Origin of the sequence: Biostraticola tofi, from assembly GCF_004343195.1 — a bacterium.
Classification (GTDB): Bacteria; Pseudomonadota; Gammaproteobacteria; order Enterobacterales; family Enterobacteriaceae; genus Biostraticola; species Biostraticola tofi.
In genome coordinates this window covers 114,638-171,420 of the sequence record NZ_SMCR01000005.1, presented here as the reverse complement: position 1 = coordinate 171,420, position 56,783 = coordinate 114,638, and the positions used below count along the sequence as shown (strand labels likewise).

At 54.0% G+C, this 56,783-nt stretch carries 59 protein-coding genes and 1 tRNA gene (2 of these 60 running past the window's edge); 27 read left to right on the top strand and 33 right to left on the bottom strand.

Going from position 1 to position 56,783, the window contains the following annotated elements; translation table 11 throughout:
- A protein-coding gene (gene dppA / locus EDC52_RS12540) for a dipeptide ABC transporter periplasmic-binding protein DppA (RefSeq protein ID WP_131865672.1) crosses the window boundary here: on the bottom strand, positions 1-1,543 show its 5' portion. It extends 65 nt beyond the left edge of the window; 1,543 of the gene's 1,608 nt are visible here — the first part of the coding sequence; its start codon is at positions 1,541-1,543; the stop codon falls past the left edge of the window.
- A 671-nt stretch (positions 1,544-2,214) separates the two neighbouring features.
- On the opposite strand from dppA, the gene EDC52_RS20355 reads away from it, so the two are divergent.
- Complete coding sequence (locus EDC52_RS20355; protein WP_196237765.1) at positions 2,215-3,885, top strand: methyl-accepting chemotaxis protein; 1,671 nt, start codon at positions 2,215-2,217, stop codon at positions 3,883-3,885.
- A gap of 100 nt (positions 3,886-3,985) precedes the next feature.
- On the opposite strand, the gene EDC52_RS20350 is transcribed toward EDC52_RS20355, so the two are convergent.
- The 3 genes from EDC52_RS20350 to EDC52_RS12520 form a co-directional block, all read right to left on the bottom strand.
- Positions 3,986-5,641, bottom strand: a complete 1,656-nt coding sequence (locus tag EDC52_RS20350) for a methyl-accepting chemotaxis protein (protein ID WP_131865671.1) — start codon at positions 5,639-5,641, stop codon at positions 3,986-3,988.
- A 170-nt stretch (positions 5,642-5,811) separates the two neighbouring features.
- A complete protein-coding gene (locus EDC52_RS12525; protein ID WP_131865670.1) occupies positions 5,812-6,540 on the bottom strand; it encodes an RNA polymerase sigma factor FliA in 729 nt (242 codons plus the stop codon).
- Between the two features lie 199 nt (positions 6,541-6,739).
- Positions 6,740-8,008, bottom strand: a complete 1,269-nt coding sequence (locus EDC52_RS12520; protein WP_131865669.1) for a FliC/FljB family flagellin — start codon at positions 8,006-8,008, stop codon at positions 6,740-6,742.
- 308 nt (positions 8,009-8,316) lie between these two features.
- Here EDC52_RS12520 and fliD point away from each other — a divergent pair, with 308 nt between their 5' ends.
- The 3 genes from fliD (at position 8,317) to EDC52_RS12505 (ending at position 10,602) form a co-directional block, all read left to right on the top strand.
- Positions 8,317-9,750, top strand: coding sequence for a flagellar filament capping protein FliD (gene fliD / locus EDC52_RS12515; protein WP_230468032.1), 1,434 nt, complete (start codon positions 8,317-8,319; stop codon positions 9,748-9,750).
- A 106-nt stretch (positions 9,751-9,856) separates the two neighbouring features.
- Positions 9,857-10,252, top strand: a complete 396-nt coding sequence (gene fliS / locus EDC52_RS12510) for a flagellar export chaperone FliS (RefSeq protein ID WP_131865668.1) — start codon at positions 9,857-9,859, stop codon at positions 10,250-10,252.
- A 14-nt stretch (positions 10,253-10,266) separates the two neighbouring features.
- The gene (locus EDC52_RS12505; RefSeq protein WP_131865667.1) at positions 10,267-10,602 is read left to right on the top strand and encodes a flagellar protein FliT; all 336 of its coding nucleotides are present in this window, start codon (positions 10,267-10,269) and stop codon (positions 10,600-10,602) included.
- 227 nt (positions 10,603-10,829) lie between these two features.
- Here EDC52_RS12505 and fliE read toward each other — a convergent pair whose 3' ends face one another.
- Positions 10,830-11,153: a flagellar hook-basal body complex protein FliE gene (gene fliE / locus EDC52_RS12500; protein ID WP_131865666.1), complete on the bottom strand. Its 324-nt coding sequence runs from the start codon at positions 11,151-11,153 to the stop codon at positions 10,830-10,832.
- Between the two features lie 299 nt (positions 11,154-11,452).
- On the opposite strand from fliE, the gene fliF reads away from it, so the two are divergent.
- The 13 genes from fliF to fliR all read left to right on the top strand — a co-directional run bounded on the left by fliF (position 11,453) and on the right by fliR (position 22,178).
- A complete protein-coding gene (gene fliF, locus EDC52_RS12495) occupies positions 11,453-13,117 on the top strand; it encodes a flagellar basal-body MS-ring/collar protein FliF (RefSeq protein ID WP_131865665.1) in 1,665 nt (554 codons plus the stop codon).
- Entirely contained in the window at positions 13,114-14,100 is a 987-nt protein-coding gene (gene fliG / locus EDC52_RS12490; RefSeq protein WP_131865664.1) for a flagellar motor switch protein FliG, read from the top strand. Before fliF ends, fliG begins: the two co-directional genes overlap by 4 nt.
- Positions 14,093-14,800 (top strand): flagellar assembly protein FliH, encoded by a 708-nt coding sequence (locus tag EDC52_RS12485; protein WP_131865663.1) that lies wholly within the window; start codon positions 14,093-14,095, stop codon positions 14,798-14,800. Before fliG ends, EDC52_RS12485 begins: the two co-directional genes overlap by 8 nt.
- Positions 14,797-16,164, top strand: coding sequence for a flagellar protein export ATPase FliI (gene fliI, locus EDC52_RS12480; RefSeq protein WP_131865662.1), 1,368 nt, complete (start codon positions 14,797-14,799; stop codon positions 16,162-16,164). Before EDC52_RS12485 ends, fliI begins: the two co-directional genes overlap by 4 nt.
- A 23-nt stretch (positions 16,165-16,187) precedes the next feature.
- Positions 16,188-16,634, top strand: coding sequence for a flagellar export protein FliJ (gene fliJ / locus EDC52_RS12475; protein ID WP_131865661.1), 447 nt, complete (start codon positions 16,188-16,190; stop codon positions 16,632-16,634).
- Positions 16,634-17,875, top strand: coding sequence for a flagellar hook-length control protein FliK (locus tag EDC52_RS12470; RefSeq protein WP_131865660.1), 1,242 nt, complete (start codon positions 16,634-16,636; stop codon positions 17,873-17,875). Before fliJ ends, EDC52_RS12470 begins: the two co-directional genes overlap by 1 nt.
- 156 nt (positions 17,876-18,031) lie before the next feature.
- On the top strand, positions 18,032-18,502 hold the full coding sequence (fliL, locus tag EDC52_RS12465; RefSeq protein ID WP_131865659.1) for a flagellar basal body-associated protein FliL: 471 nt from the start codon (positions 18,032-18,034) through the stop codon (positions 18,500-18,502).
- 6 nt (positions 18,503-18,508) lie between these two features.
- Positions 18,509-19,537, top strand: coding sequence for a flagellar motor switch protein FliM (gene fliM / locus EDC52_RS12460; protein ID WP_131865658.1), 1,029 nt, complete (start codon positions 18,509-18,511; stop codon positions 19,535-19,537).
- Positions 19,530-19,934 (top strand): flagellar motor switch protein FliN, encoded by a 405-nt coding sequence (fliN, locus tag EDC52_RS12455; RefSeq protein WP_131865657.1) that lies wholly within the window; start codon positions 19,530-19,532, stop codon positions 19,932-19,934. The genes fliM and fliN overlap by 8 nt, the downstream gene beginning before the upstream one ends.
- Positions 19,935-20,324, top strand: a complete 390-nt coding sequence (fliO, locus tag EDC52_RS12450) for a flagellar biosynthetic protein FliO (RefSeq protein WP_131865656.1) — start codon at positions 19,935-19,937, stop codon at positions 20,322-20,324.
- A 23-nt stretch (positions 20,325-20,347) separates the two neighbouring features.
- The gene (fliP, locus tag EDC52_RS12445; protein ID WP_131865763.1) at positions 20,348-21,109 is read left to right on the top strand and encodes a flagellar type III secretion system pore protein FliP; all 762 of its coding nucleotides are present in this window, start codon (positions 20,348-20,350) and stop codon (positions 21,107-21,109) included.
- A 17-nt stretch (positions 21,110-21,126) separates the two neighbouring features.
- Positions 21,127-21,396: a flagellar biosynthesis protein FliQ gene (gene fliQ, locus EDC52_RS12440; RefSeq protein ID WP_131865655.1), complete on the top strand. Its 270-nt coding sequence runs from the start codon at positions 21,127-21,129 to the stop codon at positions 21,394-21,396.
- Positions 21,397-21,398: 2 nt separating this feature from the next.
- Positions 21,399-22,178: a flagellar biosynthetic protein FliR gene (fliR, locus tag EDC52_RS12435; RefSeq protein ID WP_131865654.1), complete on the top strand. Its 780-nt coding sequence runs from the start codon at positions 21,399-21,401 to the stop codon at positions 22,176-22,178.
- Positions 22,179-22,232: 54 nt separating this feature from the next.
- Here the strand turns inward: fliR and flgL are convergent, their stop codons facing one another.
- The 11 genes from flgL to flgB form a co-directional block, all read right to left on the bottom strand.
- Entirely contained in the window at positions 22,233-23,159 is a 927-nt protein-coding gene (flgL, locus tag EDC52_RS12430) for a flagellar hook-associated protein FlgL (protein WP_131865653.1), read from the bottom strand.
- A gap of 52 nt (positions 23,160-23,211) precedes the next feature.
- Positions 23,212-24,846: a flagellar hook-associated protein FlgK gene (flgK, locus tag EDC52_RS12425; protein WP_131865652.1), complete on the bottom strand. Its 1,635-nt coding sequence runs from the start codon at positions 24,844-24,846 to the stop codon at positions 23,212-23,214.
- Positions 24,847-24,961: 115 nt separating this feature from the next.
- The gene (flgJ, locus tag EDC52_RS12420; RefSeq protein WP_131865651.1) at positions 24,962-25,891 is read right to left on the bottom strand and encodes a flagellar assembly peptidoglycan hydrolase FlgJ; all 930 of its coding nucleotides are present in this window, start codon (positions 25,889-25,891) and stop codon (positions 24,962-24,964) included.
- On the bottom strand, positions 25,891-27,012 hold the full coding sequence (locus tag EDC52_RS12415; RefSeq protein WP_131865650.1) for a flagellar basal body P-ring protein FlgI: 1,122 nt from the start codon (positions 27,010-27,012) through the stop codon (positions 25,891-25,893). Before EDC52_RS12415 ends, flgJ begins: the two co-directional genes overlap by 1 nt.
- A 9-nt stretch (positions 27,013-27,021) precedes the next feature.
- The gene (locus EDC52_RS12410; RefSeq protein ID WP_230468038.1) at positions 27,022-27,681 is read right to left on the bottom strand and encodes a flagellar basal body L-ring protein FlgH; all 660 of its coding nucleotides are present in this window, start codon (positions 27,679-27,681) and stop codon (positions 27,022-27,024) included.
- A 169-nt stretch (positions 27,682-27,850) separates the two neighbouring features.
- A complete protein-coding gene (flgG, locus tag EDC52_RS12405) occupies positions 27,851-28,633 on the bottom strand; it encodes a flagellar basal-body rod protein FlgG (RefSeq protein ID WP_131865648.1) in 783 nt (260 codons plus the stop codon).
- 21 nt (positions 28,634-28,654) lie between these two features.
- Positions 28,655-29,410 carry a flagellar basal body rod protein FlgF gene (locus EDC52_RS12400; RefSeq protein WP_131865647.1) on the bottom strand — a complete coding sequence of 252 codons (756 nt, stop codon included), beginning with the start codon at positions 29,408-29,410 and terminating at the stop codon, positions 28,655-28,657.
- Positions 29,411-29,422: 12 nt separating this feature from the next.
- Positions 29,423-30,643 carry a flagellar hook protein FlgE gene (flgE, locus tag EDC52_RS12395; protein WP_131865646.1) on the bottom strand — a complete coding sequence of 407 codons (1,221 nt, stop codon included), beginning with the start codon at positions 30,641-30,643 and terminating at the stop codon, positions 29,423-29,425.
- Between the two features lie 53 nt (positions 30,644-30,696).
- Positions 30,697-31,419: a flagellar hook assembly protein FlgD gene (locus EDC52_RS12390; protein WP_131865645.1), complete on the bottom strand. Its 723-nt coding sequence runs from the start codon at positions 31,417-31,419 to the stop codon at positions 30,697-30,699.
- A 12-nt stretch (positions 31,420-31,431) separates the two neighbouring features.
- Positions 31,432-31,836, bottom strand: coding sequence for a flagellar basal body rod protein FlgC (gene flgC / locus EDC52_RS12385; protein ID WP_131865644.1), 405 nt, complete (start codon positions 31,834-31,836; stop codon positions 31,432-31,434).
- A gap of 5 nt (positions 31,837-31,841) precedes the next feature.
- On the bottom strand, positions 31,842-32,255 hold the full coding sequence (gene flgB / locus EDC52_RS12380; protein WP_131865643.1) for a flagellar basal body rod protein FlgB: 414 nt from the start codon (positions 32,253-32,255) through the stop codon (positions 31,842-31,844).
- 189 nt (positions 32,256-32,444) lie between these two features.
- Here flgB and flgA point away from each other — a divergent pair, with 189 nt between their 5' ends.
- The 3 genes from flgA to EDC52_RS12365 all read left to right on the top strand — a co-directional run bounded on the left by flgA (position 32,445) and on the right by EDC52_RS12365 (position 33,991).
- Complete coding sequence (gene flgA / locus EDC52_RS12375; RefSeq protein WP_165911709.1) at positions 32,445-33,128, top strand: flagellar basal body P-ring formation chaperone FlgA; 684 nt, start codon at positions 32,445-32,447, stop codon at positions 33,126-33,128.
- A gap of 72 nt (positions 33,129-33,200) precedes the next feature.
- Positions 33,201-33,503: a flagellar biosynthesis anti-sigma factor FlgM gene (flgM, locus tag EDC52_RS12370; protein ID WP_131865641.1), complete on the top strand. Its 303-nt coding sequence runs from the start codon at positions 33,201-33,203 to the stop codon at positions 33,501-33,503.
- 47 nt (positions 33,504-33,550) lie between these two features.
- Positions 33,551-33,991: a flagella synthesis protein FlgN gene (locus EDC52_RS12365; protein WP_131865640.1), complete on the top strand. Its 441-nt coding sequence runs from the start codon at positions 33,551-33,553 to the stop codon at positions 33,989-33,991.
- 194 nt (positions 33,992-34,185) lie between these two features.
- Here the strand turns inward: EDC52_RS12365 and EDC52_RS12360 are convergent, their stop codons facing one another.
- From EDC52_RS12360 to EDC52_RS12285, 16 genes are all read right to left on the bottom strand, one after another.
- Complete coding sequence (locus EDC52_RS12360; protein ID WP_165911708.1) at positions 34,186-34,587, bottom strand: flagellar protein FlhE; 402 nt, start codon at positions 34,585-34,587, stop codon at positions 34,186-34,188.
- A 14-nt stretch (positions 34,588-34,601) separates the two neighbouring features.
- On the bottom strand, positions 34,602-36,698 hold the full coding sequence (flhA, locus tag EDC52_RS12355; protein WP_131865638.1) for a flagellar biosynthesis protein FlhA: 2,097 nt from the start codon (positions 36,696-36,698) through the stop codon (positions 34,602-34,604).
- Positions 36,679-37,842: a flagellar biosynthesis protein FlhB gene (gene flhB / locus EDC52_RS12350; RefSeq protein WP_131865637.1), complete on the bottom strand. Its 1,164-nt coding sequence runs from the start codon at positions 37,840-37,842 to the stop codon at positions 36,679-36,681. The genes flhA and flhB overlap by 20 nt, the downstream gene beginning before the upstream one ends.
- Positions 37,843-38,070: 228 nt before the next feature.
- Complete coding sequence (gene cheY / locus EDC52_RS12345) at positions 38,071-38,466, bottom strand: chemotaxis response regulator CheY (RefSeq protein ID WP_131865636.1); 396 nt, start codon at positions 38,464-38,466, stop codon at positions 38,071-38,073.
- Between the two features lie 34 nt (positions 38,467-38,500).
- A complete protein-coding gene (locus EDC52_RS12340; protein ID WP_131865635.1) occupies positions 38,501-39,544 on the bottom strand; it encodes a protein-glutamate methylesterase/protein-glutamine glutaminase in 1,044 nt (347 codons plus the stop codon).
- Positions 39,541-40,362, bottom strand: coding sequence for a CheR family methyltransferase (locus EDC52_RS12335; protein ID WP_230468037.1), 822 nt, complete (start codon positions 40,360-40,362; stop codon positions 39,541-39,543). The genes EDC52_RS12340 and EDC52_RS12335 overlap by 4 nt, the downstream gene beginning before the upstream one ends.
- A gap of 139 nt (positions 40,363-40,501) precedes the next feature.
- Positions 40,502-41,008, bottom strand: a complete 507-nt coding sequence (gene cheW / locus EDC52_RS12330) for a chemotaxis protein CheW (protein WP_131865633.1) — start codon at positions 41,006-41,008, stop codon at positions 40,502-40,504.
- 52 nt (positions 41,009-41,060) lie between these two features.
- On the bottom strand, positions 41,061-43,103 hold the full coding sequence (cheA, locus tag EDC52_RS12325) for a chemotaxis protein CheA (RefSeq protein ID WP_131865632.1): 2,043 nt from the start codon (positions 43,101-43,103) through the stop codon (positions 41,061-41,063).
- Positions 43,104-43,118: 15 nt separating this feature from the next.
- Positions 43,119-44,546, bottom strand: coding sequence for a flagellar motor protein MotB (motB, locus tag EDC52_RS12320; protein ID WP_230468031.1), 1,428 nt, complete (start codon positions 44,544-44,546; stop codon positions 43,119-43,121).
- Entirely contained in the window at positions 44,546-45,421 is an 876-nt protein-coding gene (motA, locus tag EDC52_RS12315; protein ID WP_131865630.1) for a flagellar motor stator protein MotA, read from the bottom strand. The genes motB and motA overlap by 1 nt, the downstream gene beginning before the upstream one ends.
- A gap of 121 nt (positions 45,422-45,542) precedes the next feature.
- Positions 45,543-46,124: a flagellar transcriptional regulator FlhC gene (gene flhC, locus EDC52_RS12310; RefSeq protein ID WP_131865629.1), complete on the bottom strand. Its 582-nt coding sequence runs from the start codon at positions 46,122-46,124 to the stop codon at positions 45,543-45,545.
- A 4-nt stretch (positions 46,125-46,128) separates the two neighbouring features.
- Entirely contained in the window at positions 46,129-46,473 is a 345-nt protein-coding gene (gene flhD / locus EDC52_RS12305) for a flagellar transcriptional regulator FlhD (RefSeq protein ID WP_131865628.1), read from the bottom strand.
- Between the two features lie 725 nt (positions 46,474-47,198).
- A tRNA-Pro gene (locus EDC52_RS12300) sits at positions 47,199-47,275 on the bottom strand.
- A 147-nt stretch (positions 47,276-47,422) separates the two neighbouring features.
- Positions 47,423-49,111, bottom strand: coding sequence for a kdo(2)-lipid A phosphoethanolamine 7''-transferase (gene eptB / locus EDC52_RS12295; RefSeq protein WP_131865627.1), 1,689 nt, complete (start codon positions 49,109-49,111; stop codon positions 47,423-47,425).
- Between the two features lie 326 nt (positions 49,112-49,437).
- Positions 49,438-49,866 carry an organic hydroperoxide resistance protein gene (locus EDC52_RS12290; protein WP_131865626.1) on the bottom strand — a complete coding sequence of 143 codons (429 nt, stop codon included), beginning with the start codon at positions 49,864-49,866 and terminating at the stop codon, positions 49,438-49,440.
- A gap of 150 nt (positions 49,867-50,016) precedes the next feature.
- A complete protein-coding gene (locus EDC52_RS12285; RefSeq protein ID WP_131865625.1) occupies positions 50,017-50,484 on the bottom strand; it encodes a MarR family winged helix-turn-helix transcriptional regulator in 468 nt (155 codons plus the stop codon).
- A 95-nt stretch (positions 50,485-50,579) separates the two neighbouring features.
- On the opposite strand from EDC52_RS12285, the gene EDC52_RS12280 reads away from it, so the two are divergent.
- A complete protein-coding gene (locus EDC52_RS12280) occupies positions 50,580-51,191 on the top strand; it encodes an HD domain-containing protein (protein WP_131865624.1) in 612 nt (203 codons plus the stop codon).
- A 90-nt stretch (positions 51,192-51,281) separates the two neighbouring features.
- Positions 51,282-52,481 carry a multidrug efflux MFS transporter gene (locus EDC52_RS12275; RefSeq protein WP_131865623.1) on the top strand — a complete coding sequence of 400 codons (1,200 nt, stop codon included), beginning with the start codon at positions 51,282-51,284 and terminating at the stop codon, positions 52,479-52,481.
- A 358-nt stretch (positions 52,482-52,839) separates the two neighbouring features.
- On the opposite strand, the gene EDC52_RS12270 is transcribed toward EDC52_RS12275, so the two are convergent.
- Positions 52,840-53,439: a nitroreductase family protein gene (locus EDC52_RS12270; RefSeq protein ID WP_131865622.1), complete on the bottom strand. Its 600-nt coding sequence runs from the start codon at positions 53,437-53,439 to the stop codon at positions 52,840-52,842.
- Between the two features lie 190 nt (positions 53,440-53,629).
- Here EDC52_RS12270 and EDC52_RS12265 point away from each other — a divergent pair, with 190 nt between their 5' ends.
- From EDC52_RS12265 to EDC52_RS12245, 5 genes are all read left to right on the top strand, one after another.
- The gene (locus tag EDC52_RS12265) at positions 53,630-54,148 is read left to right on the top strand and encodes a cupin (RefSeq protein WP_131865621.1); all 519 of its coding nucleotides are present in this window, start codon (positions 53,630-53,632) and stop codon (positions 54,146-54,148) included.
- Positions 54,149-54,339: 191 nt separating this feature from the next.
- On the top strand, positions 54,340-54,699 hold the full coding sequence (locus EDC52_RS12260) for a VOC family protein (protein ID WP_131865620.1): 360 nt from the start codon (positions 54,340-54,342) through the stop codon (positions 54,697-54,699).
- 210 nt (positions 54,700-54,909) lie between these two features.
- Positions 54,910-55,491, top strand: coding sequence for a DJ-1 family glyoxalase III (locus EDC52_RS12255; protein ID WP_131865619.1), 582 nt, complete (start codon positions 54,910-54,912; stop codon positions 55,489-55,491).
- Between the two features lie 242 nt (positions 55,492-55,733).
- Positions 55,734-56,288, top strand: coding sequence for an isochorismatase family protein (locus EDC52_RS12250; protein WP_131865618.1), 555 nt, complete (start codon positions 55,734-55,736; stop codon positions 56,286-56,288).
- Between the two features lie 61 nt (positions 56,289-56,349).
- On the top strand, positions 56,350-56,783 hold the start of the coding sequence (locus tag EDC52_RS12245) for a GlxA family transcriptional regulator (RefSeq protein WP_230468036.1). Its footprint extends 460 nt past the window's final position; the window shows 434 of its 894 coding nt (coding positions 1-434); the start codon lies at positions 56,350-56,352; its stop codon lies off the right edge, out of view.

Below are 56,783 nucleotides of genomic sequence, written 5' to 3'. Positions count from 1 at the left end.
CCTTGCGCACCGGCTCAAACACCGTCGAGTGGGCAATAATCAACGCTGGCGCCTGATCATGCATCACCACCTGCGCCTGTTTGTAAAGCTCAATGCGCTTGTTGTGATCCGAGGTGCTGCGCGCCGGCTGGATCAAGTCTTCGAACGGCTTGGAGCACCATTTAGAGTAGTTGGAACCCTGCTTGGCGGCATCGCAGCTGAACAGGGTAGCCAAGAAGTTATCCGGATCCCCATTGTCGCCGGTCCAGCCCATCATCACCGTCTGATGTTCGCCGGCTTTGGCGCGCTTGAGGTATTCGCCCCACTCGTAGCTGACGATCTTGGCCTTGACGCCCACTTTAGCCCAGTCGGACTGGATAAGTTCGGCCATGCGGCGGGCGTTAGGGTTGTAAGGACGCTGAACCGGCATCGCCCACAGATCAATGCTGAAACCATCAGGCAGGCCGGCTTCTTTCAGCAGCGCCTTGGCCTTGGCCGGATCATAGGCATAATCCTGCACGGCATCGTTATAGCCCCACATGGTCGGCGGGATCAGGTTCTTGGCCGGCTGGCCAGCGCCCTGATAGACCGCATCGATGATGGCGGCTTTATTGACCGCCAGCGACAGCGCCTGACGGACCTTGACGTTATCCAGCGGTTTTTTCTCAACGTTATATGCCAGGTAGCCAACGTTCAGCCCCGGCTGTTCCATCAGATTGATGGTGTTGTCTTCTTTCATCCGCGCCAGATCGGCCGGGTTGGGGAACGGCATCACCTGGCATTCGTTTTTCTGCATCTTGGCATAACGTACCGAGGCATCCGGGGTAATGGAGAATACCAGGCGATCGATTTTGGCCTTGGTGCCCCAGTAGCCTTCAAACGCTTTGTACAGGATGCGCGAATCTTTCTGATACTGCAGCAGCTGGAACGGGCCGGTACCGACCGGATTGAGGTCGAATTTTTCCGGCGTGCCGGCTTTGAGCATTTTATCGGCATATTCGGCTGACATGATCGAGGCAAAGTCCATCGCCAGGTCGGCCAGGAAAGGCGCTTCTTCACGGGTCAGGGTAAAGCGCACGGTGTGGTCATCCACTTTATCGATACTGCTGATAAGCTCGCCCATGCCCATGCCTTCAAAGTATTCGTAGCTGCCGCCAGACACTTTATGGTAGGCGTTGCCTTCATCTTTCTGGCGCATAAACGAGAAGATCACATCGTCGGCGGTCAGTTCGCGCGTCGGTTTGAAATCCTTGCTGTCCTGCCACTTGACGCCTTTACGCAGGTGGAAGGTATAGGTTTTACCGTCGTCGCTGATATCCCATTTTTCCGCCAGGCCCGGCTCGATTTCAGTGGTGCCCAACTTGAACTCGACCAGCCGGTTGAAAACAGGCACTGAACTGGCGTCAAACGTCGTCCCTGAGGTAAACAGTTGCGGGTTAAAACCTTCAGGAGACCCTTCAGAACAATAGACCAGGGTTTTGGCCTGGACACTGGCGGCCACGGCTAACGCGGCCAGGCTGATACCGACCTTCAGGACTCCTGATCTGGTCAAGGAGATTGTCATCTTTCTGCTCCACTGTGTGATGTGATGTGATGTTGTCCGGCCAGACGCTGTTTTTATTTTTGCGGCGGTCTTTACCGGCTGCCTTGCGGCGTCAGAATAGCGAGGGGGAAGAATAATATCCGATGACAGTCTCCGGTATGGAAACGCAGCGGACAGCGTAATGATCGTTTGGCAACAATCCTACAATCCCTTGCCTCCCTAACTTCCGAGGCTCCCAATTTGGCAACAGTTTGTCTTAACGTCAATATAACCAGTAGGGATTTACAAAATAGATGAAGCTCGCCAAACAGGGGGATTATCCAGGCCACAGGCCGATAAAAAGCACGATCGCCGCTTGGGTTAAATACCAATTGACATATTTCACTGAATTTAGGAATACATACAGACTTATTTACTAAAAGATAAATTTGAAAATATTCATTCTAGCGATGATTTAATGAACGGTTATTGCAGCCGAATCGGTAAAAACAGGCAATAATGCTGGTTAGTTTGCCGGAAACCGCCCAGTTCGGCCAAAAATCTGCCTGTCTTAAGGCAGCATCTGCCAGTCATAACCTGATGTTATGACAAATTTGGCCGCGGTTTCATTGCGTCCATCGGTAAACTTTTTATAACTCTCGCCGATAACCCTAGCAAGTCCTCATTTAATGTTTAATTTGCTGGCGGAAATCATGTTTAAAATCCAAAAAATAGCAACCTCCATCACCCTTACCCGGTTAATTTTCTTTTTGATTGTGCTTATTTTGGCAGTCCTGAATATCACTGATTCTTATCAGAGCGTTAAATCGTTTGATACCACCGCATTGATGGCCCAGAGGAATAGCCTGCTGCATACCGCCATCGTTGCCCGGATGAACGCCAGGTCCGATGTGTCGGAAACCGTATTGATGACCAATTTAACGCCGGCAGAGCGTGAAGAACGGTATCAGGAGGCAATGGCCAACCTGGCTGAAGCCGAAGCGCCGATGAAAGCATTTACCCTCGGACAATCTATTTCCCCCCGAGGCCAAGTGCTGAGTCAGGAACTGGGCCGCGCGTTTACCGCATTATATGACTTCATTCATGCCGATGTGACCACGCTGCGCCATAGCGTGGCGCTGGATAAAAGTAATGAACAGCGTTATCAGGTGGTGAGGGAAGATTTTGATAACCGGGTTGAGCAGTATCAGCAGTACACCGCCCAACAAATAATCGCTATGCGCGACGGTTCAGATAAGCAGTTCAAGACCAATATGCTGATTACCCTGTGTATGCTCACCGCCATGACGCTTATCAGCCTGTACAGTCACCGATCGTTGCGCCTCAACCTGTTCCGCCGCCTGGAACTGGCCGGTAATCACTGCCGTATCATCGGCAAAGGCAATCTGGTGACGCCGATTGAGGTGGGGAAGGCTGATGAAATCGGCATTATGCTGACCGAACTTGCGGCGATGCAGCATTCGCTGACCGCCACCGTCAGTAACGTCAGGCAGAGTGCGGAGAGTATTCATCTCAGCGCCCAGGAAATCGCCATGGGCAATAACGACCTGTCTTCACGCACCGAGCAGCAGGCCTCCGCCCTGCAGCAGACCGCCGCCAGCATGGAGCAGCTCAAGATCACTGTTAAACACAATGCGGAAAATGCCCAGCATGCCAATCAGCTGGCGGTCAATGCCAGGGACATTGCCCGCGACGGCGGTCACGCGGTGCATCGGGTGGTGGAAACCATGCAGCAGATAACCGCCAGCTCGCGGCAGATTGCCGAGATCAACCGGGTGATGGACGGCATCGCGCATCAAACCAATATCCTGGCGCTGAATGCGGCGGTCGAGGCGGCGCGCGCCGGTGAGCAGGGGCGCGGCTTTGCGGTGGTCGCCAGCGAAGTGCGCAACCTGGTCAAACGCAGCGCCGATGCGGCTAAAGAGATCCAAACCCTGATTGATGATTCGGTGCACAAGGTCGGCGTCGGCTCGACCGAGGCCGGCGAAGCCGGCAAGATTATGCAGCAGATCATTCAGTCGGTGACCCAGGTCAGTGACCTGATTGATGAAATCAGCCTGGCATCGGATGAGCAGAGCATCGGCATTGCTCAGATTTCTCAGGCGGTTAACGAGATGGACACCGTCACCCAGCAGAATGCCTCATTGGTGGAAGAGTCGGCGGCGGCAACCACCGGGCTTGAGGAACAGGCCCAGCATCTGAATGTATCAGTGTCTATTTTTACCGTCGATGCCGCCGCGCAGAAACAGCGGCTGATGCTGGCTAATGGCCCCTCGGCCGAGGGCAAATCACTGACCTCAACCGCTGCTCCACGCCGGCAGGTCGCCGGCGCACCGTTCACCGGCCATAATCAGCGCCGATAAAAAAAGCGGGCCTTAAGGCCCGCCTGGTAACCGCATTATCGGCAAGCTGCAAGCAGCAAACTCGCCGGTAAATTATCCCCCCGCATTGTCAGCTAGCCCTTCAGAAAAACTCCCACTGGTCTTTATCCTTCTTACCGACGGCGGCCATATCACCCAGCGGCGGGGCGATAGCTTTGGTCGCCTGCCGCTTGATGGCCGGTTGATCCTGGGGTTGCCCGACAACAAAAATCGATACCGCCGCGTTCAGATGGTGCGCCTGTTCCTCGAGGCCCATCGCCGCCGCGGCCGATTCTTCCACCAATGAGGCATTCTGCTGGGTGACGGTATCCATCTCATTCACCGCCTGGGAGATTTGGGATATACCGATGCTCTGTTCATCCGATGCCAGGGTGATCTCCTTGATAATCTCGCTCACCTGGGTCACCGACTGCACAATCTCCTGCATGGTTTTACCCGCATCGCTGGCCTGAGCTGAGCCGACCACCACCTTCTGCACCGAATCCTCAATCAGGGAGTGGATCTCCTTGGCGGCATCGGCGCTGCGCTTGGCCAGATTACGCACTTCGCTGGCGACCACCGCAAAGCCGCGCCCCTGCTCACCGGCGCGCGCCGCCTCGACCGCCGCATTCAGCGCCAGGATATTGGTCTGGTTGGCGATGCCATCGATCACCCGATTGATATCGGCGATTTTGCGCGAACTGGCGGCTATCTGCTGCATGGTATCGACCACCTGCTGCACCGCCTCGCCGCCGTTGCTGGCGGTATCGCGGGCGTTCATCGCCAGTTGATTGGCGTGATGGGCATTCTCCGCATTCTGCTTAACGGTGATTTTCAGCTGTTCCATGCTGGCGGCGGTCTGCTGCAGGGCGGAGGCCTGCTGCTCGGTGCGCGACGACAAATCATTATTGCCGGCAGAGATTTCCTGCGAGCTAAGATAAATCTGTTCAGCGCTCTGCCTCACATTGCCGACAGTGCTGGTCAGCGATTTCTGCATACCGGCCAGTTCATTGAGCATCACACCGATTTCATCCGGGTGGCCAACCTCGATAGGGGTAATCAGATTGCCGTGGGAGATAATGCGGCAGTGCTCGCCGGACTCATTGAGACGGCGGAATAATCCTTTACGCAGTGAAAAATGGGAGTACGTGGCGATCAACACCATGGCAAGGACGATACTGATAACCAATCCGATATTGAAAATATATTGACTGTGGGCATTCTTGAGTGTCTCTTTAGCCCTCACCGTGGCCGTTTTGTGAATATCCATCATCACTTCTTCAAAGCCGTTGGCAGCAGCTTGATAGTTTTGGTAATCGTTGGCTGCCAGGCGGCCGGTTTTAACCAGCGTGTCCAGGCTTTGTTGTAGAAAGCCAAACAGGCGTTTATACACGGCCTCAATCTGGCTACTACGGGCTTTAGCGGCATCGCTATCAAGAAAATCGCCAGTCATGTAGTTATCCATCACCCGTTGAGCATGATCGATAGCCCGCTGCGCCGCCTGTCGGATTTTCTCTTTTTCATCCGTACCGAGACCGGGCTGCAGGGAAAGCTGATAAGTCTCCCCCCTGGCCTTAAGGTGACTTGATTCCATTTCCCTGAATACTTGGGTCCGTTGATAGCGATTATCGGTCGATCCAATAGTCTTAAGGCTTTTACTGGACTCGACGATATTGACCACCGAGACCAGTAGAATAAACAAAAAGAAGATGGCCCGAATGAAAATAATAGAAGAAGCGATTTTAAAATGATTATACATATAGCCTGCCAGCGCGCGCGTTGGAAAATGGGATGTCCTTAGCTGTATATCGGCCGGGCTTGAGAATGGTTTAGCGTCAGTGCAGAAAATCGCCGGCTCAACCGCTGATTAAGCGTGACGGCCACCATCGCGCCGGCTGGGCGCGTGATGATGATAACCGGAATGAAGAGTCAGGCGTGGGACTGCAGGCGTGCGCGCAGGCGATTGACCGCCTGGCTGTGAAGCTGGCTGACGCGGGATTCGCCGACCCCCAGAATACTGCCGATTTCCTTGAGGTTAAGCTCCTGCTGATAGTAGAGGTTGAGCACCAGTTGCTCCCGGCTGGGCAGCAGGCCGATTTCCCGGGCTACCCGCTGGCGCAGGCCGCTTTGCAGTAGCTGCTGCAGCGGTCCTTGCTGGACCAGCTCTTCACCGGATACCTCGACCGTTTCACCCTGCTCCTCCAGCATCTCATCCAGCGAAAACAGCTGACTGGAGTTGTTGTCCTGCAGCATTTTCTGATAGTCGGCCAGCGACACATCCAGCTCTGCCGCCACCTCGGTCTCGCTGGCCGAGCGCCCGAGCCGCTGCTCTACCCGCTGCATGGCGGCCGATATCTGCCGGGCATTGCGGCGTACGCTGCGCGGCACCCAGTCCCGTTCACGCAGCTCATCCAGCAGCGCCCAGCGGATCCGCTGGGTAGCATAGGTGGTAAAGCTGGCGCCCTGCTGGGGATCATAGCTGTCGGCCGCCGCCAGCAGGCCGATGCCCCCGGCCTGGATCAGGTCGTTTAGCTCAACACTGGCCGGCAGGCGGGCCTGCAGACGCAGCGCCTCATGGCGCACCAGCGGGGCATATTGCAGCCAGATGGCATCCTTGTCGGCGACCACGCCCGCTTCTGTATATAAGCTTTTTAACATAATTTGCCCCGGCAGCATTGCATTAGGGCGTATTATCCCGTGCAGCACCGCCGGCAATCGGCGGATAAAAGGCTGGGATAACCGCTATTTCGCTGACTGCCGGCCGGCGGCCAACCATAAAAAAACCCCGGAAACCGGGGTTTGGATGCTAAACGGGTCTGCCAGGCGACGCCGTGGCAACCTGCTGAGGCGAAAGTGATTAACCGCGCAGCAGCTGGGTAACGTTCTGCGGGATATTGTTGGCCTGGGACAGTACGGCAGTACCGGCCTGCTGCAGGATCTGGCCACGGCTCATGTTGGAGACTTCAGTGGCGAAGTCGGCATCCAGGATACGTGAACGAGAGGCGCTCAGGTTGATAACGGTGCTGTTCAGGTTGTTGATAACCGAGGTAAAGCGGTTTTGTACCGCACCCAGACCAGAACGCAGGCCGTCTACCTGAGACAGAGCGGCGTCAATCAGTTTTAACGGATCAGCAGTGGTTTTACCGCCAACCGTCAGGGCTTTGCCTTCGGTGACTTTACCGGTAGCGTCCATAGTGGCTTCATAATAGACGCCGGCGGCATCTTTCAGCAGGTAGCTTTCTTTGCCGCCATCGGTAGCGGTAAATTTAATCAGATCCTTGCCGGTGTCGTTTGAAACGGTAGTATCGCCAATATGAACTTCGGTAACGACAGTAGTTCCAGTAGGATCAGTACCAACAGCGGTTTTAGTATCATACGTGTATTTAGTTTTATCGGTGGTATCTTGCGTTAACGCATAGAACTTATTATCGGTGCCTTTAACAAAGTGTTTACCTTGATCATCTTTATAGATGTTGCCATCGATAGGTTTATCTTCTGCACCAGTAGCGTCATTCTCCAGAGTAGGTGTACCGAAAATCGGTAATTTATCTTGATCTTTAATCGCTGTCTCAGTACCGCTGGCAGGATCAAACCCGTCAACCACGGAAAAGCCGGTCATGCCCAGCTGATCGGCATCCATCTTGTTCAGTTGGATTTCAATGGTTTCATTATCATTGGCGCCGACCTGGATGGTCAGCGTCTGGTTAGCGCTCAGAACTTTAACGCCGTTAAATTCGGTCTGCTCGGAGATACGGTCGATTTCAGCCAGACGCTGGGTGATTTCGTCCTGAATTGACACACGGTCGCTTTCTGAGTTGGTGCCGTTTTTAGCCGCAACCGTCAGACGACGGATGTTCTGCAGGTTGTCGATGACTTCGTTCAACGCGCCTTCAGTGGTCTGAGCGATAGAGATACCGTTGTTGGCATTCATCGACGCCTGAGCCAGACCGTTGATGTTGGCGGTGAAGCGGTTGGAGATCGCCTGGCCGGCGGCATCGTCTTTGGCGCTGTTGATACGCAGGCTGGAAGACAGACGCTCAATGGCGGTGCCCAGCGCAGACTGTGAACGGTTCAGGTTATTCTGAGCGGTCAGTGAAATAGAGTTGGTATTAATTACCTGGGCCATTTTTATTTCCTTTTAATTGTTAGGATTTGCAGCAGTTATTTAAATTACACATGCTTTTCTGCAGCCAAAATATTTATCGGCGGCGGCAAACAAAGCTTTAATAAAATTGTACGGCGGCCGGATAAAATGTCTTTCATTTATAGCAAGCGCGGTTTCACTGGCCAGCAAAGCGCCGCTGCAGCCCGCCGACGCGGTAACCGCCTCCTAAAAGGGCGCTCAGCGTCGGCGGTCAGAAAGGGTTAAACCTTAAGCGCCGACGGCCGATAACAGGGAGGGACACCCCCTCACCTATAAATAACAAGGATTGCATGATGGCCGGAATAGATTTTATCGGTTCAAGCTCAGGCTTACCGCTCAATGATCTGCTAAAAAATCTCAAGCAGGCGGAAATGCAGCGCCTGACGCCCTACACTAACGACAAGGCTAAAAATCAGGCCAAAATCTCCAGCTGGGGAAAAATTGCCAGCGGCCTGAACGCCCTGTCCGGCAGTGCTAAAAAGCTCGGCGAGGAAGCGTTTAACGCGCTGACCATCAGCGCCACCAAAGCCTTTACCGCCACCACCGCCACCGGCGCCCTGGCCGGCAGCCACACCATTACCGTCAATCAGCTGGCCGGTAACCACGCCATTGCCACCGAGGGCCAGCCAGATGCCGATGAGAAACTCGGCGAACAGCAGGGCGGCGAGCGTACGGTCACCATCAAGCAGGCCAACGGCAAGGAAATCAAAGTAGCGCTAAAAGACGATGAAACCTCGCTGACCAGCATTGCCAAGCAGATTAACAAACAAGGCGGGGATGTGACCGCCAGCGTGGTCAAAAGCGACGAGGGTTACCAGCTGATTGTGACCTCCAAAACCTCCGGCAGCGATGGCAAGATGTCAATAACCGTTGAGGGCGATGATGCCCTGGCTGGCGTCATCGGCACCGATAAAGGCAATACCACTGAAATCGCCGAGGCCCGGGATGCCAAGCTGGAAGTCAACGGCATTGAATATACCCGCTCCAGCAATACCGTGAACGACATTATCACCGGCGTCACCCTGAGCCTGAATCAGGTCAGCGAAGAGGGCGAGGATAAGAGTGGCCCCAAGAAAGCGGAAATATTAACCCTTAGCCCGGATAACAGCGCGGTTAAAAAATCCCTGCAGGAATTCGTCAAAAATTACAATGCCCTGTTAAAAGAAGCCGCCAGCGCTAGCAAATACGTCAAACCGGAAAAAGGCAGTGCCGCCGATGGCGAGGTGACGCAACAGAATAAAGGCAATGGGGCGCTGGTCGGCGACAGCACCCTGCGCGGCCTGGTGACCGGCCTGCGTAATGGGGTGAACGACACCTATGGCGACGGTGAAATCGCCGCCCTGGCGGATCTGGGCATCAAGATTGATATCGCCACCGGGCAGATGACGCTGGATGAGAAGAAACTCGATGGGGCGATTGAGAAAAATGGCGATGATCTGAAACAGCTGTTTGTCGGCTCCGAAGATAAACCAGGCCTGGCCGAGGCTATCGGCAAGGTGATTTCACCGCTGGTAGACGGCGAAGATAAAGACGCCAAAGGCCAGCTGGCCGATATCAAGAAAGACCTGGAGGCCCGCAACAAGACGCTGGATGATGCCATTGAAAAAATGCAGCGCCAGATCGACACCCGGATGGACGGCCAGCGCAAGCAGTTTGTCGAGCTGGACAAGATGATAAGTCAGTTGAATAACACCAGTAATTCCCTGGTGTCACTGCTGAAGTAATAACTGACGCCAAACGTTTAAGAGACGGTAAACCGCCGGTTTTGACCTGATGGCATAACAGGGTGGTTTACCGATTTAACCGACTTATTTTACCAAGGACGCACGTATGTACCCCCACCAGGGTTCGCAGGCCTATCGCCAGGTTGGATTGGAAAGCAGCGCCATGGGTGCCGACCCGCATAAATTAATTATGCTGCTGTTTGAAGGCGCGCACAGCGCCATGCTCAGAGCCAAGATCTTTATGGCCAACGGCGATATTCCCGCCCGCGGCGCCGAGATAACCAAAGCGATTAATATTATACAGCAAGGATTAAGAGCGGCCCTTGATCATCAGCAGGGCGGTGAATTATCACACAACCTGGAACGGCTGTATGACTATATGACCCGCACGCTGCTGCAGGCCAATCTGCAGCAGGATATCGACGCCATTACCCATGTGGATACGCTGATGATGAACATCTATGATGCCTGGAAACAGATTTCACCTTCACCTAAAGCTTAAGCAAGGAATAACCCATGACAACATTAACCGAACTGCAGCAATACTATATTACGCCGCTGAAACTCAGTGATGAAATGCTGGCTTGCGCGCGCCAGCAGCAATGGGATGGGTTAATTGCATTATATAATCAATATATCCCTTTACTGCAAAAGGCCATGGACCTGACGCTGGAAGTCTCGGCCCAGACTGATGAGGTGGCGGATATTATGCAAAATCTGCTGACCAATGAACGTCTGATCAGGGAATTATCAAAAGGTCGGCTGGAAGAATTAACCGATAACATGGCGCAGTTAAATGAAACGCAAACCGGTAATCAGGCCTATAGGGCGCAATCCCGGCAATCACATTGATAGCAGCCTTATGACGTCAGGATACCCGGTCCTGACGCTTACTGCGCACTGCTGAATATAATTACGATTATAGCGCCAGCGCGTTAGCCGCGGCCCAGAACAATTCGACGTAGAGAGTGGGGTAAGGAAGGATTGATGGGGTAGCTCACCGCCGCCCGGCGTCTTGCCTGGCTAAGGTCAACCGGCTGGCGCCGGCCGCGACCGCTGACCGTCGTATAAAGCGCCGGTTATACCTGCATATTCATTATTTCCTGATAGGCACCGACCAGCTTATTACGCACCTGTACCCCTAAATTCAGTGCCAGCGACGATTTCTGAATATCGACCATGACATCATTCATGCCGATACCGGGCACGCCTAATTCAAATTGCTCAGCCTGATGACGGGCGGTCACCTGCACATGATTTATTTTTTTAATGCTGTTTTTAATTTCGCTGGCAAAACCGAGGTTCATGCCGGACTGCACCGCCCGGTCAGTGGAGATATTCCCCGCCTGCTGAGCAACCGCCTGCATTTGTTGCAGCACATTATTAATAGCCTGAACTGACATAGTTCCCTCTTTAACGTTATTACCTTATAAACAGCGATATTAACGTATGGCATGGTGAAATAAATGATGAGCATTGAACGACACACTATCACAGCTGTTGAGCGCCAAAGCGCCTAATTGGCGCTAAAAAAGTCGGCTTTTTCATCCATCAAACCGGGTGATAAACGACAATACTGATCGCCCGAAATTCTTTCGGTAACGCGCGATAGGTCTTAAATAGAGTTTATCGCTTTGCGAGGGTCTGTTTTGCAGTATAGCAGCTTAATGATTTATTTAATTTCATCTGCCAGGAATCCAGCATGAATGCTTCATCCACGGCTATCGGCGCAAAACAGGTAAAAAGCCTGAGCGCTTTGCTAGAACGTTTTCGCGCCGAGCCTAATATAATATTGCTCGTTGCCGCCGCCGCCGCCATCGCGGTAGTGGTAGCTTTATTACTCTGGGCCAAAGCACCGGAATATCGGGTGCTGTACAGTAATATCAGCGATCAGGACGGCGGTTCGGTGGTTAACGTTTTGGAACAGATGAAGGTTCCCTATCGTTTTGCCGATAATAGCAGCGCTATTATGATTCCTGCGGATAAAGTCTATGAGACGCGGCTGAAGCTGGCTCAGCAGGGGTTGCCTAAAGCGGGATCGGTCGGCTTTGAACTGCTGGATAAAGAAAAATTCGGCATCAGCCAGTTCAGCGAGCAGATAAACTATCAGCGGGCGCTGGAAGGTGAAATGGCCCGCACGATCGAAACGCTGGGCCCGATTGAGTCGGCGCGCATCCATCTGGCCATTCCCAAGCCCTCGTTGTTTGTGCGCGAGCAAAAGCAGCCGACCGCTTCAGTCACGCTGAACATGCAATCCGGCCGCAGCCTGAGCGAAGGGCAAATCAGCGCCATCACCTATATGGTCTCCAGCGCGGTCCCTGACTTGCCGGTGGACAACGTCACCGTTATCGATCAGCGCGGACGGCTATTGACCCAGCCCGGCAATGACGGGCTGTCGCTGAATGCGACCCAGCTTAAATACACCAGCGAAGTGGAAGCCGACTATGAACGTCGGATAACCTCCATTCTGGCGCCGATTATCGGTCAGTCGAATGTTCACGCCCAGGTCACCGCCCAGCTTAATTATGCCTCGGTTGAGCAGACCGCTGAAGAATACCAGCCCAACAGCAAGCCGGAGAGCATGGCGATCCGCAGCCGTCAATCCAGCACCAGTGAACAAGGCGGCGGTCTGCTGGTCGGCGGCGTTCCCGGCGCGTTAAGCAATCAGCCTACGCCGGCGGCCACCGCACCGATTAAAACCGACCCGGCGGCCGATGCCAAGGGCAAAACCAACGCCGTTTCGCCGTTTAACAACCGCAACGATGAAACCACCAATTTCGAAGTCGACCGCAAAACCACCCATACCCGGCACAGTGCCGGCAGCATACAGCGGCTGTCCGCAGCGGTAGTGGTCAATTTCAAGTCAGATGAAGAAGGCCTGCCGGTTGAGCTGACCCCAGCAGAGATGGCCAATATTACCGCGCTCATCCGCGAGGCGATGGGCTATAGCGAAGCGCGTGGCGATAGCCTGAACGTGGTTAACTCTCACTTCGTGCCGGATGAAGATGCCAACATCAGGCTGCCATTCTGGCAACAGCCGGCATTCTTTGATCTGCTGATAAACGCTGCCCGTTACCTGGGGGTATTGCTGGTGGCCTGGCTTATCTGGCGCAAAGCACTGCGTCCGATGTGGCTTAAGCAGCAGCAACTGATGCGTGAGCGACTGATATTTGAAGAAAGCGCCAAAAAACCCAAAGCCAAAGAGGCCTCGGTCTCCAACACTGAGCGTGACGAAGCGCTGAAAGCCGAACTGCACCGCACCACCGAGAACGATAGCGAGCATCTGCGTGAAGTCGCCGATCAGGATCCACGCATCATTGCCTTGGTTATCCGTCGGTGGATCAATGCCGAGAAGGAGTCAGCATGAATGCTAACCAAAAAAGCGCCCTGTTAATGTTAACGCTGGGCGAAAATCGCGCCGCTGAGGTTTTCAAGCACCTGAATTCGATCGAAGTGGCGCTTATCAGTACCGCCATGTCCGAAATGAACCACTTCTCCCATGCCCAGTTGGCTGAAGTGCTTGAAGAGTTTCGTCTGGAGGCGGAGAAATTCATCCTGCTGGATGTCAACACCAATGACTACCTGAGAGCGGTATTGATCAAAGCGCTGGGCGAAGAACGCGCCAATAGCCTGCTGGACGATCTGCTGGATAATCAGGATAAGGGCAGCGGCATTGAAGCGTTCAATTTCCTCGAGCCTCAATCGGCAGCCGACCTTATCCGCGAAGAGCATCCGCAGATTATCGCCACCATTCTGGTCCATCTTAAACGGAGCCAGGCGGTGGAAATTCTTGCCCGCTTCGATGAACGCACCCGCAACGATATCATGCTGCGTATCGCCACCTTCGGCGGCATTCAGCCGGTGGCACTGCAGGAACTGACCGAAGTGCTTAACAATCTGCTGCACGGTCAGAGCCTCAAACGCAGCAAAATGGGCGGTGTGCGTCCGGCGGCGGAAATTCTTAATCTGATGAAAGCTAATCAGGAAGAATCGGTTATCAGCATGATGCGCGAGTTTGACAAAGAACTGGCGCAGAAAATCATTGATGAAATGTTCCTGTTCGAAAATCTGGTCGACGTGGATGACCGCAGTATCCAGCGTATCCTGCAGGAAATTGAAATCGACTCGCTGGTGGTGGCGCTTAAGGGCTGCGATCAACTGCTGTGCAATAAATTCCTCAAGAATATGTCCCAGCGTCAGGCAGAGGTGCTGCGCGAAGACCTGAACCTCAGCACGCCGATCAGAATGTCACGGGTGGAAGCCGAACAGAAAAATATCCTGTCAGTGGTGCGTCGTCTGGCGGAGTCCGACGAAATAGCCATCGGTAACGGCGAGGATTCTTATGTCTGATTTGAGCCGGCAACCGCAATGGCAACCCTGGCAGCCCAGTGATCTGGGCTCGGCTTTCACCAAACTGGAAGCCGAGATGATACCGCCGCTGCAGCCTGCTACCCTCAGTGATGAGGACTGGCAGGCCGAGCTGCTGCGCCTGCGCCAGCAGGCCGAAACCAACGGCTTTAACGACGGGCTGGAGGCCGGCCGGCTCAAAGGGGAACAGCATGGCTATACTGCCGGGTTCCAACAGGGCGAAACCGCCGGTATCGAGCAAGGCCGGCAGGAAGGCTGCCGCCAGCAGCAGGCGGTGACCGACCGCCTGACCGCGATGCTGCATGAGCTGAAAATCACCGTCGACGCCCTGGACCAGATCATCCCGGCGCGCTTGATGCAGGTCGCCTTGACGGCGGCCCATCGGATTATTGGCCAGGCGCCGATGGTGGATGGTCATGCCCTGCTAAAGCACATTCAACAATTGCTGCATGAAGAAAAGCTGTTCTCCAGCCAGCCCACCTTATGGGTGCATCCCGATGACTTGCCGCTACTGCAGCAACAACTGGCGGCAGCGCTGGACAATCAGGGCTGGCAACTGCTGGCCGATGGCCGCATCCAGCGCGGCGGATGTCGCATCACCACCGATGAAGGTGAGCTGGATGCGACGCTTGAGACGCGCTGGCAGCAGCTATGCAACCTCTACACCGGTGAACACGCATGACGGCAAGACTGGAACGCTGGCTGAATAACCTCAGCGCCAAGGAGCAGCGCATCGCCACGGTGCCGCCGCTGCGGCGCTATGGCCGCCTGACCCGCGCCACCGGTCTGGTCATGGAAGCCACCGGCCTGCAGTTGCCGATAGGTTCCACCTGTATCATCGAGCGGGCCACTGGCCAGGCAGTTGAGCAGATCGAAAGCGAAGTGGTTGGCTTTAACGGCCAGGTGCTGTTTTTGATGCCCCTGGAGCAGGTCGATGGCGTGCTGCCCGGTGCGCGGGTCTACAGCGCCGGCCTGGCAGACGGCCAGTCGACCGGCAAACAACTGCCGCTCGGTCCAGCGCTGCTTGGCCGAGTGCTGGATGCCGCCGCCCGTCCGCTGGATGGCCTGCCGCCGCCGGAAACCGGCTTTCGCGCCCCGCTGTCGGCCGCTCCGCTTAACCCGCTGCAGCGCAGTCCGATCAACTCGGTACTCGACGTCGGCGTAAGGGCGATCAATAGCCTGCTGACCGTCGGTCGCGGCCAGCGAATGGGGCTGTTTGCCGGCTCCGGCGTCGGCAAAAGTATGCTGCTCGGCATGATGGCACGTTATACCCAAGCCGATGTGATTGTGGTCGGCCTGATTGGCGAACGCGGCCGCGAGGTAAAGGATTTTATCGATAATATCCTCGGCGAACAGGGCCGGGCGCGGGCGGTGGTGATTGCCGCGCCGGCGGACGTATCGCCGATGCTGCGGATGCAGGGTGCCGCCTACGCCACCCGCATCGCTGAAGATTTCCGCGACAGCGGCCAGGATGTGCTGCTGATTATGGACTCACTGACCCGCTATGCGATGGCCCAGCGTGAAATTGCCTTGGCTATCGGCGAACCCCCGGCGACCAAGGGCTACCCGCCTTCGGTGTTTGCCAAACTGCCGGCGCTGGTCGAGCGGGCCGGCAATGGCTGCCAGGGAGGCGGTTCCATCACCGCCTTTTATACCGTGCTCACTGAGGGTGACGATCAGCAGGACCCGATCGCCGACTCGGCCCGCGCCATCCTGGACGGGCATATTGTGCTGTCACGCCGTCTGGCTGAGTCCGGTCACTACCCGGCCATTGATATCGAGGCGTCCATCAGTCGGGCCATGACCTCGCTGATTGATAAGCCGCATTACCAGCAAGTCCAGCTATTCAAACAATTGCTGTCCAGTTACCAACGCAACCGGGATCTGATAAGCGTCGGCGCCTACGCCGCCGGCAGTGATCCGCTGCTGGATAAGGCCATCGCGCTGTATCCGCAGTTAGAGCAGTTTTTACAGCAGGACCATAATGTCCGTAGCAGCTATGACGATGCCTGTCAGCAGCTGTCTACCCTGTTTTCTTCGTCGTAATACCAACAGAAGGAATTTTGTCGATGGTTAGCGCTTCCCCGATGAATACCCTGCGTGAACTGGCTGAACGGGCCCTTGAAGAGGCAATTATGCAGCTTGGCGCCTGCCGGGTCGCCCATAACCAGGCCGTAGAGCAGCTCAATCAACTGATGAATTACGAACAGGAATACCGGCAGCAGCTGCAGCAGGACATGACCGATATCGGTATTCAGGCGGATAAATGGATCAACTACCAGAATTTTATCGGATCGCTTTACAAAGTGGTGACCTTTCACCGCCAGCAAGTGTCGGTATGTCACGCCCGGATGCAGAACGCCATGGTCCACCTGCATCTAAAAAAACAGCGGCTCAGCGCGTTTGAAAGCTTGAAACAGCGTGCAGACACCGCCAAGCAGTTGGTTGAAAACCGGCTTGACCAGAAAAAAATGGATGAATTTGCGCAGCGCGCGACGGCAAAAAGGGAAAGTTGATGATCCTCAATACCAGCAATACCATTGCACCTTCGGCCAACGGCACACGCATTGCGGCCAATAATGACACTGATAACAATGATTTCAAGCAGATCCTGCAGCAGCAGTCTGCCGGGGTTGCCGACAGGTTTACCCCGCCGGAGCCGTCAGCCAGTGCGGATGAAAACCGCCCTGAGCAAGCTATCGATGCACTTAAAGATGCTGTCGCGGCCAAGGATCGGGCCAAGCTGAAGGAGGCGATCGCCGCTTTACTGCAGAACGGTACCCAGGATGACGGTACCCCGCTTGCGGCTGACCAGATTGCCTATCTGGAACAACTGTTGGCGCAACTGGTCAGTATGCCGGCCGATGACAGTCAGGCTCAGCTGCAGCCTACGGTCGACCGGCAACTGGCGCCATCGCCCAGCGACCCTGCGGGTCGGTCGGCCGATGCGCTTTTCACCGCCTTCGACACCGCCCTGCTGCGCAGCCGCGAAGTGGGTGAAAATGGCGGCCTGCCGGCGATGCCGCTCTCAGGGGTGGGTAACTCTTCGCCTGCCGATAAAGACGGTACCACATCACGCCAGGCAAAAAGGGTCAACGGGTCCGCCAACACCAAGGCGCCGCGTGAATATCCCCTTAAGCCGCTGATGACCGCCAAGGGCGCTCGACAGACGCCGCCGGCGGAACAGATTACCCCAGCGCCTTCCGCCAGTGGCCAGCCTGTCGCCCAGAGCGCGCCTGCGGTGATGGCCAGCCCTGCCCCGGCCTCGGTGTCAACCGCCGCACCCGCAGCGGCCGCCAATCCTCATGCGCCGCTATTGCAGCAGCCGCTGGGCACGCCGGCCTGGCAGCAAGCCTTAAGCCAGCAGTTGAGTCTGTTTCTTAGCAAAGGGACTTATCATGCCGAGCTCAAGCTGAATCCGCGTGATTTAGGCGCACTGCAAATCAGCATGAAACTGAATAACGACCAGTTGCAACTGCATGTGATGTCAGAAAATCAGCAGGTGCGGGCGGCGGTCGAAGCCTCCATGCCTTACCTGCGCACGTCTCTGGCGGAAAGCGGTATGACCCTGAGCCAGAGCAGCGTTGGCCCCGAGACCACTTCGCAGCAGCGGCAGGCCGACAGCGAAAATGCCGGCCGGCATTCGCGACAACAGCAGCCTGAGAATACCGACAACGCATTAGCGATTGATGAACCGTCCGCCAGGGCGCTGGATCAGATGATTGCCCGCGACGGCCGCGTTGATATCTACGCCTGACAGGAAATGATTGCCCGAGGTGGCCGGTTTTCATCTGGGTGTTTAGGCCATTGATTTGAAAAAATACCGGGATAATCCCGGGTCTTCTTACGTTGACCGGGTGCGGCCCTCGCGGGTGGCGCAGCCAGATATCTGATTAATGATGGGTAACGACCTATGTCTCAAAAAATGAATGTCACCGTTGTGATTATACTGAGCCTGATTGCCCTGGTGACCAGCGGCATGGCCGCCTTTACCTGGATGGATCTGAAAAAAGCCAGGCAGCAAGCCCACGGCGAACTGGTGCCAGCGGCTCTGGCAGCCCATGCGCAGCCGCTGTTCATGCCACTCGAAGCCTTCACCGTCAGTCTACAACCCGATGAGCATGAAAACGACCGGGTGCTGTATGTTGGTCTGACGCTGCGCTTACAGGATGAAAAATCCCGCGAGTTGGTGGAAGCCTTTCTGCCTGAGTTCCGCAGCCGTTTATTGATGCTGTTCTCAACGCATACCGCCGCCAGTCTGGCAACCAGTGAAGGTAAGGCGCTACTGGTTGAACAGATTAAACAGGTCCTGAGTAAACAGGTCATCGACGGTCATTCGCCAGTAGTGACCAATGTGCTTTTCAACGCGTTTATTCTTCGGTAACTGCCCATGCCTGAAAGCATTCTCTCCCAGGACGATATTGATAAGTTGATGTCCAGCGATGCCGATATTCCAGAGCGTATCGCCAAAGACTTCGCCCACAGCAAAAGTATCGCCGATGATGCCCTGATCAAGCCTTATGATCCGACCATTCAACGACGAGGAGTGCGCGGACGACTACAGGCGCTGGAAATCATCAATGAACGCTTTGCCCGTCTGTTCCGTATAGGCTTATTCAATTTATTGCGCCGCAGTCCGGATATTACCGTCGGCAGGATCAATATTCAGCCCTACCATGAATTTGCCCATAACCTGCTGGTGCCGAGCAATCTGAACCTGATTCATATGAAGCCGCTGCGCGGAACGGCGCTGCTGGTGTTCTCATCCAATCTGGTTTTTATGGCCATTGATAATCTGTTTGGCGGCGATGGGCGCTTCCCGACCAAAGTCGAAGGCCGTGAATTTACCCCGACCGAACAGCGCGTCATCAGGCGGATGCTTAAGCTGGCGCTGGATGCCTACAGCGAGGCCTGGAGCGCAATCTTTAAGCTGGACATCGAATATGTCCGCGCCGAAAGCCAGGTAAAATTCACCAATATCACCACGTCCCCCAACGACATCGTGGTCGCCACGCCCTTTATGGTGGAAATTGGGGCGCTGAAAGGGGAATTCTCAATCTGTATCCCTTTCAGCATGATTGAGCCGTTACGTGAACTGTTAACCAATCCGCTGCTTGAGCATTCGCAGCAGGAGGAGCAGACCTGGCACGATAACCTGGCAACCCAGGTACAGCATTCCGAGCTGGAGCTGATTGCCCATTTTGCCGATATTCCCGCCCGTCTGTCGCGGGTAATGAAACTGCAGCAAGGGGACATCATCCCCATCGACAAGCCTGAGCGGATTATCGCTAACGTCGATAATGTACCGGTATTAACCGGCAGCTACGGCAGCCTTAACGGTCAATATGCGCTGCGCGTAGACCACCTGATCAACCCCGCTACCAATGCATTGAATAATAAGGAAAAACACCATGAGTGACACCAATCAGTCATCCGGTGCCGATAAAGACAGTACCGTCAGCCAGGGGGCGCCAATGGAGGATTTGGCCGTGCCGGTCCAGGGTGATGCGGTGTTCCAGGCCATGAGCAACGCACCGCAAACCGCCAACTCACCTGAAGATCTTGACCTGATCCTCGATATACCGGTCAAAATGACGGTAGAACTGGGTCGTACCCGTATGACCATTAAAGAACTGCTGCAGTTAAGCCAGGGATCGGTGGTGGCACTGGATGGCCTGGCGGGAGAACCGCTGGATATTCTGATCAACGGCTATTTGATTGCCCAGGGCGAAGTGGTGGTGGTGTCGGATAAATTCGGTGTGCGGATAACCGATATTATTACCCCCTCTGAACGTATGCGACGGCTGAGCCGCTAAATGAAAGCCGATACGACCGCGATAACCCAACTACCTGAAACCAGCCCGGGGTCATTGCTGATAAACGTCGGCAGCGCCCTGAGCCTGGTGATGGTGCTGGTTCTGGCGCTGGCCTGGCTGGCTAAACGCTTTGGCCTGCCGGGGCGGACGGGCCGCGGTGCGTCAATGCTGTCGGTCAAAGCCAGCTGTTCGGTGGGTTCCCGTGAACGGGTGGTGGTGATTGAGGCCGGCGGCGAGTGGCTGGTGCTTGGCGTTACCGCCAGCCATATCAGCCATCTGCATACCCTGGATGCCCCTCTGCTTGCGGCCAATCATCAGGATAAGCCCAGCGCGACGCCCTTTACCTCGCTGTTGGCCAGGGCCTGTAGCAAAAAACGGCCACCGGAATAACTCTCATGACTGCCTTATCCTGTATGTCACCACGCCACTGGCCTATTACCGTCCGGCTGATGCTGTTGCTGGCCGGGCTGATTCTGCCGGCTTCCCAGAGCTATGCCGCCGGCGCTGGCATGTTGCAGAGCCATCCATTACCGGATGGCGGCGAAAGCTGGTCGCTGCCGGTGCAGACGCTGATCCTGCTGACCTCGCTGACCTTTTTGCCGGCGGTATTGCTGATGATGACCGGCTTTACCCGCATCATCATCGTGCTGGGCATGCTGCGTAATGCGCTGGGTACGCCATCGGCACCGCCCAACCAGGTGCTGCTCGGCCTGGCGCTGTTTCTGACTTTTTTCGTGATGTCGCCGGTGCTGGATAAAATTTATCAAGAGGCCTACCTGCCGTTCTCGGAAGAGAAAATCAGCATGGAGACCGCCATTGAGCGCGCCGCTCAACCGATGCGCACCTTTATGCTGGCCCAGACGCGGGAAACCGATTTAGCGTTGTATGCCCGGATGGCTAAAGCCGGTGATATTGAAGGTCCGGAAGCGGTGCCGATGCGCATTTTATTGCCGGCTTTTGTCACCAGTGAATTAAAAACCGCCTTCCAGATTGGCTTCACCATTTTTATTCCCTTTCTGATTATAGATTTAGTGATTGCCAGCGTATTGATGGCGCTGGGGATGATGATGGTGCCGCCTACCGGCATTTCGCTGCCGTTCAAGCTGATGCTGTTTGTATTGGTCGATGGCTGGCAACTGCTGCTGGGCTCGCTGGCCCAAAGCTTCTTTACTTAACTGCCGGGAATAATGCGATGACACCGGAAACGGTCATGACGTTGGGCTTTCAGGCGATGAAGGTGGGGTTGGCCCTGGCGGCCCCATTACTGTTGGCCGCGCTATTTACTGGCCTTATCGTCAGTTTATTACAGGCTGCCACCCAAATTAATGAAATGACATTGTCTTTCATTCCCAAAATTCTCGCTGTGGTCACCACCCTGGTCCTGGCAGGGCCCTGGATGCTTAGCCTGTTGCTCGATTACATGCGAACATTGTTCAGTAGCCTGCCCACCCTCATTGGCTGATTATGATAAGTTTTGATACCACCCAGCTGCAGGCGCTGGTCAGCCATCATTTCTGGCCAGCGGTACGTATCCTGGCGGTGATCGGCACCGCGCCCATTCTCAGTGAAAAGGTGATAAGCCGTAAGGTCAAAGTGGGACTGGCGCTATTGATCGCATTTCTGCTTGGCCCTACCTTACCGGAGGTGGCGGTTTCACCGGGTTCGGCCGGCGGTATCTGGCTGATATTGCAGCAGGTATTGATCGGTTCGGCCATCGGCATCAGCGCCCAGTTGGTGTTTGTGGCGGTGAGGCTTGCCGGCGAAGTGATCGGCCTGCAAATGGGCCTGTCGTTCGCCACCTTTTTCGACCCGTTCGGCGGGCCGAATACGCCAATGATCGCCCGTATTCTTAACCTGATGTGCATGCTGCTGTTTTTATCGTTCAATGGCCATCTTTGGCTTATTTCCATTCTGGCCGACAGCTTTCAGGCGTTGCCGATAAGTACTCAACCGTTGAACGGCAATGGGTTTATGGCGATACTGCAGACCGCGGGTCTGGTGTTTTCGAATGGGCTGATGCTGGGCCTGCCGCTGATTACCCTGCTGCTGGCGCTGAATATCAGTTTGGGCATTCTTAACCGGCTGACGCCGCAATTCTCCATATTTGTCATTGGTTTTCCGCTGACCCTGACCATCGGTATGCTGGCGCTGACTTTTTTGATGCACTTGCTGGCACCGTTCACTGAACATCTGATGACCGATGTCTTTCATCGTTTGACCGGCATTTTTGCCCAGCTGAGATAAGCCAAAAAAAACCGGCAACCTCAGTTGCCGGTTGAAACGCGAGGAGTGGGGTAATCAGCGGATCAGATTGAACAGCGACAGGCTCTGCATGGTCTGAAAGGTGCTCATCGAAATCTGCACCGCGACTTCGGCCATTTTACTCTGGCCAATCATCGTCACCAGCGAGTCACTGTCGCTGCCGACATACTTTTGGAATTTATCGGTCAGGTCGATCTGCTGCTTGGCGCCGCTGCTTTCCAGCATATCCAGCTCGCGCAGGTTGGTGCCGACCTCTGACTGGATCCGGCCGCCCTGATTGATCATCGCCTTCATGGTGATATTGGCGCCATCAAGCACCTGCCTCAAGGCTTCCCGTTCATCATCGGTATTGACCGGCGTTCTAAGGGCGGTGATCGCGTTGTCCAGCGAAGCAAAAATATCATGGCCGCCGCTACTGAACACCTCACTGCCGATATGGCCAACCGCCATATCCCGGCTTTCACCGACCTTCTGACTGATGGCCGCGTCACTGCCCTGATAGGTGATTACCCCGTTATTCTTGACAAACGGCGGGGCATCGGTTTTGGTGCCGGCGAAGATATAGTTGCCGGCGCTGTCGCGGGTATTGCCCAGCGAGTATAAGCGTTCACGCAGGCTTTCAAGTTCCAGCGCCAGAGATGCACGGTCTTCGTTGGATAACGCGCCATCACCAGCCTGGACTATTTTGGTTTTTGCCGTCTGAATGGCATCAAAAATATCGCTCAGGGCATTATCTTCAAGGCCGAGCGCGCCTATCGCATTGTCACGGGCCGAGGCGTATTGCTCATTGCGCGCCAGTTCGTGCTGCGTTTTGACCGCCTGAGAGGCGGCAAACGGATCATCCGACGGCAGCAGATGACTTCTTTGTGAGGCTAACCTGGTCGCCCGGTCATTATAATTGCTGTTAGACTGGGTAATATTGGATGAGTGCTGCTGGTACATCATGCTAGTACTTACGCGCATGGATTCTCTCTCTTAGCGTTGATTTATGGGTATGGAACCGAGCCTAATGGCCTTATCCCACGGTCCTTAGCAGCGTATCAAACAAGGTGTTGGCGGTTTGCAGCACCTGAGCGTTGGCCTGATAGAATTGCTGATACATCTGCAGGTTGACGAATTCTTCGTTCACATCAACGCCGCTGACGCTTTGTTGCTGGTTCACAAGATCTTTAACGATAGCCCCGCTGGTTTTAAGCTCACCGTCGAGATTTTTATTGGCGGCGCCGACACTGCTGACCAGGGAGGCATAAGCGTCATTTAACGTGGCATTGCCGATCAGCTTTTCATCTTTGATGCCGATCATCTTCTTGATATTTTCGTTATTGCCGACTTCGCCTGGCTTGTCAGCGGCAGCGATCTGCTCGGCTTTATCGATACTGACCGATAAGGTGTCGGCGATGCCGCGGGTCGGATTAAGTTGAAAGCTGTCACCCTCAGCGGCGGTGCCGGTAACCCCGACCGTTATGCCGTCGAATGACAGCGAACCATCCGGATTGACCGTCGCCGGCACGCTGACGCCATCGGCGGTGCGGGTAACCTGCCAGTTGCCGCCGCTGAAGGTCATGGTGTAGTCCTGCGCCTTGATATCCTTCATGCTGTCATAGCTCAGCGCCAGGGCGGCTGAGCCGGTATTGTTGCGATTATTGACCGCCTTGGCGATGTCGAAATCGAACAGGTTCTCACCAGGATTGCCGTCCAGATCAAAACCGGCCCGGTTGGCTTCATTGAATCGGTCAGCCATTTTCAGCGCGAGCTGATTGAGCTGATTACGCGACTCGGCCAGATCTTCATTACGGAATTTGAATAGTCCGCCCAATACGCCTTTGGTTAATTTGCTCTCGTCCAATGCCACTTCATTACCGGCGGCATCAATATAAGAGACGGTTGACTGGGCGGGGTTTGCCGCCGAGGCAGTGAGTTTCAGGCTATTGGCTTTGTCGCCTGACACCAGGGTCATGCCGTTACCGAAGGTCACATCCACGCTGCCGTCAGTATTAGGCCTGACTTTAACGCCGATATGCTGGTTGATTTCACTCAGCAGCACATCTCGACGGTCAAGCAGGTCAGCTGGCGGCTTGCCTTCACGCGCGGTGATTTTGCTTATTTCTTTATTCAGATCGGCCAGCTGCCTGGCGATGGTGTTGACTTCATCAACCGACCGCTTAATCTTGTCGTCGGTGTTTTTTTCCAGATTATTAAGGGTGTTGCTGCTAGTGCGGAATTGGCTGCTCAGCGATTTAAGCGTACTGAGCACATTCTGGCGGGCGGCCAGGTCGCTGGAATCCTTACTGATGCCCTCAAAGCCTTTGAACAGATCATCGAGTGTGGTGCCCAGGTTGTTATCGGTATCGCCAAACAGCTTGTCAATCTGACCTAACTGCTCTGCCCGTCCGTGGAGCGCCGCATAGCCTTTGGCCTCAGCATGCAGTTGGTTGGTGATAAAGCTGTCATAGGCGCGGTTAATATCATTTACCTGCACGCCGTAGCCGAGAAAACCATAACTGTTGGCGCGACCGCCGGCTTCGCCAAAGACGATAGTACGACGGTTATAGCCTTCGGTGAACGCGTTAGCCATGTTGTTACCGGTGACGCCGATGCCCAGCTGTGCAGCACTTAGCCCGCCACGGGCAATATTCATTAAATTATTCATTGTTACCTGCTGTTGTTGATTGTCGCGGCCGATACAGCGGGGGTTTCCCGGATACAGGCATGATAAAACCTATAGAGGTTATCGGCCCCGACGACGAAAACTGCAGGCAAACAGGCTAGAAAAGTGATCCTAAATCAGTCTGATAGGCGCTGGCCACGCGCTGGCCCAGCGACTTCATCTGACCAATGATATTGACCAGTTTCTGCGCATAATGCGGATCGGTGGCATAGCCGGCGGCCTGCAGCGCATGGGCACCCTGTTCGGGGGTTTTGACCGCCGCCACTTGCCGGTAGCGGGGGTTATTGACCAGCAGGCCGGTATAATCACGCAACGCATCGGCATAGGAGGCATACACCCGAAAGGTGGCGGTCACTTTCCGGGCGATACCTTCAAAATACTCAGTGGTGGTGATAGTGGTCGATTCGCCCTTCCAGCTCTCGCCGGCTTTGATACCAAACAGATTATGGCTGGGCTTGCCATCACTGGTCTGGATCTCCCGCGTGCCCCAGCCGGACTCCAGCGCCGCCTGAGCCATAATAAGGTGGTAAGGCAGCCCGCTTTCGCGGGCCGCCCGCTGCGCCGGCCCGGCCAGGCGGGAAATAAAGCCGGCGTTATGCATAACCGGTCCGGTAGAGCGGGAGGGCTGGCGCTGAGTGTCCTGGTCAGGGAAAGCGCGCTGCATCAGCAGACTGAGCGATTGCGGCAGCGGATTAGCCGCCGCCCCCATCGGCAGCAGCGGCGTCGGGTCTTTGGCCCGGCCGGCCTCCGGCTCGCCGCCCAATTGTTTGACCATCATATCGGCCAGGCCGAACATGCCCTTGGCGGTCAGGTTTTCCGACAGTTGCTGATGATACATCGAGGTATAGAGCTTACTTTGCTCACTGTCGAAAATGCCGCCCTGGGAAATGTTTTTCAGCACTTCATTAAGAAACAGCCCCTCTATTTGTCTGGCGGCGGCCAGCAGCCCCCCCTGAGGGGACCGCTTCAGCGCCGCCATCGAAGGCATGTCAAACGCAGCAGATAATCCCATCCGGCTATTGTTCATCAGTTGATTTCCAATTTTGCATTCAGACAACCGGCACTTTGCATCGATTGCAGGATCGCCATCAGGTCATTAGGCGTGGCACCGATGCTGTTCAAGGCGCGAACCACGCTGTTAAGATCGGTACCGGCATGCACCTGCTGCAGCGCGCCGCCTTCATTGGACATCGAGATATCGGTTTGCGGTACCACCACTGTCTGACCACCGCCTAACGGCGTATCGGGCTGACTGACCTGCAGCCGGTGATTCACTTCGACGGTTAAATCGCCATGGGCCACCGCACAGGATCCCAGTGCAACAAACTGGTTCATCACCACCGACCCGGTGCGGGAGTTGATGATAACCCGCGCATCGGCAGGGCCTAGCTTGAGCGACATATTCTGTACATTGGCCAGAAATTTGACCTTGCCCGGCCCGCTGCCCGGCACTGCGACCTGAACCGTCCGCCCATCCAGCGCCATCGCGGTGCCGCGGCCCAAACGGCCATTGATGGTGTCGCTGATTTGCTGGGCCAGGGAAAAATCGTCATTGTTAAGCTGCAGATTGATAAAGGTGCCCTTGGCAAAATCGATCGGCACCTCACGCTCGATAACCCCACCGCCGCTGACTCGCCCGCCGTTAAGATGGTTGACCTGTACCCGGTTGCCGCCCGCCTGGGCCCCCGAACCTGAAATCAGGATATTCCCCTGGGCCAGGGCATAGACCTGGTTATCCACGCCCTTCAGCGGCGTCATCAGCAATGTCCCGCCACGCAGGCTTTTCGCATTGCCCAGGGAAGACACCACCACATCCACTTTCTGACCGACGCGGGCAAACGGCGGCAGTTGCGCAGTCACCATCACCGCCGCCACATTTTTGATTTGCATGTTGGTGCCCGGCGGCACGGTAATGCCGAGCTGAGATAACATATTACTCATACTCTGGAGGGTAAAGGGCGTCTGCATAGTTTGATCGCCGGTGCCGTCAAGACCCACCACCAGCCCATAACCTATCAGGGCGTTATCACGCACCCCTTGCACCGAGGTAAGATCACGAATGCGTTCCGCCTGACTCACCGACGAGAATAACAGGCCGTACACTGCACACAGCGTTAACAGGCGGCGGACAAGAACAGAAAGTTTCATTTTAGTTACTCAGAACGGTGAAAATTTAAGGAAGAAACGCTGTAGCCAACCCATCTGCTGCGCTTCATTGATATAGCCATTGCCGACATATTCAATCCGCGCATCCGAAACCTGAGTTGAGACCACGGTGTTGCTGCCGCTGATGGTGCGAGGGTTGACGATGCCGGTAAAACGGATAAATTCAGTGCCCTGATTGATGGCGATTTGTTTTTCGCCGATGACCCGCAGGTTACCGTTAGCCAGTACGTCATTTACCGTCACGGTAATGGTGCCGCTAAAGGTATTTTTTGCCGCCGCCCCGCCTTTGCCGCCAAAGGAATTATTGCCCTTGACATCGGTAGTGACCCGGTCGCCGCCCAACAGGCCTGACAGCATGCTGGGTACCGCATCCACCGACATGCCGACGCCGCCATCGCGCGAGGCATTGGCCGACGAACTCTTGCTGGCGCTGACGTTTTCCTGCAGCAGAATGGTCAGCGTATCGCCGACATTCCTCGGCCGGCGGTCCTCAAACATCGGCTGATAGCCATAATTCATCGCCTGGCCGGATTGAAAAACCGAGCCATTGACCCTGGCAGGCATCGGCGGCGCCGGCATGGCGGTGGTGGTGCCTTCCACCAGCATCGGCGGCGGCGGCGCACTGCAACCGCTGAGCAATAACGCCAGCATACCCACCCTGGCAAGACTCAGGCCCGGATGAACTGGGCGCAGAAAGGATACGCGGCTCGGCGCAGGCAGCACCGGATAAGGCTTTATCATATTTTCCATTACTGTGACTCGAAACGGTGAGGGCATGACTCAGCCCGGGGCCGAGTCATGCCGTTACAATGATGAATAATCAGATCTGGGCCAAGCGCGCTAACATCTGGTCCACCGTGGTAACGGCTTTACTGTTGAGTTCATACGCGCGCTGCGTTTGTATCATTTTCACCAGTTCTTCAGCGACATTGACGTTGGAGGTTTCCTTATAGCCCTGCTTCAGTGAACCCGCCCCGTTCAATCCGGGGGTATTATCATTGGGCGCGCCGGATGACTGGGTTTCCCGGTACAGGTTCTCGCCGAGGCTTTCCAGTCCTGAATCATTGATAAAGGTTGCCAGGGTAATCTGTCCGGCCTGTTGCGGCAGCGTGTTACCGGCTATTTTGACCGAGACCGTGCCGTCCTTGCCGATGGTCATACTGGTGGCGTCTTGCGGCACGATAATCGCCGGCTGCAGCTGGTAGCCATTGGAGGTGACCAGTTGGCCATTGGCATCAGGCTGGAATGAACCGTCCCGGGTATAGCCGGTGGTTCCGTCAGGCAACAGCACCTGAAAAAACCCCTGACCTTCAATCGCCACATCGGTGGTGTTGTCGGTCTTTTCAAAACCGCCCTGGCTGTGGATCCTCTCCGTCGACACCAACCGGGTTCCGGTGCCAAGCTGCAGGCCGGACGGAATAGTGGTCTGTTCGGAGGACTGCGCGCCCGGCTGGCGCAACGTTTGATACATCAAGTCCTCAAACACGGCTCGCTGGCGCTTGAATCCACTGGTCGCGACGTTTGCCAGATTGTTCGAAATCACATCCATGTTGGTTTGCTGAGCCTCAAGCCCGCTTTTGGCAATCCATAACGAACGGAACATGATGTATTCTCCTTGTCAGCCTTAGCTGAGACTTAATAACTGGTTAGCCGAACGGGCGTTTTCATTCACGTCACTGATGACTTTCATCTGCATTTCAAAGCTGCGGGCATTGGTAATCATCGATGCCAGCGCCTTCACCGGGCTGACATTGCTGCCTTCGATCGCGCCCGGCACCAGATTGATGCTCGGATCAGCGGCTAACACTGGCCCACGGGCCGCCCGCGCGTTGGCGGTAAGCTGGAAGAAGCCATCGTCCCGGTGTTCAAGCTCGCCGGGGGGCACGTTGACCATTTTGATGCGCCCTACCGGTGCGATAGCGGTAGGGTTATCGCCTACCCCCAACGATGAAACGGTCCCGTTAGATCCGATGGTCAACAGGGCATCGGTCGGCACCGTCATCGGGCCGCTTTCCCCGACCAGCTCCAACCCCTGAATACGCAGTTGCCCGGCTTGATCCACCTGGATGCTGCCGTTGCGGGTGTAGACTTCCTGACCATCGGGCAATTGCACCGCCAGCCAACTGTCTTGCCCCAACGCCACATCCAGCGGCCGATCGGTCATTTGAATCGGCCCGGCGGTAAAATCGTTGCCCGGCGTTGACGCGGTCACCAGCGTACGGGTATCCATCGATGGCCCTTCCACCGGGACGGCGCGGAACATTGCCAACTGACCGCGAAATCCAGGGGTCGACACATTAGCCAGGTTATTGGAAGTGACCGCCTGCTGGTTGAGGGCGGCGCTGGCCGCCCCCATGGCGGTATAAATTGCACGATCCATAGCGTTTTACCGTTAACGTAGGCTGACGAGGGTTTGCAGCAATTGATCCTGCGTTTTAATCGTCTGGGAGTTGGATTGATAATTGCGCTGGAAGACAATCATGTTGACCATTTCTTGCGCCAGGTCCACGTTGGACATTTCAAGCTTTCCGCCGGAAAGCGAACCGAGGGTGCCGGAGTTAGAGGTCCCCAGGACCGGCTGCCCTGACTCGGCGGTTTCAGTCCAGCTGTTGTCGCCTTTGGATGACAGGCCGCCCGGGTTGGTGAAGTTCGCCAGCACCACTTGGGCAATCAGTTGTTCTTTACCGTTGGAATAGCTGGCGACCACCTGGCCATTACCGCTGACCTTGTAGCCGTTCATGCTGCCGGTGCTGTAGCCATCGGTCGAGGCGGTATTGGTTTCGTTATCGGCCGCCTGCTGGCTGGTGCCGGCCAGGTCAAGCTCAAAGTCCAGGGCTTCGCCGCCTTTATAGCCGGCGCCTTCAACCTTGATTTTCACATCGGCCGGTACCATTTTGCCGCTGCTGTCGAACTTTAGATCAGCGGTCTGGAACACCGGCTTACCGCCGCCGTCCAGCTTGGGGGAAGTGGTATCGTTGCTGTATACCTTCCACTCGTTGTCAGCGGTTTTGGCATAGTAAACGTTGATCACATGCTTGTTGCCCAGGCTGTCGTAGGCGTTAACCTGAGTGCTGTAGCTATAGCTGTCTTTATTCTCGGGATCGAACGGCGTGACGGTGACATTTTCACTGCCCGAGTCCAGATTACCGACCAGTTTACCGCTGCCGGTAGCTTTAGCCGGCATGGTGTCATTAGGGATCTGGATCGGTCCTACCGAGGCGCCAGGCTGGATTTCCGGCGGCGTGCCGGTGGCCTGATAGCCGGTCAGGAATCCATTCTGGTTATTGATGATATAACCATCGGCATTTAGCTTGAACTGGCCATTACGGCTGTAGGAAATTTTGCCGGCTTCGTCCACCAGGCGGAAAAAACCATTGCCCTGAATGCCCATATCCAGCTTGCTGGAGCCTTGGGTAAGCGCCGCATCGCTGAAGTTCTGATTGATACCCGCGACCTGAACACCCAGGCCGACCTGAGAGCCGGAGAAGATATCGCCGAAAGCGATCGAGCTTGATTTAAAGCCAACGGTCTGGGAGTTGGCAATGTTATTACCGATTACGTCGAGCGCCTGAGAGGCCGCGTTAAGTCCACTGATACCTTGTGAAAAGCTCATACGCTATTCCTTTGCTTGGTAGTTGATAAAAAAATTGTCCCGCATTACCGCCATCACTCCATCATCACGATTTCATTAAATTCGACGGTGCCGTCCAGCCCCAGATTTAATTTTCCAAAGCTGCCGGGTATGAAGATCACCGACTCGACGGTGGCAGCCTTTAACGCGGTAATGGTTGGGGTGCTACCATCTTCATTAGTGGCGGTAAAGCTGACGGTAAATGGCCCTTTGTCCGGATCAAGCTCAGGCTCAGGCACCACATCGTCCATATGGTATTTGCTGGCGCCGGCTTTAACGTTGGTCAATGTTTTGACATAGGTGCTGCCGTCTTTGCCGGTATAGGTCACCTCCACCTGGTCGGCGTCAGTATTGAGAAAAAGCCCAAATTCAGCATTACCGGCTGCCGACACTTTAGGATCTCCGATCACCAGCACCTTACGGCCTACCCATTGGGCCAGGGATGAGGAGTGCAGTCCGACAGCAACATTACCCACGCCCTCCAAGGTTTTATTCAGCTTTTCAATGCCGCCGACGGTACTTATCTGGGCTATTTGCGAGGTAAATTCGTTATTGTTCATCGGATTGGTCGGATCCTGATTGGCCATCTGGGCAATCATCATCTTGAGAAAATTATCCATGATGGCGTCGCTGCTGTTGGCCGGTATATCGGGTTGCCCCTGAGCCGCAGGGGCCTGGGGTCCCGGGGCGCTGCGGCTATTGGCGGGCATCCGACCGTTGGCCTGACCGGCGCCGTCCATAAGTGGAGACAAAGACATGCGCGTTTTCCTTTACTGACCCATGGTCAATGTTTTGTACATCAAAGATTTGGCCGAATTCATCACTTCAACATTGGCCTGATAACTGCGTGATGCCGAAAGGGTATTCACCATTTCGCTGACCACATTGACATTGGGCATCTGAACATAGCCCTTGGCATCGGCCAGCGGATTACCCGGCTCGTAAACCAGACGGGCCGGTGACGGATCATCAATCACCTGGGCCACTTTGACGCCGCCAATCTCCTGGCCAGGCGCAGCATTAACCTGGAACACCACCTGCTTGGCGCGATAGGGTTGTCCGTCAGGGCCAACCGCACTGTCGGCATTGGCCATGTTGCTGGCGCTGACGTTGAGGCGTTGTGATTGCGCGCTGAGCGCTGAACCAGAAATATCAAATAAACTGAACAGAGACATCGGTATTACCCCTGAGAGAGCACGGTCATCATGCTTTTAAGTTGGCTATTGATCAGGGTGAGGCCGGTCTGATATTTCACGCTATTATCGGCAAACTGCACCCGTTCACGATCCATATCGACGGTATTGCCATCGGCCGACGGCTGATCCGGAATGCGATACAACACATCATTGGTCATGCGCGAAAAAGGCTGGACAGCGATATGGCGGCCGGAGGTCAGGGTTAATGAAACGCCGTTGGCAGTACTGCGCCCCTGGCTCACCGCCTGCTGCAATTGCGCAGAGAAATCAATATCACGCGCCCGGTAGCCCGGGGTGTCAGCATTGGCAATATTGGCGGCCAGGATGTTCTGCCGCGAATCCAGCAGATGCAGCGCCTCTTGCTGAAAACGCAAATCGCGGTCAATTTTGTCAAGCATGGTACCTCCGGACAGTTTTTGTCAGATAGAGTGATGAGCTAGCATGGTAGTGACACACCGCGAAAAGTAATGAGGCGAATAACGCCCTGTTTGTTGGTTATTTGTTCCCTTCGGGATCGGCCTTTTTGGGTAGACTGTGATCAGTGGAAAAAGCGAGTCAACACTCGCTGCCTATCCGGAGGTCAAGGCATGAAAGGGCTGATATCAATCAGAAAACGGCATGCAGCTATGCTGGTATGGCTATGGGGATGCAGTATCGGTAGCGCCGCCGCCAGCCCATCGCTACCGGCCATCATCGAGCAGGCCCTGCAACAGCAGCATCCGGGCAGCGGAATAACGTTTAACGTCAGCCTGATAACGCCCAGCCATCTGTTGCCCACCTGCCCCACGCCTGAATTGACGCTGCAGAATCAGGGCCGCTTGAGCGGAAAAATGAGCGTGGCCGCCCGCTGCGATAATCGCCGCCGGTTTATTCAGATCACTGTGGAGGCGAGCGGCGTTTACTGGACCGCTGCCCGCCCAGTCAACGCCAATACCTTACTGACCAAAGCAGATGTGGTGCGCAAAAAAGGGCCGCTCAATGGTCTGCCGGGCGGTATTATTCTGGCGGATAAAAACATTATCGGCCGCGTAACCACGCGGACCCTCAGCGCCGGACAACCGGTTATCACCAGCCAGCTAAAGACGGCCTGGAAAGTGACCACCGGTTCCAGAGTTGAGATTGTCAGCATTGGCGCGGGTTTTAGGGTCCGCAGCCAGGGTAAAGCATTGGATAACGGTGCGGTCAATGACACCATCAGATTACGCACCGATGCCGGTCAGTTGCTGACCGGCAGGGTCGATGCCAACGGCAGCATTAAAATTGATTTCTGAATTGACTCAAGTTTTCAGACCGAATCACCGATATGAGGGTTACCCGCTTTAATTCATCATCGAGGATACGCCATGAGCATCGAAAGAACCCTTCCTACCCAGCCGGTTGCCGGTTGTTCTCACAGCACGCTGGCTAATGCTCAGCAGAATAGCGCAGAAACTGCGGTCAAACGTGTGCCGAAAACTCAACCCAATGGCACTGAAGTCACCTTGAGTGACGCCAGCAGGCTGATTAATCCTGCTGAAAGCCAGGATGTTAATGCACAACGTGTCGCGGCAATCAAAGCATCCCTCGAACGAGGGGATCTCAATATCGACTGCGGCAAAATTGCCGAGGCATTATTGGATAACAGCTGGCTGGCTGGCGCGAAATAAAGCCGTCACAACCCTGCGTCAAAACAGCGTCAACCCTACGGATAATAATGGATAATATCGCCCTAAACCTCGGAAAATTGTACCAAACTTTGGAGTGCCTGGAAATTGAGCTGGCGGAAGAGGAACGCTTACTCAGCGTTATGCAGATCAACCCGGTCGAGCTACAGGTGGTGACCGATAAGAAGAGTCAGCTACTGGCGGCAGTCAGTTATTATGATGAGCAGCGTCATCTGGCGGAAAAACAGGCCAGCCAGCCGGCTCCCTATCGGGACCGTCGCTTGTCTGAACGCTGGCAGCATATTCTGACGCTGACTAAAAAGCTCAGCGATATGAATATCCACAACGGTACCCTGATGGAAAAACAGGCGGCATTCATGCGCAAAATGCAGAGTATGATGCAGAATACCCGAATGGGGCAGATGGTGTATGGCGCTGACGGCCAATCCCGCAACGGCGTTACCCGGCGTAACGCCGGCCGCAGCGTCTAACGCTGCCGAACGACGGTAACGTCGACCGGCATTGCGGCCTGTTAAGCCTCTCTCATCGGACGTTAGCCGTTGTTCCCTACCCTGCGACTGAGCCCTAAACTCCCTTCTGGGCCGGGGCGGCCGCCTGCTCTGCCGGCGATTATCCCAGCAAGCCAGTCAGGCGCGTTCAGCCACCGCCCTAAAACCTGGCATCGTCAGCGATAATTAACGGTCAATTGATTGGATAAAATCTGCAGCGGCGGCATCAGTCGCCCGTGGGTTTCTACCCGGTAGATAAAACGAAAGGGACCCTCGGCACCGTCACCCGCCAGATGACTGGCGCGCCCCGACAGACCGGAGAGCCTGGTGCAGCGCTGAGCGCTGCACAAATCTACCCTCACCGAGGCCTCAGGAGTGGTAAACAGCTGTACATCCCAGCTATAGCTCACCACCCTGGCACCGCCGACATGCCCGGCAGGTGCCGACAGCGGCTGAGTGGTCATCGCCTGGTTGCCGACTCCTAGCTCTCCGCCGTGCCCGGTTGCACTCCATGAACCACCGGCCGCCGCCAGACCCACGGCCGGCAGCAGTTGGCAACAGGTAAATGCCAGTATCATTACGCCCAACGGCCTCATGGTTTACCGCCAATGGTGGCGGTCATTTTGATCGGTCGGTTATCGGTAATTTCAGCATTGGACATCACCACCAAATGGGGCATTGAGCGTCGCAAGAAACGTGCAAGCATCGGCCGCAGCGCCGGGTTTACCAGCAGTACCGGCGGGGCGCCGAACATCTGCTGACGCTGCAAAGCTCGGTCCGTCTGGATCAGCATATTTTGGGCAATGCCAGGTTCAAGGGCGCCGCCGTTTTGCACCGCCTGCATCAGTATCTGGTCCAGCTGAATATCCAGACCAATCACCTGAATCTCGCTGTTAGCCGGGAACCAATGATGGGTAATCGCCCGGCCAAGCTTCACCCGCACCAGCACGGTCAGTTCTTCCACATCCGGTTTATCCGGCGCGAATTCGGCCAGGGTTTCCAGAATAGTGCGCATATCACGAATCGATACCCGTTCGGACAACAGGTTGCGTAACACTTTATGCAGGGTGGTCAGGGAGACGGTATCCGGTATCAGGTCCGCCGTCAGCTTGGGCATCTCTTTTTCTAAATGCTCAAGCAATAGCTGGGCCTCTTCACGACCGAAAATTTCATCCGCATGCTGAGCCAGTAGGTGGTTGAAATGCGTAGCCACCACCGTGCTGGCATCCACCACGGTATAGCCCTGCGTCTGCGCCTGTTCGCGCAGCACTTCATCAATCCATACCGCTGAAAGTCCGAATGCCGGTTCCTGGCAGGCCTGACCGGGCAAGTCGCCAATCGCGCCGCCGGGATTTATCGCCATCCATTTTTCAGGCTGGGTTTCTCCGCCGCCAAGTTCAACGCCTTTAAGGGAGATACGGTATTGGGTCGGGGATAAATCCAGATTGTCACGAATATGCACCACTGGCGGCAGAAACCCGATCTCCTGGGCGAATTTCTTACGGATACCGCGGATACGTCCCAGCAGTTCGCCATTCTGATCATTGTCAACCATTGGAATAAGGCGATAGCCCACTTCCAAGCCAAGAATGTCCTCCGGTAATACATCAGACCAGTTGGCATCCGCTGCCTGATGGGCAGCCTGTTCAGCCTTGGCACCGCTATCGCCGTCGGTGAACGCCTGGTGCTCAGTCGCCACCTCTTTGCCCCTCAACTTCCAGGCCCAGCCGAGCAGGGCGGCGGTAAACAGCAGGAAAACCACGTTCGGCATGCCCGGCACCATGCCCAGCAAGCCGATAACCGCCGCTGACAGCACCATCACCCGCGGATTGTTGAACAGCTGGGTCACCATCTGTTCGCCGACGTCCTGATGGGTCGCCACTCGGGTGACGATAACACCGGCGGCGGTGGAGATCACCAGGGCCGGGATCTGCGCCACCAGACCGTCGCCGATGGTCAATAGCATGTAGGTTTCACCGGCAGCGCCCAGTTCCATGCCGTGCTGGATAACGCCCACCAGCAAACCGCCGATGATGTTGATCGCCATGATCAGCAGGCCGGCGATGGCATCGCCGCGAACGAATTTACTGGCGCCGTCCATAGAGCCGTAAAAATCCGATTCCTGGGTCACTTCGGCACGCCGCCGCCGGGCATCCTCTTCGCCAATCAATCCGGCGTTAAGATCGGCATCGATGGCCATTTGTTTGCCCGGCATGCCGTCCAGTACGAAGCGGGCGCCGACTTCGGCGATGCGCCCGGCACCCTTGGTAATGACCATGAAGTTGATCACCACCAGAATGGCGAAGATAACAATACCGATGGCAAAATTACCGCCGACCAGAAACTGGCCGAACGCTTCAATCACCTGGCCTGCCGCCGCGTCCCCATTATGCCCTTCAAGCAAAATGATACGGGATGACGCGACATTAAGCGCCAATCTCAATAAGGTCGAAAACAGCAAAATGGTCGGAAAGGCGGCGAAATCCAGGGTGCGCTGGGTAAACATCGCTACCAGCAGGATCATGATCGACAATACAATATTGAAGGTGAAAAACAGATCCAGCATAAACGGCGGCAGCGGCAATATCATCATCGACAGGATCATCATGATGAGGATGGGACCCGCCAGAATCTGCCACTGGGTCTTTTTCAGGTTGGGTAAACGAAGTTTAGTGGCCAGATTTGCCATGATTTGTGCTCTCTTGTGCAAAATCCAGTGCGCCAGGCACCGTCAGATTCTTGGGTTTTTTGGGTATCAACCCCCCTTCCTTGCGCCAGCGACGCAAGCCGTAAACCCAGGCCAATACCTGCGCAACAGCACCGTACAACGCCGTGGGGATTTGCTGACCAATCTCACCGTGCCGGTAAAGCGCCCTTGCCAGCGGGGCCGCCTCAAGCATCGGGATTCGATGTTCTTCAGCGATTGCGCGAATGTTCATGGCGATAACGCCGGCGCCTTTTGCCAATATGGTCGGGGCCGACATGTTATGGGCTTCATACTTCAGCGCGACCGAATAGTGCGTCGGATTATTAACGATAACGTCGGCTTTAGGCACATCAGCCATCATTCGTTGCTGCGCCATATGGCGCTGTTGCTGGCGTATCCGGTTTTTGACCATCGGATCACCGTCCTGCTGCTTATGTTCATCGCGAATTTCCTGCCTGGACATGCGCAGCTTTTTTGCGTTACTGGCCAGTTGGTAGACAATGTCATAGGCGACCATGGGAATCAGGCTCAGGATGATAACCAGCAGACATTGCGCCATGATAGAGAGGGCATCGGCCATCGCAGACAGTGGGTTTTCATAAGTCAGCCGCATCATCCGCGGCCAGTTGTGCCAGATAAAAATACCGCAGGCCGTGCCGACCAGGCAGACTTTGAAAATGGTTTTAAGCATTTCCGAGATCAATTTCATCGAAAATATACGCTTTAAACCGGAAAAGGGATTCAGCCGTTTGATATCGACTTTTATCGATTTTCCGCTGAACAGAAAGCCGCCCAGCATCGCCGGAGAGCAGGCAGCAACCAGCACCAACCCCAGCATCAGCGGCAACAGAGCCGTGACGGCGACGGTAATCAGCCTGGCCACCTGGCGCAGCATCATATTTTGATCATTGATCAGCCGGTGATCAAAATAGAGGCCGTTGCGCAGCATCTCCGCCAGGTAATGCGCCACATAACTTCCCCCTAGCCACAGCAGAGCCCATCCTCCCAACAGCATCATCAGCGATACCAATTCTTTGGAGCGCGCAATCTGTCCATCCTTGCGCGCTTTTTCGCGCCGATGGGGTGTGGGGTCTTCTGTTTTTTCTACATCGCTCTCTTCGGACAAAACCAGTTAATCGCCGTTAGTTGAGATAAGAACCTGCCAGGTGACTAGCATGACAAATTAACGACGGCGCGATAGCAGAATAAAGGCCGCATAACGGACGCTGTTTTTTCGATAGGAGGCCTGGATACAGCGCCGAAACCAAAACTGAAGAAGGGATTCCCCAATGATGATTTCGGTTGGAATGGGCAGAACGATCATTTCCCCTGGGCTTGCTGGCACGACTCAGGGCTATAGCCAGCCCACTTTTTTGAAGATGCCATTCAATTTTTCTTCCAGAATGGCGGCGGTAAAGGGCTTGACCACATAGCCATTGGCCCCGGCCTGGGCTGCCGCAATGATGTTTTCCTTTTTGGCTTCAGCGGTCACCATCAATACTGGAATATCGCTTAACGTACTGTCCTGTCGTATCTCAGACAGCAATTGCAGGCCGTCCATATTGGGCATATTCCAATCACTGATCACAAAGTCGAACTTGAGTTCACCGCGCAGCTTATTCAGTGCATCGTTCCCATCCTGAGCCTCTTCCATATTGTGGAAGTCCAGCTCCTTTAACAGTCCGCAGACAATACGCCGCATGGTAGAAAAGTCATCAACAACCAAAAAGCGAAGGTTCTTATCAACCATTATTTATCACTCCTGAACACGAAAGATTACATTATTAAGAGGATGTCTGGCCCGCCAGACAATCGAGTAGTTTTTGGCTCATTTGGTCAAGATCCGCGATGTGCCTAACGCCATTAAGCGCGATGGCTTCTCGCGGCATGCCAAAAATCACGCAACTTTTTTCACTTTGCGCAAAGGTGTATGCGCCGGCATCATACATGCGGCGTAATCCGGCGGCGCCATCGTTACCCATCCCGGTAAGGATGATGCCTATCGCGTGACGGCCAACGCTTTTGGCCACCGAGTTGAACAGCACATCGACCGCTGGCCGATGACGATTTACCGGAGGAAGCGTATTCAGCACGATCTGGTAATGGCTGCCGCTGCGATGCAGCTCCATATGATGATCGCCGGGTGCGATATAGGCATAGCCCGCCTGCACCCGCTCACCATCCTCGCCCTCTTTAACCGTGATATGGCACAATTTATCCAGCCGTTGGGCGAAGGAGCGGGTGAAGCCCGGCGGCATATGCTGGGCAATGACCAACGGCGGGCAGTCTGGCGGCAACGGCATCAGCACTTCACGTATCGCCTCGGTTCCGCCGGTCGACGCGCCAATGGCGATGATGGTTTCCTTCGCCGGAGATGCAGAGAGCGACAACATACCGGACCGCTTTGCCGTGGCAGGGCCTTTGATTTTTGTCCTGCTGGCCATCCGGACTTTCTCGGCAATGGCATTGGCATATTGGTTCAAACTCTGACGCAGCATCGCCTGGGGTTTAGTGAAGAAATCAACCGCGCCCAGCTCAAGGGCCTTGAGGGTGGTTTCAGAGCCTTCAACCGCCAAAAAAGACACCATCACCACCGGCATCGGCCGCAGGCGCATCAGACGCTCAAGAAATTCCAGGCCATCCATTTTCGGCATGGCAATATCGAGCATCAGGACATCTGGGTCATGTTTTTTGATCAAATCCCGGGCCACAATAGGATCCGGCGCTGTAGCCACCATGGTCATATCACTGAAACTATTGATAATTTCTGTCATCAAGCGACGCATCAACGCAGAATCATCAACACATATCACATGAATTTTCTTCAAGGTTTATCCTTAGACAATCGGTAGACCGTCTGTCCCAGGAGGCTAAATGCGTCATTGATCTGAGTCACATTCTCAGAATGGCCCGCAAACAGTAGTCCACCCGGTTTGAGCATTCCGCTAAATCTTTCCAAGATAGATTTTTGTGTTTTTTTATCGAAATAAATCATCACATTGCGGCAAAATATTGCGTCAAACGGTCCCGGGACATCCCAATAATCAGCCAGTAGGTTTAAAGGGCTATAATGAATGGCTGCGCGTATTTCAGGTTTTATTTTAACCATTCCTGCCTGCTCACCGGTTCCCCGCATGAAGTAACGCCTTTTACGCTCCTGGGACAAAGATTCGATATCGACTGCTCGATATATACCCCGCTCAGCGGTGGCTAATACATCAGTGTCAATATCCGTTGCCCAAATACGCGGACCATTGATAGATGTGCCGAGCACTTCATCCAGCTGTATTGCAATAGAACAGGGCTCTTCGCCGGTGGATGACGCTGAACTCCAGACTTTATAACCGTGGCGCCGTTGATTCGCATGTTTCGCCAAGATCGGAAAGTGATGTGCCTCCCGGAAAAAAGACGTCAGGTTGGTCGTCATGGCGTTGATAAATACCTGCCATTCCGGCCCATGTTTATCCTTTTCTAAAATGGCCAGATATTGGCTAAAGCGAGTAAAACCATGGGAACGTAAAATACGGGAAAGACGGTGATAGACCATATCTCGTTTATGTTGAGAAAGGACTATCCCGGACCGTTGATAGATTAATTCACCAATTCGATTAAATTCGTGTTCTGTAATTTCATACTGTTTTTTTATCAAACTGAATTCATCGAGTAAGGAAAATGGCGAATAATTCTGCTTCACTGAACTTCCCTTGTTTTCCCATAAATGGGTCCATCGCTATAAACACGCACACATATTCCATTGCAATTGTGGACTATACCTGGTAACTCAATCAATTGGCTGCACCCTGTGCAACGCTATCAATCAGCTGCATTTCTTCACTGCTGAGCAGTTTCTCAATATCGACCAATATAATCATTCGTTCGTTAATAACGCCTAATCCCATCAGATATTCGGTCGGCATAGAAATTGAGAAATCCGGCACTGGACGAATTTCAGACGCCTGCAGGGACAACACGTCTGAAACGCCATCCACCACAATGCCCACCACCCGTTCCAGAAAATTGAGTACAATAACGACAGTATTGTTATCGTAAGTGACTTCATCATTTACCAGCTTCATCCTGAGATCGATTATCGGCGCAATGACCCCACGTAAGTTAGTGACGCCTTTAATAAAATCCGGAGTATTTGCGATTCTCGTTACGTGATCATAGCCCCTTATCTCCTGCACCTTGAGTATATCGATGCCATATTCCTCCTGTGCTACAGTAAAAATAAGGACTTCCTGACCACCAGGCTCTTCCATTTTTTTATGTTCGGTTGCCATACCCATCATCGTTTTGATCATCCATTGTCAATTATCTGCAAAGTCGTCGTGTTTGAAATATTCATGCACATGAAAGGCGCTTGTCCTGGCATATCTGGGGTAAGGCCACCGCATCAATGATCAACGCAACTTTACCGTCGCCTAAAATGGTGGCCGCCGACACACCACCTACCCTTCGATAATTCATTTCAAGATCTTTTACCACGACCTGATGCTGATCAATGAGCTGATCAACCATCAAGGCGTAGCGCATTTTCGCACCTTGCAAAATAACGGCGATAGCCTTGGAGGGATCTTCCTGGGCATCTTTTATATCGAAGACCCGGTGAAGTTCAAACAAGGGAAGATATTCTCCTCGAACTTGCAACATGCATTCACCCCGCGAAATAGGATGCAGTTCCTGTTCTTCGGGCTTTAGGGATTCGACTACCGAGTTCAGCGGCAATATAAAGGTTTCGCCGCCAACCCTGACCGACATGCCGTCGAGGATCGCCAGCGTCAGGGGTAACAGGATGCGCACCAGGGTGCCTTGATTCGGCGCTGAGCGAATCTCGATGCCGCCGCCAAGATCCTTGATATTACGTTTAACGACATCCATGCCGACTCCCCTGCCGGACACATCGGTGACATGCTCGGCGGTAGAAAAGCCTGGGGCAAAAATCAACTGCCATACTTCTTCATCGCTGATATTTTCAGCGATATCCATTCCCTGGGACAAGGCTTTTGCCAGGATGCGCTCACGATTCAGCCCGGCGCCATCATCGCTAATTTCAAGAATGATATGGCTACCGCGATGCTCTGCCGAAAGCGTCAGCGTCCCGGTGGCGGGTTTACCATTGGCCAGACGGGTTGCTACATCTTCAATGCCGTGATCAAGGCTGTTACGGATAAGATGCGTCAGCGGATCGATGATTTTCTCAATCAGGCTTTTATCAAGCTCAGTCGAGCCGCCCTTAATCTGCAGTTCGCACTGCTTGTTCAGCTTACCCGCCAGATCACGCACCAAACGTGGAAAACGACCAAACACATACTGCAGCGGCATCATACGGATCGACATTACCGATTCCTGCAAATCCCGGGCATTGTGCTCCAGCTGGCTTATGCTTATCAGCAGCTCATCGCCTACCGAAGGATCAAGGGAAGCGGACAACTGCTTGAGCATGGATTGAGAAATCACCAGCTCTCCCAGCAAATTGATAATCTTATCTACTTTTTCTACCGCCACGCGGATACTGCCGGACTCGGCCGCACGCGGACGCGTACTGGCGCTGTCGAGCTGCGGTGTGCCGCCGGCCGCCACGGCAGTTGTCGACGGTAGTGGTGCCGCTGCAGCGCCAGGCGCAGCAGCCGTGGCTACCCCATCAGACGCGGTACTTATACCTGCGGAGGCAGGCATAGTAGACGCAGCGCTCAGGTCGGTCGCTCCGGTGTCAGACGCAGCAGCCTTATCGAGGGTGGCAGAGGTTATCTTTATCTGTTCAGGTTCGATAACGAAGCACAGCACGGCGCAAATGTCATCTTCAGACAGCGTGCTTTGCAATGAAATGATATACACCCCATCCTGCTGCTGATGGTTGAGGACGGTGCCCAGATGGGTCAGCTCTTCAACCAGCACTTCGCTCTGTCCCTGCTCCAACTGGTGCAGACAGACGGTCATTAAATGATCATCAACATCAGCCGACTCGGTTTTGGCCTGTCCTGAGACACAGGCACCGCTGGCAGGCAACACCGCCAGTTGGCTCAGCGCCTGGCAAATCGACTCAAAGCGTAGCTCATCCGGCTCTTCACCGGCTTTGTAATCGGTTATCTGATCCTGAATATGATCTTTGGCCTGCAGGAACACCGTGAGAATATCGTCGTTCAGCGCCATGGCGCCGGTTCTGGCATGATCGAGCAGGTTTTCCAGCAAATGCGTGGTCTGCTGCAGCATGACGAATCCAAAGGTCCCGGCTCCGCCCTTGATCGAGTGTGCCGCGCGGAAGATCGCGTTAAGTCGTTCCTGATCGGGCGCATCGAGGTCGATCGCTAACAGCTGCTGCTCCATGTCGGCCAGCAGTTCATCAGCCTCATCGAAAAAAGTTTGATATAGCTCAGTTATATCCATTTTACTCGTGCCCTGTTAACCCTGTGGGGAAGAGGGGTTGGTGACATGGGCCGACTCATCAGCCCCGATGACCAAGTCAATGCCCTCACCCGGCATGATGCCGGCGTTTGTCGGTGGGGAAGGCGTAAGATGGCTAGCATGCTCACCGACGATGCCCTCGGCAGCGGCGGCGGCAGGCAGCCCGGGTAACGCCACTAGCTGACCCGGCGCAGGCAAAGACGATATCACCCTGTAGGCATCCGGCGATGGCGCCAGCTGGGCGGTCGGTGCCGCACCTGGCACCGGAACCAGACCAGATGCTGCCGTTGGAGTCGTACCTGGCACCTGAACCAGGCCAGACACTGCCGTTGGAGCCGCACCTGGCACCTGAACCAGACCAGATGCTGCCGCTGGAGTCGTACCTGGTACCTGAACCAGGCCAGTCGCTGCCGTCAGCGGTATCGTTGGAATCACAACCGGTGCTGATGTCGACTGGGCCGCTGGGGTTGATAAGGTCGAGGCAGCGGATCCCGCCGCCGGTAGCCCGACCGTTTTCGGCTCCGGGATATTCAGCGTATCTTCCAGACGGTCTCTGACCGTTTCCGGCATATCCTCAGACAGAGTGGCCTGGTCCGCTTCCTGCACCGACAGGATTTTCTGTTCAGCCTCTCTGGTTAACACCACAATGCTGATGCGGCGCTGAGAGATATTATCTGACTCAGCGGTGCCGGGCATTTTAAGTACGTCACCCATGCCCATTACCCGAAGGATCTTACCGATATGCAGCCCACCCTCGACCAGTTCACGCCGGGAAGCATTGGCGCGATCGGCGGACAGTTCCCAGTTACTGTAACTCCGCTCGCCATTGGCATACTGTTTGCTGTCGGTATGCCCGGAAAGGCTGATAAGGTTGGGAACATCGTTCAGCACTGGCGCAATCAGCCGCAGGATGTCACGCATATACGGCGCCACCTGCTTACTGCCGGTCAGGAACATCGGTCGATTTTTGCTATCGACAATCTGAATGCGTAGCCCCTCGTCCAGCATCTTGATATTTAGATTCGGTTGCAGCTGACGCAATCGGGGATCACTGCGGATCATCTGCTCCAGTCGCTGCTGGGTTTTACGCAAACGCTGCCGGTCCCGCGTTCTTTCCTGAGAGCGGGAATACTTGGTGACCTCGCCCTCCTGCTTGATGATATCGCTGCCGCCGCCGGGAATGATATTATCGCTGATGGTAAAGCGGTTGCCCTGGGCCAGCGCGGTATGCAGCGGCATCTTGAAGTAGTCAGCCACCTGCTTGCGCTCTTCAGGACTGGACGAACTCAGCAGCCACATCACCAGAAAGAACGCCATCATGGCGGTCATAAAATCGGCATAGGCGATTTTCCACGTACCGCCGTGATGGGCGGTTTTTGGGGATTTGCGCTTTTTGACTATGATGATCGGATGCGATTTTTTCATTATACGCCCGTTGTGCTGGCTTTCTTGACGTTACGAATATGCTCTTCAAGCTCAATAAATGAGGGCCGTTCTGTTGAGTAAAGAGTCTTACGACCAAATTCAACCGCAATCTGCGGGGCATAGCCGTTGATACTGGAAAGCAATGTCACTTTGATGCACTGCAGCATTTTCAGATGCTCAAAGCTCTTCTGACGCAGTAGCGCTGCCAATGGGCTCACACACCCGTAAGCCAGCAGGATACCGAGAAAAGTGCCGACCATAGCGTGGGCTATCAATGCCCCCATCTCCGCAGCCGGACGGTCAGCTGCTGCCAAGGCGTTAACAATTCCCATCACCGCGGCAACGATACCAAAGGCCGGCAGCGCCTCACCCACCTGGCTCAGACTGTGGGCCGGCACTTCATCCTCTTGCTCACAGGTGTCGATTTCCTCATCCATCAGCGCTTCGATCTCAAAGGCATTCAAATTACCGGAGACCATAAGGCGCAAATAATCCACCACGAAGTTCATCAGTCCGGGATCGCTCAGCAGCAGCGGATAATCGGCAAAGATCGGGCTGTTAAGGGGATCTTCAATGTCTTTTTCCAGCGTCATCAAGCCTTGCTGACGCCCTTTCGACAATAACCGATACAGCAGAGCCAGCAATTCCATATACATTGCTTTGTTGTATTTTTTTGTCTTGAACAATCTGGGCAAGGCTTTCGCCGTAGCCCGGATGGATTTGAAGCTGTTGCCCACGATAAACGCGCCAACACCCGCCCCGCCGATAATCAAAATTTCAACAGGCTGGAAGAGCGCCCCCAGTTGGCCCCCTGACAGTGCGAATCCCCCAAACACAGAGGCGAAAACAATAAAATAACCAAAAATAACTAGCACAATCGTGCTCCTTACATAGCTTCATGGAGATGTTCAGAAAAGTGCTTCAACGACAGACTGGAAACATCAAAAGGTTGACTTCTGTATGCTGTTTCCGCCAAAGCACCTTTTCATGCGCAGTTCACATATTTCTAACTTCTCTTAAAGAATAAGTAAGACTATCGGCAGCGTTTTCTGAAAGTTTACGTTTTTTTATCGCCCGCGATGGCGGATTACAAAAACTACATAAGAACATAGTGGATGGATGATAGGCATAGGTAATAAACGCGCCACCACATGAGGTACAGCGGGTATGCCCTAATAACTGGCTGTCAATAAAGCGCAGCAAAATCCATGCGCGGGTCAATCCTAATACTGGACCCTCTTCACTCTGGCCTTTCGGGCATAATTCCAGGTAAAGCCGATATGATTTAGTCAATATGAATATAGATGGTCCTTCTTCAACTTTAAGCAGAGAAAGGTATATATTATAAAAAATGGATGAATGAATATTTTGTTCCCAGGTCAGAAACCAGTCTGCTGAAAACGGCAGTAATCCTTTAGGGGGCGGCATCCCCCTGACCTCTTTATAAAGTTTAATCAGCCGGTTACGGCTGATACCGGTTTCACTTTCCAAAATCGGTAGACGGGCACCGAGCGAGATAAGCTCCATCGCCAGCTGGATATCCTTTGCTTCCTGCAAAATACTTTTTCCAGAACTCATAGGACTATCCTTTATGTTGAGCAGTTCTTAGGCTATCAATTGAATCAAGGTATTGGGTTGATAAAATAATTCCCGTATGCACATGCTGCAAATCGTCAACGCGTGATTCTTTGGTTAAGCATGAAATGACCGTTTTATTATCAATTCTTAACTGACAAATTAATTGATTTAGTTCACCCAATTTAATCAAATTGGGGTAAGAGAGAGTAGATAACACATTTATAGTCTCTTCATTCAAACCGAGACGAAAACGAGCAGCCGCTTTATCCTGATTAATTAAAGCTTGAGCCAATAACAAGTACGACAAATTGACTTCGTGAATATTCCTGAGTAAATTTTCGCAACTCATATGATCAATCCTGATTTTTATTAAAGGTGCACGGTGTTACATCATTTTCTGACATTATCGCAAAAGCAGAGTATTGATTACTTACTGAGCAAACGCATTAGGAGTATAAACAAATCTTTGCAAATATATTGATTAACTTAAAGAAGACAACCCCTCCCTGGCGGTATGAATTTCAAATCATAGCGCATTATTATATTAACGCCTGACCTAATGCAAATTAGTTTTGAATTTTTTCATTTAACAATTACCGCTAATAAGAAAAAAATTGTATCATCCAGTTGATTTTAACATGTAATAAAAGAGTAATAACTTTAGTAATCGCTTTTCTACGCTTGAAACACCACGGCAGAAATTCATTAAGCGACTGATAATACTGAACTTAAATAACCCCATCGGGTCGTATTGCTCTTTTTATCCAATGAAATAACGTGCATTTATGATTAATATCACTGAATGCTAAATATAAATATAATAATAAAATTGCTTTTATTGATTTATAAAGTGAATATAACCGACGCTAAGCGGTGAAAATGGTCAAGGTCTCGCTGGACGGGTTCCTGAGACTGATCACCTAGTGATCGGCAGCAGAGCGCTGGCAGACTGATGCTAAGGCTGTGGCAAACCGGCAGAGATTTACCCAAAATGCAGGCGAAAAAAAACGATAAGCCTGCTGGACTTATCGTTTTATCATCCCTGTTCGCCTACCGGAACAGGGGTTTGAAATTTGGTCGGTGAGAGAGGATTCGAACCTCCGACCCATACGTCCCGAACGTATTGCGCTACCAGGCTGCGCCACTCACCGAATGCGGCCGCATCTTACTGCGCCCCTGTTTTAACGTCAATCCCTTTTTATAACATCAATGTTAACTGCATATAAAACCACCGTTATCATCTGGCCACCGGTAACACACCGATGCGCCTGCTTTCACGCCGCGCGGTTTTGTCGACATCAACCTGGGTCGCTCTGTTCGACCGGCTTGGCGCACCAGTTGTTGTCGCTCTTTATACCGCCATCAGCAGAACGGTAACCCAGACACCCCAGGATTGAATCATAAAGCTCCTGATGCCGGTGGGTCACGCCAATCCGCTGCTGAGCCTTCAGCCGCTCGAAAGCCGCATGATGCTCGGGAGAACTGAGGAAAGCATCTGACGCCCAGACCATCAAAGGGACACGAAATTGCTCAGGGGGCGCCATATGGCGCGGAGTACCATGAAAGTGCAGGTTCTCGTCAATTGACTCGCCGTGATCGGCGGCATAGAAAACCAACGCCTTTTTATCCCGGACCTGATCAATTACGCTGTCGATAAAGGTATCGGTATAAAGAACGCTGTTGTCAAAGGCATTGATTAACTGATCCCGGGTGCAGGACTCATCGACCCCTACGCATTCCGGCTGATAGCGGGCGAAGCTGCGGGGATAGCGTTGGGAATAGAGATAGTGGGAACCTTTGGTATGCAGTATTACCAGATGCTTGCCCTTGGGGTAACGCGCCAGGGATTCCTTAAGTTCGCCAACCAACAGCATATCGTCCACTGCCTTGCCGTCATTACGCTTTTCAGAAGCGATAGTTTCACGAAACGAAAAGTTGTTCACATCGGTATTGTTATAAAACCAGACTTCGCTCTGCATGGCGAACAGCTCAGAGGTAAACCCCAGTTTGCGCATAACGGCAAAGACGTTTTGCTCTTTAAGCGTACGCTGTTGATTATCAGCAGCCCCCCCTTCCCTGACGAACATACAGCGCAGCGACAGTTTGGTTGAAGTGTCACAGGATTGGCCGCGAAAGGCGACCAGGTTTTTTTCACGGGATAATTTGGGCGTGGTATCGCGGTGGTATCCCAGCAGGCCCATATGATCCCAGCGGGTGGTCTCGCCAATAATAAACACCACATAGGTATCATCAATACCGGCTGGCGCAACGTAACTATGGTGGTCGGCCGGATTGTACAGGCTGTCCTGATCCTGATTCTCATCAAAAGAGGTATAGGCAAACAGTCCCAGCGCCGCCAGCCAGTTTGACGGCAGATAAGAGTGAGCCACCAGGCCACCGTAGCTGGGCAAATCGATATTGGTGATTTTCTCCTGCACACTTTGCGCGTAATCCTGATAGCGCAGCGGCAACCATACCAGCAGCGCAACGGCCAGCAGGATCAGGAGAGTCCTGGTACGTTGGCCGCGGACTTTGATTTGGGTCAGCAGCGTATCGTTCAAGGCATTCTTCCAGATGAGCATTAGCGGAATGGCGCTGATGCCTATCATCCATAAAAAGAAGTGCATTCCCACGACTTCTTTCGATAAATCAACATCGGTGGTCATTACCGAAGCAATGATGCCGTAGCCGATCACCACGTTGAAATAGGTCATGTAATAACTGGCTGCGACGGAAATTAATACCAGCAACGTTGCCAGCATACGGTATATATGCCGCCCACCCAGTGAAATAATACGCATCAAAAAAAACGTGAACAGCACGGTCGCGACGATTTCAGTCAACGCCACCCGCAATGAAGCAGAGTTTGCCCGCAGGGTAAGCACGTCAAATCGCCGGATAAATACCGAGATATTGAGAAAAATACCGATATAAACCGCGAGGAAAAGAGAAAGCTTTTGGTGCGATAGTTTTTTGAAAAAATCCATTAATGAGGATGCCCCGGTATAACGGTATTGAAATCAATACCCGATAGCTTTTGTTGCCTGTCATTGACATGAAACGGGTCAATATTGCGGGCAACCATCAGTGCGTTTTGCTTATTGTTAGTTTTTATGGACAGGGAAAGCGGCAAAAAGTTTAACCAAAAGAATAAATCACACTCGAAATCACTGGGCATAAAAAAATAGCGCTGCAATCATACCTGTTGCAGCGCTATTCGCATACTTATGACGGTAAGCGGTTCAAGCTTCCAGAGAGGTGCCATCGACGTGCCCCGCCATAGCGCCTTTCATACCGCCGCTAAGCCGGTTTATCAGTTGATGATATTCAACGTCACATCGATATTATTGCGGGTCGCATTTGAATAAGGGCATACCACATGGGCCTTTTGCACCAAATCTTCTGCTACGCTACGATCGAGGCCGGGCAGATGAATATCGAGCTGAGCTTCAATACCAAAACCGGTAGGAATAGCGCCAATACCTACCGTTCCTTCAATAAAGGCGTCGGCCGGGATTTTTACTTTTTCCTGAGCAGCCACATGCTTTAGCGCGCCCAGGAAACACGCCGAGTAGCCCGCCGCAAACAGTTGCTCCGGGTTAGTCACTTCACCGCCAGCGCCGCCCATCTCTTTAGGTACGCCCAGTTTTACATCCAGTACGCCGTCGGAAGAGGTTGCACGACCGTCACGGCCGCCGGTGGCTTTAGCTTTGGCGCGGTAAACTACGTTTTCGATAGACATAGGCTGTTCCTTTATCAGTTAGTAGACTGTCATTATGGTGAACGAAGAGGTCCTCGCCCAGAAAAATATCGTATACGATTAAATCGCTCACTATTAAAATGGCTACACTGATTTAAGTGCAGTCATGATTAACAGGTTAATTCATTCCCATTAGGAACAGTGTGTCGCCAGGCGGCCTCGCAGCATTTCAAGCTGCCGCTTGAGTTCAGAGAGCTCATCCGCGCTGCAGGCAGTGGCGCAAAGCACGTCATTCGGGATAGAGAGCGCCGTTTGCTGCAGTCCGCGGCCCTCGGTGGTTAGGCGGATGATCACCTGCCGTTCATCCACCGTTGAACGGAACCTACCCAGCAGACCAGCGACTTCAAGTCGTTTTAACAGCGGTGTCAGCGTGGCCGAGTCCAGGAAGAGACGCTCGCCAATATCAGACACGGTGATTTCATCCCGCTCCCACAGCACCAGCATGACCAGATATTGCGGGTAGGTCAGGTTAAGCCTGGTCAATAGCGTACGGTAGACTTTATTCAGTGCCAGGTTGGCCGAATACAGGGCGAAGCAGAACTGCTGGTCCAGCAGCAACGGCGCAGAGTTGCCGGCTGAATGTTTGTTTTCACTGTTCATAGTGGACAGATTACATAGCGCACTACATAATAGCAAGTAGTTTCATTTTATCCGACCAACCCGACAACGTCACCGTCCCGAGAAGAGGGTAAGAAATGCATAGCCTTGAAAATCGAGCCAGACGTTTCGCCAGTCATGCTCATGCCAGCCGGGATCAACGCCGGAAGTATACCCTTGAGCCCTATATCATCCACCCGGCGGCGGTGGTTGAACGAGTACGCAGCGTTAGCCACAGCGAAGACATGCTGGCGGCAGCCTGGCTTCACGATACCGTCGAAGATACCGACGTCACGCTTAAGGATATCGATCAACGTTTTGGCCGGGCAGTTGCCGAATTGGTTGAGATGCTAACCACCCCGGCCACCCCTGCCGATTGCCCGCGCATTGAAAAAACCCGTGCGGCCCTGCTACATATGGCATGCGCATCCTCTCATGCCAAAACCATCAAACTGGCAGATATTATCGACAATACCTGTTCTATCATCACCTATGATGCTCAGTTTGCCCGTTACTATCTGGTCGAAAAAAAGCTGCAGATTGAAGTGCTGACCGAAGGCGACCCCCATTTATGGCGGCAGGCCAGAGACATCCTGGATGCAGGCCTGTTGACACTGCAGCAGGAGCCGCATCGCGTCAGCCAAGACTGGCTCAGCCGCCTGACGGCGGAGTACCGGGACGGCTATTCGCAACGGACGGCCAAAGGCTGAATGCGGTTTCGAGGGTTAGTTTGTGATCACCATATACTATTAGCGTGTTAACCTTATACCCTGAAGTTCGGTCACTGACGCATGCGAAAAATGGAAGCCTGGAAAGTCAATATCATCTCGGTATGGTTTGGGTGTTTTTTCACCGGTCTGGCGATGAGCCAAATCCTGCCGTTTTTACCGTTGTATGTAGAGCAGCTTGGCGTCAGGTCCCATGAAGCCCTGAGCGTCTGGTCGGGGTTGGTGTTCAGTGCGACCTTCCTGGTATCGGCGATAGCATCGCCGTTCTGGGGCAGTGTTGCCGATCGCAAGGGCCGCAAACTGATGCTGTTGCGGGCCTCGCTCGGCATGGCGGTGGTGATTGCACTGCAGGGCTTTGCCAGCAACGTCTACCAGCTGTTTTTCCTCAGAGCGCTGATGGGCCTTACCTCAGGCTATATTCCTAACGCCATGGCATTAGTGGCATCCCAAGTGCCGCGCGAGAAAAGCGGTTGGGCGCTGGGCACGCTTTCTACCGGCCAGGTTTCAGGCGTCATCATCGGCCCCCTGCTGGGGGGATTCATGGCGGATCATCTCGGTTTGCGGGTAGTATTCCTGGTAACGGCATCCCTGATGTTGGTCAGTTTCTTGATTACGCTGTTTTTAATTAAAGAGCGGCGGTTAGTGGTGCGCAAAGTCGACCAGCTCAAGGGCCGGGCAATCTTCGCTTCATTACCCTACCCGCGGCTTATCCTGACCCTGTTTATCACCACCATGATGATTCAGCTGACCAACAGTTCGATAAGCCCAATACTGACGCTGTTTATCAAAGATATTTCACCCGGCATCAACGACATTGCCTTTATCAGCGGCGCGATTGCCGCCGTGCCAGGCATATCGGCACTGCTGGCGGCACCGCGACTTGGCCGCCTGGGAGATCGCATCGGGACATCGCGCATTCTGCTGGCCGCCATGATGGTGATGATCGTGCTGTTTTCGTTTATGGCGCTGGTCAATACCCCGCTGCAGCTGGCCGTATTGCGCTTTCTGATGGGATTTGCCGAAGGCGCGCTAATGCCTGCGGTGCAGACACTGCTGGTCAAGCATTCGAGCGACAGGGTAACCGGCCGCATCTTCGGCTATAACCAATCATTCATGTATCTTGGCAATGTCGCGGGACCGCTTATAGGCTCAAGTGTATCGGCGGTCATGGGTTTTCGATGGGTATTTATCGTTACAGCCCTGCTGGTATTGGTCAATACACTACAGCTTTGGTCTGGTTTTCGTAAAATCAGGCAGTCTGCCTCATCCTGAGGCTGCATTATCTGCCTCGTCAGGACCTCATTTCACCCGACAGCGTTTAAATCCACGGATAACGCCCACCCATCTGTACCATCATGATGCCGGCACAGATAGCGATAAAAAACAGGAATACAATCAACATTCTGGTCATAGTTACTCTCCTTATTCGTCACAGACGCTCATACGCAGTCATTTGCCAGCGCATTATGCTATTGCCACGCTGCCAGAGCCATTAAAACTTGCGATTGAGTGTTTTTTAGCCAGCCCAGTGATTAACTGTAGCCTGTTATGAAGCGAATACGAGTGTTAGCCGGCCAATCAAATCAACATCCCTGTCGATCTCTGCCAGCATGGAGTCTATATTACTGATTTATTTGAAAATACGGAAACGCTGTTCATCGGAGATATAGGTCTTTTCCCCGGCCGGTTTCTCAATGGAACCAAAAGGCAGCTGGGCACGCAGTTTCCAGCTGTCAGGCAACTGCCAGGTCTGTTTCACTTCATCATCAATGATCGGATTATAGTGCTGTAGGCTAGCGCCGATGCGTTCCTGGGCCAGAGCCGACCATACCGAAAATTGAGCGATACCGGTCGAATGTTCCGACCAGATAGGGAAGTTATCGGCATAAGCCGCAAACTGTTTCTGCAGTTCGTCTACCACCTTGGTATCTTCGAAAAACAGTACGGTGCCGACGCCGGCGGCAAAAGAGGCTAGCTTGGCTTCAGTGGTGCCGAAGGCTTCCGCCGGCACAATTTTCCTCAGGGTTTCTTTAACGATATCCCATAATTTTTCGCTTTGCTGTCCAAACAGCACAACGACCCGGGAGGTTTGGGAATTGAAGGACGACGGGCTTTGCTTGACAGCTTCTTTTACCAATTGAACAATTTCATCTTCAGCTAGCGTCACATTCTTGCCGATAGCATAAATTGAACGGCGGGCCTTGATGGTATCGAGAAAAGCGTTACTCATGACAAAACTCCTGTTAACTAAAATGAGTCACACGGCAGTGAGCCGCAGATTGACCGTCGGTGGTTAGCTTATGCCTGATCGGAGGGGTATGTAAATCGATGCGCCATCGTATAATGTTGACTATGCTGTTATTAATTATTGCTATAGATGACATAACCGGCGTGTTATATCGCCCATCAGGGAGAAGACCATGAAAGTTGAAACCCTTTTGCTGAACGATGCCGATGGCGGCGTTCCCAATAGCCCTCTGCCGCTGGTGATTTATCGGCGGGTGCTGCCCGCGGCTACCACCGATGCCGCAGCCTGGTTTGAGCGGCATTTTGCCGAAAACGACTGGCCGGCCCAGTGGCGCTTCGGCATCTATCCCTATACCCATTTCCACAGCGATGCCCATGAACTGCTGGGCGTATTTGCCGGCCAGGCCAAGATCCAGTTCGGCGGAGAAAACGGCCCGGTCATTGAAATTGCTTACGGGGATGCGGTGCTGATCCCGGCAGGCGTCGGTCACAAGGCCATCGATAACAGTCGCGATTTCGAGGCGGTCGGCGCCTATCCGCCCGGTGTCAGCGCAGACCTGTGTCGTGATGAACCAGAGAAACTACACCAGCGGCAGCAGCGTCTGGCCAAGGTGTCGGTGCCTGCACATGATCCGATAACCGGTGACCATGGAGGGATTACCACCCTCTGGCATAATCCCCGTCAGGCTTGACCCTGCCCGCTTGCCACCCGGCTGATAAGGCTCAGTTCGAATTAACGCGCTGTATTAACGGCCGGTAAATCCACATCGGGCTATACTTTTCTCTCTGGGCGTTTTGCCGGAACTTCATTCCAAGAGTATGCCTGGCCCACACAATGGCCATCGTCCATACTCAAGTCCTCTATCTGTACGGGAGAATAAAGATGAAAGAAATCGGCGCCAATGGTCAGGTCGATTACGTTGAGTTCAACGTCACCGATATAGAACGATCCAAGCAGTTTTACGGCGACGTGTTCGGCTGGGTGTTCACCGACTACGGACCCACCTACAGTGAATTTTTCGACGGTCGCATCACCGGCGGCTTTTCCTCTACCGAGCCGGTAACGCCGGGCGGCGGACCGCTGGTCATTTTCTATGCCAGCCATCTTCATGAAACGCAGAAGAAACTGGAAGCCGCCGGGGCCGAGATAGTAAAGCCCATTTTCGCCTTCCCCGGCGGTCAGCGCTTTCATTTCAAGGATCCGGACGGCTATATTCTCGGCGTCTGGACGGAAGACGACTGATTCGGTTTTCTACCCCTGCTGCCTGTAGGCGGTGCCACACCGGTCACCAGGCAGCCCTCCACAGCAGATTCCCGCCGGGCCTTTCGAGGCTCTTTTTTGCGCTGAGGCAATGAAAACGCCGATCATCTCTTAAAAATGAAACGACGTTCTATTTATTTCAATTTCCTATGCTACCCTGTCAGCATCTTATGGGTATTCAGCGGAGGAAATATGTCCAAAAAAGTCGCTGTGTTACTGGCGAAGGGATTTGAGGAAGCGGAAGCCATCATCGTCATTGATGTGCTGCGCCGTCTTGATATAGAGGTGGAAATGCTGTCCTGCCAGGATCGGCTGGAACTGGTAAGCTATCACCAGATAAGGATGTTTGGCGACGACCTGCTGGAACGAAAACTGGATGAACTGTATGACGCGGTAGTCCTGCCCGGCGGCCCGCAAGGTTCGGTAAATCTGGCGGCCAATCCCATGGTGGCGGAGTTTATCCGACGGCATGACGAGGCGGGTAAGCTGATTTGCCCGATTTGTTCCGCCGCCGCCAGAGTGCTGGGCGGCAATGACCTGCTTAAGGGACGTCGCTACGTCTGCTCCGGCGACCTGCATGAGACAGTATCTGACGGCCAATACGTGGATGCCAAAGTGGTGGAAGATGGCAACCTGCTCAGCGGTAAGGGGCTGGGCGTCGCTTTTGATTTCGCCTTTACCCTGGCCTGGCGCCTGAGCGGGAATAGCCAGAAAACCGACGATCAGGTTGAGCATATCTATTACGATTACTGGCGCACCCACACCGCGCCATAAGTCTTGCGGCCGGGCTTGACAGTTGCCCTCGATATGCAGTTAACGCTGCCTGCAAGCCTGCCGCGCTCGCCTGCCGGGTGTCGCAGTTACCCGGCAGGAATCCCACCGATAGCCTGCCGGCCATCTGGCTAATGACACTCCACATCGGGTCCGTCCCGCGCACTATGATGTCCGTTTTTGGCATGTCCTATTTCCCGCTCCTTGTGCATGATGGTGCTATACCATCAATTAGGAGTCCGAAAATGACATGCAGCGCATTACTGATCATTGATGTACAGCACTCTTTCCTGCACCAGCCGTTCTGGGATGAAGCCGAGGTACCGGCATTCCAGACCGCATTGTTGTCGCTGATAGAACAATGCCGCCAGCGTGAAGTGCTGCTTATCGATGTATTTCACATCGGCAAAGCATGGCCCTTCACCCGCGACTCAGGATTAATCGAACGCTTACCCTTTCTGACCCACCAGCCGGCGGCGACTTTTTACAAACATGTGCATAATGCCCTGACCGATTCCGGCCTCGAGGAATGGCTGCGCCAGAAGCAGGTTGACCATCTGATCATCGCCGGCATGCGTACCGAGCAGTGCTGTGAAACCACCGCCAGAGTGGCGTCCGATCTGGGGTTCAGCGTGACTTTCGTCACCCCCGCCACGCTGACTTTCCCTATGACCCATGGCGGTATTACTCTTGATAGCACCGAACTCAAACATCGCACCGAGACGGTATTGATTGACCGTTTTGCCCGGATAAGTGATGTTGAAGGCTGCATCCAGAGTCTGGATGCCACTGACGCCTGATTGCCCCTGCCTGCCGGCCAGGGATAAGGAGAATAACACCGTGCGTGATGTCTGGTTTTTAATGTTGCCTGATACCGTGCTGCTGGATGTGACCGGGCCGGCGGAAGTGCTGAAGCAGTCCGGGGCCTTCAGGCTGCATTATATCGGGCCTGAGGCCCAGGTAATAACGTCTGCCGGACTCAGCGTCAATCACATCTCCCCGCTACCGCCGAGCCTGCCGGACAGCAGCATTCTGATCATTCCAGGCGTCATCAACTCTGATCGAACCTTGTCCTCTTTGGCGTCACGGATTGCCGGGCATTGGCTGCAGGGCCTGCAACAGCCCATCCGCGAGGGTCGCTGGCAACTGGTCTGCGTCTGCTCAGGCGCATTATTGGCGGCCCAGGCCGGTCTGCTGGATGGCTATCAGTGCACTACCCATCACAGCATTATTGAGCGGCTGCGCCGGCAGGCGCCTCTCGCTCAGGTAAAGGACAATCGGATATTTGTCGAGGA

Excerpts from the sequence above, each read along its gene's own strand:
- EDC52_RS20350 (WP_131865671.1), bottom strand. The coding sequence starts at position 5,641 with ATGTATAATCATTTTAAAATCGCTTCTTCTATTATTTTCATTCGGGCC.
- EDC52_RS12270 (WP_131865622.1), bottom strand. The coding sequence starts at position 53,439 with ATGAGTAACGCTTTTCTCGATACCATCAAGGCCCGCCGTTCAATTTAT.
- flgM (WP_131865641.1), top strand. The coding sequence starts at position 33,201 with ATGAGCATCGAAAGAACCCTTCCTACCCAGCCGGTTGCCGGTTGTTCT.
- EDC52_RS12485 (WP_131865663.1), top strand. The coding sequence starts at position 14,093 with ATGTCTGATTTGAGCCGGCAACCGCAATGGCAACCCTGGCAGCCCAGT.
- EDC52_RS12260 (WP_131865620.1), top strand. The coding sequence starts at position 54,340 with ATGAAAGAAATCGGCGCCAATGGTCAGGTCGATTACGTTGAGTTCAAC.
- flgA (WP_165911709.1), top strand. The coding sequence starts at position 32,445 with ATGAAAGGGCTGATATCAATCAGAAAACGGCATGCAGCTATGCTGGTA.
- EDC52_RS12505 (WP_131865667.1), top strand. The coding sequence starts at position 10,267 with ATGACAACATTAACCGAACTGCAGCAATACTATATTACGCCGCTGAAA.
- EDC52_RS12415 (WP_131865650.1), bottom strand. The coding sequence starts at position 27,012 with ATGAAACTTTCTGTTCTTGTCCGCCGCCTGTTAACGCTGTGTGCAGTG.
- fliF (WP_131865665.1), top strand. The coding sequence starts at position 11,453 with ATGAATGCTTCATCCACGGCTATCGGCGCAAAACAGGTAAAAAGCCTG.
- fliM (WP_131865658.1), top strand. The coding sequence starts at position 18,509 with ATGCCTGAAAGCATTCTCTCCCAGGACGATATTGATAAGTTGATGTCC.
- EDC52_RS12280 (WP_131865624.1), top strand. The coding sequence starts at position 50,580 with ATGCATAGCCTTGAAAATCGAGCCAGACGTTTCGCCAGTCATGCTCAT.
- fliP (WP_131865763.1), top strand. The coding sequence starts at position 20,348 with ATGTCACCACGCCACTGGCCTATTACCGTCCGGCTGATGCTGTTGCTG.
- EDC52_RS12525 (WP_131865670.1), bottom strand. The coding sequence starts at position 6,540 with ATGTTAAAAAGCTTATATACAGAAGCGGGCGTGGTCGCCGACAAGGAT.
- EDC52_RS12255 (WP_131865619.1), top strand. The coding sequence starts at position 54,910 with ATGTCCAAAAAAGTCGCTGTGTTACTGGCGAAGGGATTTGAGGAAGCG.
- EDC52_RS12250 (WP_131865618.1), top strand. The coding sequence starts at position 55,734 with ATGACATGCAGCGCATTACTGATCATTGATGTACAGCACTCTTTCCTG.
- EDC52_RS12285 (WP_131865625.1), bottom strand. The coding sequence starts at position 50,484 with ATGAACAGTGAAAACAAACATTCAGCCGGCAACTCTGCGCCGTTGCTG.
- fliG (WP_131865664.1), top strand. The coding sequence starts at position 13,114 with ATGAATGCTAACCAAAAAAGCGCCCTGTTAATGTTAACGCTGGGCGAA.
- cheA (WP_131865632.1), bottom strand. The coding sequence starts at position 43,103 with ATGGATATAACTGAGCTATATCAAACTTTTTTCGATGAGGCTGATGAA.
- EDC52_RS12410 (WP_230468038.1), bottom strand. The coding sequence starts at position 27,681 with ATGCTGGCGTTATTGCTCAGCGGTTGCAGTGCGCCGCCGCCGCCGATG.
- EDC52_RS12365 (WP_131865640.1), top strand. The coding sequence starts at position 33,551 with ATGGATAATATCGCCCTAAACCTCGGAAAATTGTACCAAACTTTGGAG.
- flgB (WP_131865643.1), bottom strand. The coding sequence starts at position 32,255 with ATGCTTGACAAAATTGACCGCGATTTGCGTTTTCAGCAAGAGGCGCTG.
- EDC52_RS12520 (WP_131865669.1), bottom strand. The coding sequence starts at position 8,008 with ATGGCCCAGGTAATTAATACCAACTCTATTTCACTGACCGCTCAGAAT.
- fliQ (WP_131865655.1), top strand. The coding sequence starts at position 21,127 with ATGACACCGGAAACGGTCATGACGTTGGGCTTTCAGGCGATGAAGGTG.
- EDC52_RS12290 (WP_131865626.1), bottom strand. The coding sequence starts at position 49,866 with ATGTCTATCGAAAACGTAGTTTACCGCGCCAAAGCTAAAGCCACCGGC.
- fliN (WP_131865657.1), top strand. The coding sequence starts at position 19,530 with ATGAGTGACACCAATCAGTCATCCGGTGCCGATAAAGACAGTACCGTC.
- EDC52_RS12265 (WP_131865621.1), top strand. The coding sequence starts at position 53,630 with ATGAAAGTTGAAACCCTTTTGCTGAACGATGCCGATGGCGGCGTTCCC.
- EDC52_RS12360 (WP_165911708.1), bottom strand. The coding sequence starts at position 34,587 with ATGATACTGGCATTTACCTGTTGCCAACTGCTGCCGGCCGTGGGTCTG.
- flgC (WP_131865644.1), bottom strand. The coding sequence starts at position 31,836 with ATGTCTCTGTTCAGTTTATTTGATATTTCTGGTTCAGCGCTCAGCGCG.
- flgL (WP_131865653.1), bottom strand. The coding sequence starts at position 23,159 with ATGCGCGTAAGTACTAGCATGATGTACCAGCAGCACTCATCCAATATT.
- fliE (WP_131865666.1), bottom strand. The coding sequence starts at position 11,153 with ATGTCAGTTCAGGCTATTAATAATGTGCTGCAACAAATGCAGGCGGTT.
- EDC52_RS12400 (WP_131865647.1), bottom strand. The coding sequence starts at position 29,410 with ATGGATCGTGCAATTTATACCGCCATGGGGGCGGCCAGCGCCGCCCTC.
- EDC52_RS12390 (WP_131865645.1), bottom strand. The coding sequence starts at position 31,419 with ATGTCTTTGTCTCCACTTATGGACGGCGCCGGTCAGGCCAACGGTCGG.
- fliS (WP_131865668.1), top strand. The coding sequence starts at position 9,857 with ATGTACCCCCACCAGGGTTCGCAGGCCTATCGCCAGGTTGGATTGGAA.
- flgK (WP_131865652.1), bottom strand. The coding sequence starts at position 24,846 with ATGAATAATTTAATGAATATTGCCCGTGGCGGGCTAAGTGCTGCACAG.
- motB (WP_230468031.1), bottom strand. The coding sequence starts at position 44,546 with ATGAAAAAATCGCATCCGATCATCATAGTCAAAAAGCGCAAATCCCCA.
- cheY (WP_131865636.1), bottom strand. The coding sequence starts at position 38,466 with ATGGTTGATAAGAACCTTCGCTTTTTGGTTGTTGATGACTTTTCTACC.
- fliO (WP_131865656.1), top strand. The coding sequence starts at position 19,935 with ATGAAAGCCGATACGACCGCGATAACCCAACTACCTGAAACCAGCCCG.
- flhA (WP_131865638.1), bottom strand. The coding sequence starts at position 36,698 with ATGGCAAATCTGGCCACTAAACTTCGTTTACCCAACCTGAAAAAGACC.
- fliR (WP_131865654.1), top strand. The coding sequence starts at position 21,399 with ATGATAAGTTTTGATACCACCCAGCTGCAGGCGCTGGTCAGCCATCAT.
- flgG (WP_131865648.1), bottom strand. The coding sequence starts at position 28,633 with ATGTTCCGTTCGTTATGGATTGCCAAAAGCGGGCTTGAGGCTCAGCAA.
- fliI (WP_131865662.1), top strand. The coding sequence starts at position 14,797 with ATGACGGCAAGACTGGAACGCTGGCTGAATAACCTCAGCGCCAAGGAG.
- cheW (WP_131865633.1), bottom strand. The coding sequence starts at position 41,008 with ATGATGGGTATGGCAACCGAACATAAAAAAATGGAAGAGCCTGGTGGT.
- fliD (WP_230468032.1), top strand. The coding sequence starts at position 8,317 with ATGATGGCCGGAATAGATTTTATCGGTTCAAGCTCAGGCTTACCGCTC.
- flhC (WP_131865629.1), bottom strand. The coding sequence starts at position 46,124 with ATGAGTTCTGGAAAAAGTATTTTGCAGGAAGCAAAGGATATCCAGCTG.
- eptB (WP_131865627.1), bottom strand. The coding sequence starts at position 49,111 with ATGGATTTTTTCAAAAAACTATCGCACCAAAAGCTTTCTCTTTTCCTC.
- fliL (WP_131865659.1), top strand. The coding sequence starts at position 18,032 with ATGTCTCAAAAAATGAATGTCACCGTTGTGATTATACTGAGCCTGATT.
- flgJ (WP_131865651.1), bottom strand. The coding sequence starts at position 25,891 with ATGAACAATAGCCGGATGGGATTATCTGCTGCGTTTGACATGCCTTCG.
- flhD (WP_131865628.1), bottom strand. The coding sequence starts at position 46,473 with ATGAGTTGCGAAAATTTACTCAGGAATATTCACGAAGTCAATTTGTCG.
- EDC52_RS12470 (WP_131865660.1), top strand. The coding sequence starts at position 16,634 with ATGATCCTCAATACCAGCAATACCATTGCACCTTCGGCCAACGGCACA.
- EDC52_RS20355 (WP_196237765.1), top strand. The coding sequence starts at position 2,215 with ATGTTTAAAATCCAAAAAATAGCAACCTCCATCACCCTTACCCGGTTA.
- fliJ (WP_131865661.1), top strand. The coding sequence starts at position 16,188 with ATGGTTAGCGCTTCCCCGATGAATACCCTGCGTGAACTGGCTGAACGG.
- flgE (WP_131865646.1), bottom strand. The coding sequence starts at position 30,643 with ATGAGCTTTTCACAAGGTATCAGTGGACTTAACGCGGCCTCTCAGGCG.
- EDC52_RS12275 (WP_131865623.1), top strand. The coding sequence starts at position 51,282 with ATGGAAGCCTGGAAAGTCAATATCATCTCGGTATGGTTTGGGTGTTTT.